The organism is Alteromonas sp. 4NS20-0143, assembly GCF_057542855.1.
Genome location: NZ_BAAJLR010000001.1, coordinates 57,672 through 115,342 on the forward strand (window position 1 = coordinate 57,672; position 57,671 = coordinate 115,342).

Here is a 57,671-nt window from a genome sequence, read left to right on the forward strand (position 1 = left end):
ATTATTTTTATACAGTGCTAAACTTTGCGCCCAAAATTGATATACAGGAAGACTCTTTATGCTACATCTTTACAATACCCGAACCCGTGAGAAGGCTAAATTTGTGCCGCTTGAAGAAGGGAAGGTGGGTCTGTATGTGTGTGGTATTACTGTATACGACCTCAGCCATATGGGGCATGCCCGCACCTATTTAAGTTTTGACGTGTTGGTGCGCTATCTGCGCCACCTCGGGCTTGACGTAAAGTATGTGCGTAACATTACGGATATTGACGATAAAATTATTGCCCGTGCAAACGAGAACAATGAAAGTTTTGAAGCGTTAACCAAGCGTACAATTGGCATGATGCACGAAGACTTTGCAGCAATTAATCTGCTTGAGCCCGATGTTGAGCCTACGGTGAGTGGGCACATGCCCGAAATTATCGACATCATTGAGCGCTTAGTTGAAAAAGGCTACGCCTATCAAGCACAAAGCGGCGACGTACTATTTGATGTCAGCAAATATGAAGACTACGGCAAGCTAAGTAAACAAGATTTAGACCAGCTGAAAGCCGGTGCGCGAGTAGAAGTAGCGCAAGGTAAAGACGATCCCCTCGACTTCGTATTATGGAAAACCACTAAGCCCGGCGAGCCAGCATGGTCATCACCGTGGGGCGAGGGTCGACCTGGTTGGCATATAGAATGTTCGGCAATGAACTATAAGCATCTAGGCGCCCATTTTGACATTCATGGGGGAGGTTCAGATTTAACCTTTCCGCACCATGAGAACGAAATCGCGCAGTCATGCTGCGCCCATGACAGCGAGTATGTAAACGTGTGGATGCATGCTGGAATGGTGCAGGTTGATGACGAGAAAATGTCAAAATCTCTCGGCAACTTTTTTACTCTTCGCGATGTGTTAAAAGAGCATGATTCAGAAACCTTACGTTTCTTTTTAATGTCTGCTCATTACCGCAGCCAGTTGAGCTATTCGCAGGACAACATTACCCAAGCTAAAGCAGCGCTTGAGCGTTTATATACAGCGCTTCGCGGTGTTGAGATTGATGAAACGGCTGAGTTAACACACGGTGGTTATTTAGCGCGCTTTGAAGCTGCTATGAACGATGACCTTAATGTGCCAGAAGCGTTCTCAGTGCTATTTGATGTGGCTCGTGAAATTAACCGCAAAAAAGATGATCCTGCTGAAGCGGGCAAGTTAGCGTTTGTGTTAAAACGCTTGGGCGGTATTTTAGGCATGCTGCAAAGTAACCCTGATGCGTTTTTAAAAGGCGGCAACGACAACAACGATGAAGCTGTTGAAATTGAAGCGCTGATAAAACAACGTAACGACGCAAGAGCCTCAAAAGACTGGGCTGCTGCCGATGCAGCGCGCGATGCGTTAACGGCAATGGGCGTAGTGCTAGAAGATGGCGCGGGTGGTACAACCTGGCGTAGAAGTTAGTATAGTTACCCCTTAGTCAGTTTGTAGTGTACTCAACGCATGATAAGGGGTACACGAATTTAAGTATGAAAGCCTGCTATTTAGCAGGCTTTTTTGATCGCTTTCGGTGAGTATTGTCTAGCGTTCCTTAAGACAGTCTTAAGTTTTGGGTGTTATACTTAAAAAAAAGCAATAAACAGAGCACTATGCGAATTCTCCTTGTTGAAGATGATAAGCCTTTGTCTGACGCCTTATCACACTCTCTTCGTGCAGCTAATCATGCTGTTGATTGCGTTTTCCGTGGTAAAGATGCCCTTAGCGCAGTGCTTGATGAACAAACAGACCTAATAGTCTTAGATTTAGGCCTACCCGACATGGACGGGCTCGACGTGCTAAAGTCTATTCGACAGAAAAGTAAGTCTATGCCTGTCATCATTTTAACTGCCAGAGATAAAATCACTGATAAAATATTAGGTCTAGACGCGGGAGCCGACGATTATCTGCCAAAGCCCTTTGAAATGGACGAACTGCTTGCTCGGTTGAGAGTTATTGAGCGCAGGCAGGGGACAGCCGCCACGTCGCTTGTCTCTGTAGGGCGAGTGTCTCTCAACACGCAAACATTAGAACTTTCTGTTGGCGACGTCATGGTTACCCTTCCACGGCGTGAATTAATGTTGTTGAAAGCGCTGATGGAAAACGCAGGGCGTATTCAGTCTAAGCAAAAACTAGAGTCGCGTTTGTATGAATGGGGTGAAGAAGTGGCAAGTAACACCATTGAGGTTCACATTCATCACCTACGTAAAAAACTACCTGATAAGTTTATTAAAACCATTCGCGGCGTTGGCTATTCAATACCGCAGGTAGAGAACAAATAGTTGCGATCGATTAGGCGATTCCTCACTCTTATACTGGTGAGTTCATTGATACTCATCATCTTTAATGCGGCTATACATGGATACCGCTCGGCCATGTCTGTGTCTGCATCCTTGATGGATAATGAATTAAAAAGCGTATTGCACGCTTTAGCGTTAAGTGAAAGCAAGTCAACAGGCGACTTAAAGGCAAATGAACTTGCTTTTCAAATATGGCGAGGACAAAAGCTGGTTTCACACAGCGGCCTATCGGAGCGCTTGCCCATCGCACGTTTTAATGATGGATTTTCAGACCAGAATTTTAGCGGGCAACGATGGCGAGTTTTTAAGCAAGCTATTGATGGCGAACTTACTATTATAGTTGCTCAGCCTTTGCAACACCGTGTGCTGTTAACTGAATCATTAACGATATCAGCAATCACGCCCTTTCTTTATGCAGTGCCGTTACTCGCCATCATTATACTGCTGGTTGTTACTCGAGGCCTATCGCCGTTAAAAGCGTTATCCAACAAATTATCTGTTCGACAAGGGAAAGACTTGTCGCCAGTGACACTTTCGTCAATTCCTACAGAAATGATGCCGGTAATGGATACGCTGAACACCATGTTTGCAAGGCTTAACAGTGCGTTTGAGCGAGAACAACAGTTTGCATCCAATGCAGCACATGAATTGAGAACGCCATTAAGTGTGATGAAGATAAACCTTCATAACCTTGCCGAGTCGATGGTAGATAAAAAAGACGCCTTGCAAAATATTCAAAAAGACACGGACAGAATGATTCACGTTGTTAACCAGATACTGCTGCTCAGTCGCACCAGCCCCGAGCTATTTAAAATGCAGCTCGGCAACGTGGATGTCGTTGCCATAGCTCAGAAAGTTATTACCGACCTGTACGGTAAAATTGAAGATAAACAACAAGACATAAGCCTCGACGGCGAGTCTGCTTTTTTAATGAGTACGGAATTTACGCTGTACACGCTATTACAGAACCTCATTGCTAATGCCTGCGCATACTCACCTAACGAGGCGGTTATTAAGGTATCTGTTTCACAAAATGAAAAAAACACTGTGATATGTGTAGATGATTCAGGGCCTGGTATTGACGAATCAGAGCGAGAAAATGTCCTTAAACGTTTTTATCGCGACCAATACCAAGACAAGTACAAATCTACAGGCAGTGGACTCGGGCTTGCTATCGTGGGGCAGATTGTGACCATGCACAAGGGAAGGATAGAATTAGACACCGCCCCAATAGGGGGCTTACGCGTTCAAGTAATGCTACCGAATCTGAGTAATACTGAATGACAATTTTCTCAAAGCGCTCGGTGCTACTTTCTTGGTTTTTCGTGAATGGATTGGTGTGCGGTAATGCAAAGGCCGCGCTACCAGAAGCGGTTATCGAGATTCGAAATCATCTTTTTATTCCTCAAAGCGTTACTGTGCCTGAAGGGCAAAAAGTACGCTTGGTGTTTATTAATCATGACAGTACACCAGAAGAAATTGACAGCTTTGATTTAAATCGAGAGAAAGTGATTTTTGGTCAAAGTCGAGGGGTTATTTTTATCGGCCCATTGCCCGCAGGAGAGTATGGCTTTTTTGGTGAGTACCACCCTAACTCAGCAGTAGGTAAAGTGATTGTCACCAATAGTGTTGACAACGCTATTGACGGCACTAGCGAGGGAAAGGCCCATGATTAACTCTGTTATATTGTTTATTCGCGACACCTTGCCCATATTTTTACTAGTGAGTTTGCTGTTAAGTCAGTCCGGGATACGGCTGCTTCCTTTAGGCCTAGGTATACTTGTTGGACTTTTGTTTGCCTGTGGTTGGTACGTCAATCTCTCTTCGCTGGCAACAATAGCAGACGGCGCAGGGCTTGAACTGATTAAAGTCGCTCTACTGCTTTTTGAATTGATGATGGTGTGCTTTTTTGCCAGAGATCTAGTGGCCCAACATCAAAGAGCGAATTTGTGGGCCGTATTACTGGTGGTGGCCATCACCTCAGGCAATGCCATTCACTTTTTCATTTATTCGGTAGCTTATTGGTCGAATGAGCAAACAGATATGAGCCTAGTAATGGGCAGTATAATTGGTTTAGGTATTAGTTTGAGTTTAAGCATACTGCTTCATGCGATGGTTAATTCGATTAGATACTCATTACCTAAGCTGATTGCTCTGTGCGTGTTTTGTGCCGGGCAGTTTGCCGGCATTGTCACTCTATTAGAGCAAATCGACTATCTCAATGTATCTGCAAGACTTTGGAATTCCTCAACATGGGTGGCGGATGGCAGCGAATATGGTCATTTGCTCAATGTCTTGTTTGGCTACGAGGCTACGCCCAGTAGTGCGTATATGATTGCTTACTTGACTGCGGTTTTTCTACCCACTTTATCCGCTTTTGTGTTTCAAAAAGACACGGGCATGAAAAAATACGAGGCACCATCATTATGAGAAGCGTTATTGAAAGTGCCATTCGATTTGCGATGGGTTGTGCAATGAACAAATCCGCTAAAAATTTCATGAAGTCCGGGGTGGCACGGTCACTTTTAATTATGCTTTCTTTCAGTCCGTTTGGCACGGTAATGGCAGATAATTTTGTGGTAGATAAAGTTTATCATCCCTATGTGTTGCCATTTGAACGTGAGTTTGAGTGGCGCCTGACATCTCGTCAAAATGACGAAGGTAACCTACTGATGCAGCGAATATCTGCTGGGCATGCACTCTCTGAACGAACAATTTTAGAGCTCTACGTGGTGGGCAGCAGGGACGAGAATGATGACTTTTCGGTTGCCTCTTATGAGCTTGAATTACGTTCTATGTTGACAGAGCAAGGGCAATACTGGGCAGACTGGGGCGTATTATTTGAATTGGAAAAGCAAAATGATAGGAATGATTGGGAAATAAAAAGCGGTATTTTAACGGAAAAAGAATTTGGGCGTTTTTCGCTTACTACTAATGTAACCTTAGTTTACGAGTGGGGCGAAACCATTAAAAACGAATTCGAAGGCGAATTTAAAATGAAATATCGCTATCGCTGGATCCCAGAAGTTCAGCCTGCAATAGAATTCTACGCCGCTGAGGACTTTATTGGCGTTGGCCCCGCATTTATGGGAATTCGTCGGTTCGACGGGCAAAAGCAGCTTAAGTGGGAGCTTGGCTTTATCGCTGGGCTAAATGGTGACAACAAAGACCATACCCTACGTATGGTTTTAGAATACGAGTTTTGATTTCCATAACGCCTAGCTGTTTAAAATAAGTGACAAATATTATCAAGTCTTAAGTTTGACTTAATATTCATATCTCATAATCGGACTTAACAGTTAACAGAGTAGTTGTTTATGTTAAGTACCGCACTATCACCAAAACGTCGCTCTAGCGCACGTTTCGCTAGGCACATTTATCCTCGCAATACGCTTACTGAGTTATTCATCGGCGTCGACTCATCTTTGCAACGCAACGAGCTTCAGCGCCTTATTGCCAAGGGTTTTTGGCGCTCTTATCACGCTACACTTCAACATTTTATGCCTGTATTGCTGGGCGTAGGTGGCAGTAAGCCTTTTGCTGCGTTAGGCGCGCGGAGCGCAGCGTCCCCTTTGTTTGTAGAGTCTTACATGCCGGCGCCAGTAGAAGACATATTGGCGCAGGTAAATCTAAACGTTGCGCGCAATCAAGTTGCCGAGATTGGCAATTTATACAGTCGCAACGGTAGTTTTACGCAACCGCTACTACTCCTTACAGCGCTTAGCCTGCAACAGCTAAATTATTCGGTAATTGTGTTTGCCGCAACATCATCATTACGAGATTTAATGACAAGCATTGGCCTACCACTCACCTATTTATGCGATGCGTCAAAGCACCGCTTGCACGATGAAGGTAAAGAGTGGGGGACTTACTATGAGACGAAACCCCAAGTGGTTGCGCTTCGCACCAGCGAAGTATCGAAACTCGTCGCCAGCAGTCAACCAGTGGCAAAAATGTTCGATTGTATGGCGCCACTTCTGCCTGAAATAACAAATGTATTTGAGGCCCATTTATGATCTTAGATCCCCATGTGTTTCAAAATGATGATACTGCACTGGCGTACAGTGGTGGCAGCATGAATTATCGTGAATTAGTTGAAAAAGTAGCGTTAGTTTCTGAATGGTTGTTGCAGCAGCCAGAAATGCACCTGGCATTAATCGCTGATAATGGCGCGGAGTGGGTTATTTGCGATTTAGCGGCCCGAGAAGCGAATAAAGTGCTTACTCCCGTGCCGGTTTACTTTTCAAAGCAACAACGTCAGCATTTGCTTAACGAGGCCGGCATTGAATTATTAATAGCTGATAGCGGCAACATGAGTGAATACGCTGAGCACAAAGGCGTAAGCCGAATTGAGTGTCCCTTTGAAACCCTGCAGGCTTATAAAGTGAAGCCTAATGGTCATCCTTGTATCCCTCGGGGAACGGGGAAAATCACCTTCACCTCAGGGTCTACCGGCCAGCCCAAAGGGGTTTGTTTATCGAATACTTCCCAGCGTAACGTAGCGAAAAGCTTGTCCAATGCAGTGGCGTTGAAGCGAGTTAAACATTTATGTTTATTGCCATTGCCCACATTACTAGAAAATATTGCGGGCGTATATGCGCCGTTATTAGTGGGCGGTTGCATCGTTCTGCCTTCTAGCACAGAGCTTGGGTTTAGTGGTGCAGCACTCACAAATCCAAACGCCATGCTCTCTCAAATTAATGAACATCGGCCCGAAACGCTTATTTTAGTGCCGGAATTATTATTGTTACTGGTTTCAGCCTGTAAGAAAGGCTGGGTACCACCAACCTCACTTACCTTTATTGCCGTAGGAGGCGCACATGTAGCACCTTCCTTACTCAAGAGTGCACGCGCTTTGGGACTTCCTGTCTTTGAGGGGTACGGCCTCTCAGAGGGTGTATCGGTAAATACGTTGAACTTACCCGATAAACATTGCGATGGCAGTGTCGGTGAATCACTTGGGCATAACACGCTATCTATTGAAAATAACGAACTTATCGTAAAGGGAAACATCTTTCTTGGTTACTTGAATCAGCCAGACTCATTTTATCCTTTTGAGGTGAAAACCGGTGACTTAGTGTCTGAAGAGGGGGGCTATTTTCACATTCAGGGGCGCAAGAAAAACCTCATTATTACTAGTTTGGGGAGAAATATCTCACCTGAGTGGATTGAGAGCGCGCTCACCTCAACAGGCTATTTTCAATATGCATTGATCGTCGGTGAAGGAGAAAAAGCCTGCAGTGCAATTTTAGTTAAACGAGACCGTACACTCACTGAACAGCAGATTGTACAAGTCATCGCATCTGTTAACCATTCCTTACCTGAATATGCGCGTATCGCCAAGTGGCATGCGCTCGACGCGTTACCAGAGAGCGCATTGTTACTTACTGCTAATGGCAAGCTCCGTCGAGAGCAGGCGCTACAGCATTTTCAATCAACTATTAGCAATTTACTCAACCAACAGGTTGCGTAATTAAGGAGATACCATGAAATTATTTGAAAGACTTGAAAGCGAAACACAAAATGAGCGTGCTTATTTAACGTCATCGCCTATTATCCGTCGCTGTTTCGAAGGCAATATTTCAACCGAAGACTATACCGCATTTTTGTCGCAAGCTTATCATCATGTAAAGCACACAGTTCCGCTGCTAATGGCCACTGGCGCTGCTTTACCAGAGAGTAAGGAATGGCTGCGTGAAGCTGTGGGAGAGTACATCGACGAAGAAATGGGCCATCAGGAGTGGATTTTAAATGACTTAGCGGCCTGCGGTGTTGATAAAGAAACCGTAAGACATAGTGCACCCGCTGCGGCGACAGATTTAATGGTGTCTTATGCCTATGATGCGATACGCCGCAAAAACCCGCTGTGCTTTTTTGGGATGGTATTTGTGCTGGAAGGCACAAGTATTGCGCTGGCCGATAATGCTGCGGCATCAATTCAAGATGTGCTAGGGCTCCCTAAGTCGGCATTTAGCTATCTGCGTTCTCACGGTTCGTTAGATCAAGAGCATATTGTGTTTTTTAAAGACCTGATGAATAAAATTGATGATAAAGCAGAACAAGATCTCATCATCCACTCTGCCAAAATGTTTTTCCAACTTTATGCGAATATATTTAGAACGTTGTCGTGTTCTGACTTGCTTACGGAGGCAGCGTAATGGCCATTGCTTTTGAAAAGCAGGTGTGCCTATTAACCGGCGCATCGGGTGGGATAGGAGAGGCCATTGCCAAACAGCTAGCAAGCCTTGGAGTCTCACTGATACTCACAGGACGAAATACCGGCAAGTTAGGGAAACTTGTAGAAGTCTTGCCAGGTCAACACACCGTTGTATGTGCCGACCTGACGCAGAGCGACGATATGGAAAAAGTGATAGCACTGTGTCGCGTCAAGTCGGTAACAATGCTAATTAATAATGCTGGAATCACTGAAACAGGCGCGTTTACCGACGCTTCGAAAAGGGCTGTAGACTCTGTAATTACAACTAACCTAGTGGTTCCTATCACGCTTACACAAAAACTGCTCCCCATATTACAGCGCGCACCTGACGCTCACATTATTAATATCGGCTCTACATTCGGCAGTATTGGTTTTGCGTGTCACTCTTTATATTGCGCCTCTAAGTTTGGTCTGCGGGGGTGGACGGAATCGTTAATGAGAGAGTATGCAGGAACAAATCTGCATTTTCATTATTTTGCACCCAGAGCCACGCAAACATCAATTAACTCAGCGCAAGCTACGTCGATGAATCAGGCGTTAGGCAATGCCATGGATGCCCCTGTTGATGTAGCTCAAGCGCTTGTTGACATGCTTTATAAAAAGCAGTCTCGACGCTTTCTTGGCTTTCCAGAAAAATTGTTTGTAAAAATTAATGGTGCGTTTCCCAGCTTGGTGGATGCAGCGCTAAAAAAGCAGCTTCCCACCATCCAACGCTATATGAAAGCACGCCACGAGGAGAAATTATCATGAGATTGTTTAAAATTACATTGGCATCGGTTTTAGTTCTGCTCAGCATGGCAAGCTATGGCGATGATGGGTTGTTGGCTATTCAACATGAATGGGCAGAAATAAACTATTCCGAGTTAGAAGACGAAGACAAAGTTGACGCGCTACTAGCGCTTGCAGATAAGGCAGAGTCTTTAGTAAAGCTGACCCCAGGAGGGGCAGAGCGCTACATTTGGTTGGGAATTGTTCAATCAACCACCGCAGGTGCGAAGGGGGGCCTCGGTGCGCTAAAATATGCAAAGGCAGCGAAGAAAAGTTTTGAAAAAGCACTGCGTCTTGATGAAACAGCGCTTCAGGGATCGGCAATGACAAGCTTAGGCGTGCTTTATCATAAAGTTCCGGGGTGGCCGATTGGGTTTGGTAGTGATAAAAAAGCCGAAATGCTGCTGACAAAAGCGCTTTCGCTCAATTCTGATGGAATTGACCCAAACTTCTTCTATGCAGAATATCTTTTTGATGAGCGTGAATATGACAAAGCGATGAAGTACCTAGCAAAAGCACAAGCAGCAGCGCCACGCCCAGATAGACCTCTTGCTGATAAAGGTCGCCAAAAAGAAGTAGAACTATTAAAACAAAAAGTACTGGCAAAGATGAACTAGCATCGCGAGTGAGCCACATGGCGACGCCTTTAATACCACGCAGGAAACAGCGCTAACTGAGCATGAGGTGCCGCACAAGTAACCGGAAAGTTCGGCTATTTTGGGGCACTTCAGCAAGGCTAAGCTAAGCTTTACTAGCTTACCCTTTGTTCTCAAGCGACTTGAGGCCGATTTAGCGTTTATGCCGACCCAATACATTTAGCATTCTGTTGTTACCGAGTAGGGCTATTTTACTTCGAGCAATTCCACTTCAAATATCAGCGTCGAGCCCGGTGCTATTTTTCCAGCGGCGCTGTCGCCATAGGCTAGGTGTGATGGAATAAAGAATTTATATTTATCTCCCTCAACCATAAGTTGAACGCCTTCCGTCCAGCCTGCAATAACACGGTTTAGTGGAAAACTAATGGGCTCACCACGCGCCACCGAGCTGTCAAATACAGTGCCGTCAAGTAACGTGCCGTGGTAATGCACTTTTACTGTTGATGATGCCGTTGGGTGCTGTGTACCTTGCCCTTCTTGAAGTATTTCGTACTGAAGGCCTGAAGATGTCTCTTTTACTGCAATATTGGCTTTATTTTCTGCTAGAAACACGTTGCCGGCTTCGATGTTTTCAGTTGCGATTTTTTTGTTCGATGTGTGGCGGGTAAATAAGAAAATGGCTAAACCAATTACGATAGCTAAAATAATAAACTTCATTAGTAGTCTTCTTTTATTTGTTGTTGTAAATAGGCGTTACAAAAGGAGGTGCTAAATAGTGTAACACTCGTCATCGTTTACGCGTGTTATTTCTTATAAAGTGAAAAAAGCCCGTAACATCGACCTATAGGATAGGTTTTATAAACTATTTGCTAAACCTATCTATAAGTAATCCAAACTGACTGCGGCTTCCTATTATTGTTACGTATCCCTTCTCAGGAAGCTTATCGAGCTCTTGTTTAGATAAGCAAAGGTAAGTGTCTTCAAACTCCCTTGTCTCAATAATTTCAATACGGTGTCGGCAGCGTTTTTTACCGTCTATCTTTTTAAATGCCATGCTTTGGTTAACACTGTCTTCGCTTAGAATACTATGCAAACTAAGGGGAACGGATTGGTCTACAAACACTAAGCTGAAAGCTAAAAATACGAGTGGCATTACTGAGATGGCGAGTTTGCCCCGCCAGTCTTTCGTCAAACGTTGGGAAAGCGTTTTGTCCATCCCTAAGGATAAAAACCATAGCGTTATTAATGTAAGAGACATCAGCCAGAAAAAGGCACCGGTATTTTCTGTCCAACTTTTTGCCACCATAAACTCAGAAAACATTGGGATGATAACTGCAAGGAGTAAGGTAATGAACGATATAAACATTACTCGTGTTATGAGCAGTTGTTCTGACCATTTCACTCTTGTGTGAGATGAACTTACTTTGTCATCATCAACAGCTTGGTGTTGCTTAGGCTGTAAAAGCCGTTTTTCAGAGAGTGCAGCTTGCGCCGCTTTGTAGCGCTCAGGAAAGCGGGCTTTATCGACATTGGCAACAACGTCTTCAAGTTCTTCCACAGTATAAAGAGCATAGTCTGGTGTGTTGTCGAGCATGTTGATATATCCGTATCCTTGGAAAACTTCTTCAAGGTGTCTTTATTATTTACAACGTATTTATTTACAGGTTCTCTATTTACAAAGAGTCATTTTCATTTGAAGCTGGGCCTGGGGAGGGCACGGTCGATTCTTTTTCCATCAAATGGGATTTCCAGCGCTGTTGCGATACGTGGGCTTTAACAAGTTCTAGGCATTCGTTTACTACATTCAATACTTCTTCATCGAGAGCATCAGCCGTGGGGGTGTAGTCGTGCATGCCCACAGAAATAAAGTGGTCAATGCGATCAGAGTCTAGGTCGCTTAACAAATTAACGAGGGATGAGGTAACAATGTCAGTAACCGACTGCTCCAGTGTATTTTCAATGGTTTTACCTATAATGGGCAAGTAATTAAGAGACGATACTTGCGCGTTGCCTCGCACGGCCTTACCAACACTCTTTCGAACGTGCTCCCTTATTACGTCACCGTGTTCATCGTTACTGATAGATTGCCCTAGGTGATTGATAATGCCGGCCATCCACTGAGTGATAACAGGGCGTCGTGGTGCAAGCACTTGGTTAGTAATATCATCAAGCAGCGGAGAACCCGCCGAGATATCTTTTTGTGCATCGCTTAGCACTTTTACTACTATTCTGTCGCTTAACTCTTCCACAAAAACATCGTAGTAGAAGGTAAAGAATCGAAAGATTGCGGTTTGATTTAAGTCGATAATCTCGTATTTGTGCAGGCGGTGCAAAATAGACAATATGCGGAGAAAGCGAAACAGACGCGTGCCGCCGGTTGGGATAAGCCCAACAAGATCGTACCAATGTAAAAATGGGAAGAAGTACCAGCGTAGGTGTTCTTTTCTTACTATTGCTACCGCCCAGCGGAAACAAAATTCAGTAAAAAATATGCCTATGAATACTAAGTCGACAAGTAAAAAGTTGTTGTGTATGGGGTCGTAGGCATCAATAACGGCGGGGAAGTGCACGCCAAGCTGCTGATACACAAAATTAGTTGCGTACAGTGCATCAAATATGAGCCATGCTAAATTTATAAACAATAAACCCAGCATGACCAAGTCTAAAATTAACCAAGGCGTTTCATGACTGTTTCGCAGGTTTTCTCGGTTAATTTTTAACATGTCTCTATCCTGTAGATGTTAGCCTGGTTACGTCAACATAAAGCTTTAGTTTTTGTCCAGGTTGCAAATAGCGCTTAGCATTAAGGCTATTCCATTTGCTAATATCGCTTACTTTAACATTGAACTTACTGGCAATTCGAGAGAGTGAGTCGCCGTTACGCACTGTGTAAGTCACCTTTTTGGTTACACCAGCGTCGCTTTTACCCTCTAGCCACACCACCAAGGTTTTACCGGGGCGCAACATGTCGCCAGGTGCCATACCGTTCCACTTTGCAAGCTGTCTTGTCGATACTTTGTATTTTCGAGCAATGTCCCACAGCGTATCACCAGACTTTACGGTATGGCGAACCTTTTGCTTCGATTTATTGCTACTTTGAATACTCGCTAATCGCTGCTCTTGAGAAAGGGCATAGTCATCTAACGCTTTAAGTGCAACAGGTACCATAATAGCTTGGCCAATGCGTATCATTGACGAATCCAGTTCGTTAACCTGCTGAATGACCTTTATCGTAGTATGGTACTGATTGGCAATTTTCCCTAGGCTGTCTCCGCTTTTAACCGTATGACGCACCCAATTTAGGCGCTCTTTTCTGTCTATTTGAGCCAATGCTTGTGAAAATGACGCTGCTTTTTCTACCGGCAACACAAGGCGGTGAGGCCCATCTGGTGACGTAGCCCAGCGGTTAAATCCTGGGTTGAGGCCGTGCAGCTCCTTCAATGACATATCAGCAAGTTCTGCGGCAAACGCAAGGTCTACCTGAGAGCCGATATCCACCACTTCAATAACCGCTACATTTTCAACTTCTGGCCATGCGTAGTCAAAGGCCGTTTTATTTTTTAAAATATCCGCAAGGGCTAAAAGCTTAGGAACGTAAGCACGGGTTTCTTTTGGCAAACCTAAATGCCAAAAGTCGGTGGGTTTGCCCGCCCGTTTGTTCGCGCGAATTGAGCGCATAACGCGCCCTTCGCCGCTGTTGTACGCTGCTAGCGCATGCAGCCAGTCGCCATCAAACATGTCGTTTAGATAGGTAAGGTAGTCAAGGGCACCTTGAGTAGAGGCCACTACATCGCGTCTTCCGTCATACCACCACGTTTGCGGCATGCCAAAGCGTTTACCCGTACTTGGAATAAACTGCCACATTCCTGCCGCGCGGCCATGGGAATAGGCAAAAGGATCGAAGGCGCTTTCTACAATAGGGAGTAAAACTAACTCCATTGGCATATTGCGCTTTTCAATTTCTTCAACAATGTAAAACAAGAACGGCTTTGCGCGTTTTACCACGCGGGCCATGTATTCTGGGTGCTTTAAATACCAATCTCGCTGCGCAGTCACGCGGCGGTCATCCGGTATATTCAGTGAAAATGTATTGCTGGCTCGCTGCCATACGTCGGTAATTACCGCAGCCACTTCTACGTCTTCAGGGGCCGTAATTTCCGCTGTTTCTTCTAATACATCATCTTTTGGGTGGATAACATCAATAACGCCGTCTCTTGCTACCTCGCAATCGGCAATGTCTTCTTCACCTAAATAGGTTTCAGCACATGCTTCAAGTGCTGCTTTCTCGTTTTGCTCTACGGCTACATTTTCACTTTCATTTTCGGTTAACTGACATCCTGAAAGCCCTAACGCCAATAGAACGGACGCAAGTGGGAACAACTTCGACTGCATATTTTGAAGAAACCTCTTTGTGTACTGCAAGGGCGTAATACTACGCTAAATGGCAAATATATTCACTAAAACTCATCTTTCCAATGTCGAACTGCGGCGAAAACAGCGGCATCATCCGTCAGCTCAGCATCAGCAAAACGCTGTGCAGCGTCTTTTACCACAGGCTCATGTGAGCGCAAGAAAGGGTTTATCTGTTTTTGTTCGTCTAGAGTACTGGGCAAGGTCGGCTCGTCGTGAGAACGCTTCGTTTTTACCCAAGCATCGTAGTCTTGCAATTCGCTGTTGTTAGGCTCTACCGCGAGGGCAAAGTTTACATTCGCCTGCGTATATTCGTGAGTACAATATACCGCAGTGTCATCAGGCAGGCGCTTGAGCTTATTGAGTGAATGCAGCATTTGCTCTGGTGTGCCTTCAAATAATCGGCCACACCCGGCTGAAAATAGAGTATCGCCGCAAAACAGTGCACCGTGACCGAAAAACGCGATGTGGTCGAGGGTATGCCCCGGTACTTCCATCACTTGAAACGACATATCTACAACCGGCAGGGCTACCGTATCGCCTTGCGCCACGGTTTTAGTTAGCCCTCTTATATGCCCGCCTCTTGGGCCAATAACGGGTAAATCTGCAATAGCCGAGACCAATTTGGCAATGCCACCTGTGTGGTCGCGATGGTGATGGGTAATAAGAACGGCAGCTAAGTTCAATGCGTGTTTGGCCATGTATTTTAACACTGGCTCAGCATCGCCGGGGTCTACAACAACCGCATTTTTACCGTTGTGGATACACCATATATAGTTGTCAGTAAAGGCGGGAATTGGATGGACTGTTATGCCCGAAGGCAATGTGTCGATGCGCATAATACACCTGCTTGTTTAGCTTCAATTATGCGTTACTATAGGGGCATGTGGTTTACAGAGCAACCGATGAGCGTGTGAAGTGATAATGAAAACGGCGTTTAGGTCAAAGCCACCGCGCTATCCCGGTAGCTGGGATGAGTTTCCCGCAGGAGAAAATATTAAGTTGGCGGTGGAGCAGGTTTGCAATGAATATGCAGAGCGTATCTTTGGCTATCACTTTGTAAAACTAGGCAACTTAAGCGCACAAATTCAGCTAAACGATAGTCCAATTCATCATCGCATTAATCATACCCCCGACTTTACCTGTAGCGAACGGGCTAAAGACGACATGTTTAACGCTGTCGCAAATGGTGCGGCTGAGGAAAGAACACACTCTGCAAACGAAAACTTCATTATTGGCCAAGCGCACAAACTGCCGTTTTCAGAAAACAGTATTGATGGGCTATTGTTGGCTAACGAGCTCGATTTTGCCCAAGATCCTCACGAAATTTTGCGTGAAGTAGACCGGGTGATCACCCAAGACGGGCACGTTATTATCAGCGGCTTTAACCCGCTTAGCTTAGCTGGGGTCGCCAAATACTTGCCCGTAAAACGCGATAATATTTTGCACGATGCCCGATTTTTTACCACCTACAGAATGAAAGACTGGCTTCACCTTCTAGGGTTTGAAGTAATAGAGCAGCGGCAAATTCTTTTTTCCACGTTATTTTTTCAGCAGCGTTGGGAGGGAGCGGCCAAGCTTCAGCACTATTTATCGTCGTATTTTCCCTGGTGTAGTGCGGTGTATGTCATTTTGGCTAAGAAACGCGTATTCCCCATGACGGCCATTAGGCCAAAACGGGCATTGAAACCTCAGTTTTCTGCCGTGGGGGCTAGTGCGCGTACCACATCACAGAAACAAAAAAGCCACGTGTAGCAACTACTTTGTAGTTATCTAACCGTGGCTTTATCTTGTGTGGTTGCGAGACTACAGCAACACGTTGTGGTTACTTAACGCGCATTCCAGGTTTAGCACCTTCATGAGGCTCTAGAATGTAAAGGTCGTCGCCACCAGGTCCTGCGGCAAGTACCATTCCTTCACTTAAACCGAAGCGCATTTTGCGAGGTGCCAAATTCGCCACCATCACAGTGTGCTTACCAATTAACGCTTCTGGAGCATAGGCTGACTTAATGCCAGCAAACACTTGCTTAGTTTCGCCGCCTAAATCTAGCTCTAAACGCAGAAGTTTATCTGCTTTTTCCACGTGCTCGGCATTGGCAATACGGGCAATACGAAGATCGATTTTTGCAAAATCTTCAAACGAGATAGTGTCGCTGATAGGGTCTTGCGCTAGCGGGCTATCTGGTGCAATAGCTGGCTGTTGTGGCGCTAGGCTCTCTTTAGAGTCGTCAATCATGGCGTCAATTTTCTCCATATCTACACGCTGCATCATAGGTTTAAACTTGTTGATAGCGTGGCCTGTAAGTACTGTTTGTAGCGAAGCCCAATTGAATTCGTCATTCAAAAAGCTCTCCGCTTTTTCCGCTAAAATAGGCAGCACCGGCTTTAAGTAAATCGTTAATAGACGGAACATATTGATGCCCAACGAGCATACGTCGTGGGTAAATTGCTGCTTAGATTCGTCTTTTATCGTTACCCAAGGCGCATTATTATCAATAAACTGATTCGCTTTGTCTGCTAGGGCCATTATCTCGCGTATTGCTTGGTGGTAGCGACGCTTTTCAAATAGCTCGGCAATACCATCTGCGGCATTTTGAAATTCAGCAATAAGTTCTGGCTCAATGACGTTGTCTGACAACTTGCCATCGAAGCGCTTAGTAATAAAGCTAGCGCAGCGGCTTGCAATGTTGACAACCTTACCTACAAGGTCAGAATTTACTTTCTGCGCAAAGTCGGTGAAATTAAGGTCGATATCAGTGACCCCATCGCTTAGCTTAGACGCAAAGTAATAACGTAAATATTCTGGGTTCAAATGGTCGAGATAAGTACGGCCTTTAATAAAGGTACCGCGAGACTTAGACATCTTCGCGCCATTTACCGTAACAAACCCGTGGATGTTAACCCCAGTAGGCTTGCGGTATCCTGCGCCTTCTAGCATGGCCGGCCAAAACAGGCAGTGGAAATACGTAATGTCTTTTCCGATAAAGTGATATAGCTCGGCGGTAGAATCGGCCTTCCAGAAATCATCGAATTCTAGGCTATTTTGGTCGCAGAAGTTTTTAAAGCTGGCCATGTAGCCAACGGGTGCGTCTACCCACACGTAGAAAAACTTGTTTGGCGCGCCAGGAATTTCAAACCCAAAGTATGGAGCGTCGCGGCTGATATCCCACTGCTGAAGGCCTTCTGTAAACCATTCTTGCAGCTTGTTTGCCATTTCTTCTTGCAGCGCACCAGAGCGTATCCACGTTTTTAGCATATCTTCGAATTTGGGTAAGTCGAAGAAGAAATGCTCAGATTCTCTTAGTACTGGCGTAGCGCCAGATACCACGCTGCGCGGGTTTTTAACTTCTGTTGGGCTATAGGTAGCACCGCAAACATCACAGCTATCGCCGTTTTGATCTTCTGCGCCGCAACTTGGACACGTGCCCTTTACAAAGCGATCTGGAAGAAACATTTCTTTTTCAGGGTCGAAAAGCTGATTGATCACGCGTTTGCTAATGTAACCTGCGTTATCAAGGCGAGAATAAATCTCTTCACAAAATGCCTTGTTTTCCGGTGAATGGGTTACATAGTAGTTGTCGTAATCCACATGGAAATCAATGAGGTCTTGGTGATGTTCTGCGCGGGTGCGGGCAACCATTTCTTCTGGCGTAATACCAAGCTCTTGCGCTTTAAGCATAACCGGTGTGCCATGTGCATCATCGGCACAAACACTGTAACATTCGTTTCCGCGAAGACGCTGAAAACGGGTCCAGATGTCTGTTTGAATATGTTCAAGCAAGTGCCCTAAATGAATAGAGCCATTTGCGTATGGCAACGCACTGGTTACCAGAATTCGGCGTTTTTCTGACATAATGACGTTATTGATTCTTTGCGTTTCAAAATGGCTGCAAATACTAGCGGAAAACCGCGTTTTTTGCATTACGTAATTCAAACAAATCTTTAGGTTGTAGGGCAATTTATGTTCTTTTCTCGCAAAGCCGAACCGGTAACCCAAAAGGTTGCTGCTATTTTAGCCAGCTATTTCAGTATGGATGTAGCCGAAACGGCTTCTTGGTGTAAAGCGACGTCTGCCGATGACAACGCCGAGGGCGTGCATGTCACATTGCCATTTTGTATCGATAGCCAGTTACCTGTGCTAAGCGATTTGGTGCTTGCTAAATTAAAAGCAGATTCAAAGCATGCATTAGCTGAGTCGCAGCTGTCTTTTTCAACCGAGATAACAAGCCAGCAAACGGCGTTGCCGCCAATCACTAACATTAAAAATATTATTGCTGTTGCCAGCGGTAAAGGTGGAGTAGGGAAGTCTACCACCAGTATTAACCTTGCCTTTGCCTTGATGAAAGAAGGCGCCAAAGTTGGCATTTTAGATGCCGATATATACGGGCCGTCTATCCCTATTATGCTTGGTAATACCTCTGCGCATCCAGAAAGCGAAGACAATAAACACATGCAGCCGTTAATGGCACACGGATTGGTGGCAAACTCTATTGGGTACTTGGTACCACAAGACGATGCGGCTGTATGGCGAGGCCCCATGGCAAGTCGAGCGCTTACACAATTGTTAAACGAAACACTGTGGCCAGTGCTTGATTACCTCATTGTTGATATGCCGCCAGGCACGGGAGATATTCAGTTAACCATGGCGCAGCAGGTGCCGCTCACTGCCGCCGTTATTGTTACCACACCCCAAGACCTCGCATTAGCCGATGCACAAAAAGGTATTAGCATGTTCGAAAAAGTCGACGTGCCGGTACTTGGTCTAATTGAAAACATGAGCTACTACCAATGCCGAGCATGTGGAACCAAAGACTACGTATTTTCAAAAGACGGGGGTGAAGCGTTAGCCGAACGCCACGGCTTGCCTTTACTCGGACAATTACCACTGGACATTCACATACGTGAACACGGCGACGCCGGAACGCCCTTGCTCATAAGTTCGCCAGACAGCCCAATATCAGCAAGCTATCAAGAGGCCGCACGGGCGCTATCAATGCAATTAGCCCTTACGCTTTCACCACGAGAAGAGGGCAATAGACACATAAAGGGCGATCAAATAGGCATAGTAGGTAATTAAACAAGCTCATTATTTAAGCTAAGTGGTTCCTCTTTGTGGGTTTTATTTGCTCGCATTACCTGTTGTGGGTTACCGCAGTGCCAACCGACGCGCTTATTACCAAAGCGATAGCCATCCAGTGCCACAGGGTTAATAGCTCGCCTAGTATCATAAAGCCGGCTAGTGCGGCAATGGCAGGCTCAACACTCATTAAAATACTGAAGCTTTGATACGGCATTTTTCTGAGGGCAATCATCTCTAGGCTGTAGGGTAAGGCGCTGGATAACAAAGCAATACCTATTCCAGCAGGAATAAGCGCAACATTAACTAATTCATCAAAGTGAATTGCAATACCAAACGGTACTATTGCAACGGCGGCAACAAGCATGCCTAGCGCCACGATTGCACCCGAAGAGCCATTCTCCCCAGTTCTTTTGCCAAATAAAATATAACCTGCCCAGCAGGCTCCTGCGCCAAGTGCCAAAACAAAGCCCAGTGGATCAAGCCCGTGAGTTGCCCTGAGGTCGGGGAGTAATAAGATGAGACCGACTATCGCCAGTGCCGCCCACAAAAAATCCACTCTTTTTTTAGATGACAGAATAGCAACCAATAAGGGACCAACAAATTCTAACGCCACGGCTATGCCAATAGGAATACGCTCAATGGCAAAATAAAAAGCGGTGTTCATTCCACCTAGACACAAGCCATAAATAACAATGGATTTAAGCTGTTCAGGCCTATTGCGCCATGGCTTAAAAACGAAACACAGTATAAGAGCAGCAAAGCCAACTCTGTAAGTTATTGTGCCTAGCACGCCTACTTGCTGAAACAATTGTTTTGCCAAAGAGGCGCCAGATTGAATGGTGATCATGGCGACAAGCACACAGATTACGGCGATAAAATAGTGTCGACTAGTGACAGACATAAAGGGTGTCGGAGAGTGAAAAAGCAATGATAGCCAATACGATAAAGATGGCAACATGCTTATTTATTTAAAATTTAAAAAGTTGAGATTGAGAAAACTGTACAAAACAAGCTCTCTAGCAGTTGATTGGACCGCGCGACATACGCATAATAGCCGGCAAATGAAATGAGGAATACAGCATGCGTTTGTGCGACCGCGACATAAATCAATATCTGCAAGACGGGAACATTAAAATAGATCCCACGCCCAACTACGACCAAATTAGCGGCGTAACGGTAGATATTCGTTTAGGGAATAAGTTTAGAGTGTTTGAAGAGCATCAAGCGCCATACATTGATTTAAGCGGCCCAAAAGTTGAGGTTCAAGAAGCACTCGATCACGTGATGAGTGACGAGATTGAGCTGGAAGATGGCAAGGCATTTTTCCTCCATCCCAAAGAATTAGCGCTTGCTGTTACGCTTGAGTCGGTGACCTTGCCAGATAACATTGTGGGCTGGTTAGACGGTCGTTCTTCACTGGCTAGATTAGGGCTTATGGTGCATGTAACAGCGCACAGAATTGACCCCGGTTGGTCTGGCAATATCGTACTTGAGTTTTACAACAGCGGAAAACTGCCTTTAGCACTTCGTCCAGGAATGAAAATTGGGGCGATAAGTTTTGAAGTATTATCTAGCCCAGCTGAAAAGCCTTACAACGCTAGAGTGGATGCCAAATACAAAGGGCAAGATGGCGCTATTGCAAGTCGCATAACTTCAGACGACCAACATAAGTAACTCGAAAACCACGATTAAAGTGGTAAAGGGTAGTGCGTTTCCCGTCATTTACTGGTAGAAATTATAATAGCGAATAAAAGCAATTATAAATGCGACAGGTAAATGGGAAGCGCAATGAATACCACGCCTCAAAGCGAAATTACTAAAAAGCAAGAAACTCATAAAAAACTATCCAATAACAAAAAGCCCACGCCCAAAAACCTCATTATTTTACTGGCGTTTGTTATTGCCAGTGTCAGTGGTTTAGCGTTGTGGTTTGTTGGGCAGCCTAAAGATATTGTCTTTACCGCTGCCATTACTCTATTTGTCGCCATTTTATGGGTAACTGAAGCACTGCCAATTCCAGCAACCTCATTACTGCCCTTCGCACTATTCCCATTGTTTGGTGTGCTGTCTCACAGCGAGGCGGCATCATCACTTGGTAGCCATGTCATTATTTTGCTAATGGCGGCGTTCATGCTTTCAAAAGCATTAGAACGTGCCAACCTTCACAAGCGCTTTGCTATTTATATGCTGCGCTTAACTGGCAGTGGTAGCCCTATGAAGCTGATTTTAGGCTTTATGATAACCACCGCAGTGCTGAGCATGTGGATAAGCAACACCGCTACCATTTTAATGATGTTGCCCATGGCGATTGCCATTATTAACGCGGTGGATAACCCTCGTTTTGGCGTGGCGCTTATTTTAGGTATTGCCTATTCTGCGAGCGTTGGCGGGGTAGGCACACCAATAGGCACGCCGCCCAATATTATCTTTATGAGTGTTTACGAAGAAACTCAAGGCATGGAATACAGCTTCATCGATTGGATGAAAACAGGCATTCCTATTGTCATTGTTGCGGTACCTATAATGGCATTGTGGCTTGCCCGCGGTATTAGCGTTGTGGGTAAAATAAACCTTCCTATGCCCGGTGAATGGTCTCATGCAGAAAAGCGAGTTTTAGCTATTTTTGGCACGGTTGCTATGGCATGGATTTTTCGCCCTTTTTGGACTGCATGGCTAGGAGTTACCACCATCAGCGACAGCACTATTGCCGTAGCGGGTGTTGCGGCCATGTTTTTGACCAATAGTGGTAACGATAGCGGGCAGGTTGATGCCAAAGGCAATCGCGATAAGTTATTAAACTGGAAAACAGCAAACGATATTCCTTGGGGAATGTTACTGCTTTTTGCAGGTGGTATTTGTATTGCCAAAGCGTTTACTGCATCTGGGCTTAGCATTTTAATGGGCACCTGGTTAACAGGCCTTTCAACGTTACCGATAATTTTGCTAGTGCTAGGTATTTGCTTGTTTGTTACTTTCTTAACGGAAATCACCTCTAATACGGCAACGGCAACCTTGTTAATGCCTATATTAGCAGCCGCCGGTGTAGCGGTAAGCGTAGACCCCAAGCTACTTATGATCCCCGCTGCGATTAGCGCAAGTTGCGCGTTTATGTTGCCAGTTGCGACAGCGCCAAATGCCATTGCTTACTCAACAGAAAAGTTTGATATAAAAACCATGGCCCGAGAAGGCATTGTGCTCAACGTTATTGTGGCGTTAGTGGTTACAGGAGTGTGTTTCGTTACGTTGGCATAGTCGGTTTTCAAAGAAGTGGTTAGCAATTAAGCGCTTGAGTACCTTAATTGCTAATTGTCGTTGCATTGTTGATTATTTTGAGTAGACTTACACGCTCTTTCGGTCGGTGTGTGGCGCAGCTTGGTAGCGCACTGTCATGGGGTGTCAGGGGTCGGAGGTTCAAATCCTCTCACACCGACCAATCTCTTCTATTTTTCAATGGCTTACCCCACCCATTGATTGCGCGTGAAACAAGCGTCCCAAAACTATTCCATAATTGTCACAATACAGAGCAGACAAGTTTAGTTTTCCCATCTGTTTAATCATTATTAATTGTCCGTCTCTAGCTTGGTGCTCTGGTATCAACCTTGAAAATTCTCCCCACTCGCAACTAGTTAATCCTGAGGTTTACCAAACAGGACATAACTATGACAAAATAGACTCAGGCGCGTGTCTTGCAAATCACGTTCATTCATCAGTTTGAATTGACCATACTTCTCTAGGCACTTAATTGCTTTATAATTATGTTTACTAAGGAGAAAGGATGTCTCAGCGATTTACAGAAGAATTCAAAATTAACACGCCATAGAAAACTTCTACAATCTGACACTTAAATAAATCAATCTAGTCAACAAGACAGCTGCTACAAAATGTAGCGTATAGCGTTAGTTTTTCTCTTACTTTATAAGCTACTTTTCTACCTTATATGGGCTTTTTCTGGAGTTGCTTGTGTTGCTCATTCACTAGCATTAAAGCCGCTGAGCTATACATTTTATATAATTCATAAGATAGTAAACCAGCCTCAACTGCTGGATCAGTTTTTACCCAAGATTCCGCTGTTTCTAAGTTATCGGTATTGAAAATAAAGACACCACGCTTCGGCTCAGCATCTCCTAAAGGGCCAGCCACAACCAATTTTTTCTCTTCCGCAAGCTGACTCATATTGGCAAAGTGACCAGCAAAGGCTTCGTTTCTTTTAGTCTTATCTTCGACGACTTTGTCTCCAGTCACCAATATGACCATCACATAAGGTTTCATGCCATAATCATCAGCACCCACCGACTTCGCTAGCTCTTCGTCGTATTCAGCAAAACTGTGAGCACTAAAGAGTAAACCGAGTAGCAATAAGTAGTTCATTTTCTTAATCATTTTCATTATGGTCCTTTAATTGTTCTCTTGCCTAAACTAGCGTGTCTAGCTGAGGAATGCTTTAACACTACATATTACAATGCAAAAATAAAAATTCGAGATGAAATGACAGTTAAAAATAAAAACTTCAAAGGATCATTGGTTTGCACTTTTTATTAGGAGCGACAAGCTGATTGCCTTAGCAATAGTTGCATCTAGACAGAACTAAAGTAAGTCGTCGAATATGTTGAGAGGTGATCTTTTACGCTTCATTTTCCCGTAGTCACAATGGTCTGACGTATTTGTAATCGCATTTCAAATACTCTGCATTGGTATCTATTTTACTTTCTAAATAGTTTCCACACATACGCCAGCATAATGCCGGCGCAAATAAAAACCCGATGGAATATGCCGCTTTCTTTATTCCATATTGACTCCACACCATGGAAATTATGAGCAGGGATTATGATTAAAAAAGTAAGTATCGCGTTGATGTTTGCCGCTCTAGCAACGTTTGGTTGTAGCGATAAAGACACTGCCTCATCACAAGCTCAAGACTCTGCTTCATCGAAACAAAGTGATGCAAGTGCTAAGCAAAAACAACCTGCAACGCCGGTGGGGTATGTAGATCTCACTTTGCAGCAAATTCCTACCCTAGCGAAAATTCCAGGCAGAGTGGTACCATACCAAGTCGCTCAAGTAAGGCCTCAGATAAGCGGCATTATTCAGTCTCGTCTGTTTACCGAGGGGGCGTTAGTTAAAGAGGGCGACCAGCTTTACCAAATTGAACCTAATCGCTATCAAGCCGAGGTGGATTCTGCACAAGCAGACCTTAATAACGCCCAAGCGAGAGTGAATAATGCCCAGTCCGTTGTTGAGCGTTACGACAGCTTGGCCGAATCTGACGTGTTAAGCCAGCAAGTTTTTGAAGATGCGCAAACAGAGTTAATGCAAGCAGAAGCCGCGGTAATGCAGAGTGAAGCCCAGCTTAAGCGCGCAAAAATAAACCTCGCTTATACCAAGGTTTACGCACCAATCACCGGCTACATAGGGCCTTCAAGTGTAACCAAGGGCGCGCTGGTGTCGCAGCAGCAAGAACAAACCCTTGTCACCATTCGTCAACTAGACCCTGTTTATGTTGATTTCTCTGTCTCTGCTAGCGATAGACAGTTGATAGGCTCGCAAGGTGATACTTCGCAGAGCCAATCGGTAAGCTTGTTTTTAAACTCAGGAGAGCGGTATCCTCAGGTTGGCAAAATAATAGCCACAGATTTTGCGGTTGATAATCAAACAGGTACCATTCAGGTTCGCACCGAGTTTGCTAACCCTGAAACTGCTCTTTTACCTGGATTATTTGTGCGCGGTGCAATTAATGACAGCACTGCAGACCCGGTTATTATTGTTCCTCAAAAAAGCGTAAAAATTGGGGCGAACGGTAAAAAGCATGTGTGGGTGATAGACGCCGACAACAAAGCGCGCGAACGAGAGGTTACCACGGGCACGGCGTTTGAAAACAAATGGGTTATTCAAGAAGGCTTGAAGCAAGGAGAGCGGTTAATTGTTGAGGGCACCATGACATTAGCCGACGGGCAAAAGGTTAAGCCGCAAAAAATGAATCAGGAAAGTGACCGAGAAGCTAATCAAAAAACTAAGCAACAAGCTAATCAAAAAGCTACACAAAAAGCCAACAAGAGCGCTGATGACCAGAATGCACAGTCGACAGGGAAGGCACAATAATTATGTTTTCTCGCTTTTTCATCAACCGCCCCATTTTTACCGCCGTAATCGCACTTCTTATTATGGGAAGCGGCGCATTTTCAGTAATGAATCTTCCGCTAGAGCAGTACCCGAATATTGCGCCACCTAAAGTTTCTATTAGCGCAAGTTACCCCGGTGCATCGGCAAAGACCATGGAGGTTACGGTTACTCAAGTTATTGAGAAGAGCCTCACGGGTATCGACAACTTGCGCTACATTCAGTCGCAAAGCTCTTCTGCCGGCACGGCGTCAATTACCTTAACCTTTGAACCAGGTACCGACCCCGATATTGCGCAGGTACAAACCCAGAACAAAGTATCCCAAGCGCAATCTGCGTTACCGCCCATTGTGCAGCAGCTTGGCATTGCAGTAGAAAAGGCAGGCAGCAGTTATGCGCTGCTAGTCAGTTTTTTCTCAAAAAGTGGCGAGATGAACCGCAACGAGATTTCAGACTTTCTAGTGTCGAATCTTGAAGAGCCATTAAGTCGGGTTAATGGGGTGGGGCAAATACAAACCTTCGGCCCTGAAAACGCCATGCGCATATGGCTTAATCCTAACGCCATGAACAATTACAACATTACCGCACTCGATGTCACTAATGCTATTGAGCAACAAAATGTGCAGTTAGCAACGGGTGAAATTGGCGGAGCCCCATCGGTAGAAGGCCAACAATTAAATGCCACTATTACTGCGCAGTCGCTGCTAACCACGCCTGAAGAATTTGAAGCTATTTTATTACGCTCAGATTTGAACGGCGCGAGTTTAACGTTAGGCGATGTTGCTCGTATTGAAGTGGGTGCAGAAAATTACAGAGTGCTTGGACGATGGAACGGAAAACCCGCTTCCGGTATTGCCATTGAGCTTGCGCCATCGGCTAATGCGCTTGCCACAATAGAAGCCTTGAAAGCGCGAATTGATGAATTTAGAAGCATCATTCCAGATGATTTGGATATTGCTTATCCTGTCGATACGTCGCCTTTTATCCGCGCGTCTATTTTCAACGTGCTTGAAACCCTCGTGATTGCGGTGGTGTTAGTGGTGCTAGTGATCTACATTTTTCTGCAAACACTAAGAGTCACTTTAATTCCGGCTGTTGCCATACCTGTTGTTTTGCTAGGTACCTTTAGCTTTTTATTGCTGTTTGGTTATTCCATTAACGTACTTACCATGTTTGCCCTTGTGTTAGCGATTGGCATGTTAGTCGACGATGCGATAGTGGTTACCGAAAATGCCGAAAGAAAGCTTGAGGAAGATGAAAGCCTGTCGCCTAAAGAGGCCGTAAAAAATGCGATGGCAGAAATTTCTTCTGCACTGGTGGGCACAACGGTAGTCATTTGGGCGGTATTCTTGCCCATGGCGCTATTTAGCGGCTCGGTTGGCGTTATTTACAGGCAGTTCGCTATTACGATATCAGTTGCAATGGGGATATCACTGTTTATTGCCCTTACCTTATCGCCAGCGCTTTGCACATTGTTGCTGCAATCAGGTGGAAAGAAACAAAGCACAAAGGCACTGCAGTGGTTTAATACTGGTTTCGACAAGATCAAAAATAGTCACAATTCCCTGTTAGAAAAATTGCTGAACAATAAAATAATTTTACCTGCTGTGTTCATTGTATTAGTGGCTGGAAGCATGTGGATCTTCGGTCGAATTCCGACTTCGTTTTTACCTGAAGAAGATCAAGGCCGAATGTTTACCTTGGTGTCTGGGCCTCCTGGCTCAACGCTTCAGCAAACTCGAGAAAAGATGGCCAAGCTTGAAGACTTTTATCTCAACGAAGCGAGTGATGCAGTAGAGGGTTTGTTTACTGCAGCTGGTTTTAGCTTTGCAGGGCAAGCGCAGAATGTGGGTATTGCGTTTGTACAAATGAAAGATTGGGAAAAGCGTGGCGAACAAAACAGCGTCTTTAACATCAAGCAGCGCGCCGCAAAGGCGTTGGCACCGGTGAAAGACGCTATGATTATTCCCCTTGTACCGCCGCCTGTGAGTGCGTTAGGTAACGCCAGTGGCTTTCAGTTGCAGCTGATTGACCGCGAAGGAGCAGGGCACGAAGCAATGAAGCAGGCGACTCAGCAATTACTAAAAGCTGCCAACGAAAGCCCATTGCTGTCTCAAGTTCGTTTTAATGGCCTTGCTGACAACCCTCAATACAGCTTAGATATAGATACGCCAAAGGCGCTGGCGCTAGGGGTACCAATATCAACAATAAATCAAACGTTAAGCGTTGCCTTAGGCGGTCGCTATGTGAATGATTTTGTCGATAGCGGTCGCATTAAACGGGTTTACGTTCAAGCCGATAATGAATATCGAATGCTGCCTGCCGATATCGATAATTGGTATTTGCGCAACAGCAGCGATGGCATGGTACAGCTTAGCCAAATAGCAGAAGGTAAGTGGTCTTATGGCCCTTCTAAGTTAACGCGCTTCAATGGCGGGTCTGCAAGAGAAATACAGGGCTCGACGCCACCAGGAGTGAGTTCAGGCGAAGCGCTAAAAGAATTAGAGCGAATTGCAGAATCACTCGATAACGGCTTTGAAATTGCGTGGACGGGGTTATCTTACGAAGAAAAAGAAAGTGGTAGCCAAACGTTGCTGCTTTACAGCATTACCGTGGTGGTGGTGTTCATGATTTTAGCCGCTTTGTATGAGAGTTTGGTGATCCCCGTTGCTATTATATTGGTGGTGCCGTTAGGTATTTGCGGTGCTGTATTAGCAACGTGGTTAACCGGTCAATCAAACGATGTGTATTTTCAAGTAGGGCTGTTAATGACCATTGGTTTAGCGGCTAAAAATGCTATCTTGATTGTGGAGTTTGCACAGCGCAACTATAAGCAAGGGATGAGCGCTTACGACGCTGCCATCAACGCCGCAAGTCAGCGCTTTCGCCCCATTATTATGACATCGCTTACTTTCATTTTAGGCGTAATGCCCTTAGCGTTTGCTTCCGGCCCGGGCTCAGGTGCACAAAATGCAATTAGCATAGGCGTACTTGGCGGGATAACCATGACCACAGTGTGCGTTGTGTTCTTTGCTCCGTTTTTGTTTGTGTGGGTACGTCGCATCGGTAAAGGGTCTGACGATAACGCTGAAAAGGCCAGCTAGAACTGTATCAAATGTCTGACGCACACAGTTTACAGGATTAACTAACGCGCCTTCATTTAACATGAGGGCGCACACCAAGGATTAAGGTTATGTTTGCATTATCATCAAAAGCCATGCTGCCGAGCGGTGCGGGATCAAGTAGCAGTCTATTAATCAATAAGCTACAACTCACAGCGTCTTCTTTGGTGCAAAGCACTGATGGTGGAGGCGCTATTTCTAGTCTATCTAATGCGCAATCGCTTTTAGCCCAGCTTTGGGAGAGCTTTGTTTATCGCTTGCCCGGTTTAGCCCTTGGCATTGTTGTGATGGCTGTCTTTATCTTTTTAGCCCCTCATGTTGCCAGCTTACTTGTAAAGCCTATGACGCGAGCGACAACGTCGCCTTTACTACGCTCTGTTATACAACGAAGCATCAGCTTAGTGCTTATGTTGCTCGGAATTTATTTGTTTCTGTTTTTGGCGGGTTTAACGGGCTTTGCCATTGCCGTTGTCAGCGGGACGGGGGTCGTAGGGCTTATTTTAGGTTTTGCGTTTAGGGACATTGCAGAAAACTTTATTTCAAGCCTACTGCTTACCATCCAGCGGCCTTTTCGCATAGGCGATATTGTTCAGATAAATGATTTTACGGGCATTATTCAAAAAGTGACGGCACGTGCCACCACATTGGTAGATTTTGACGGTAATCACATTCAAATACCTAACGCGACAATTTATAAAGGCGTGATAAAGAACTTAACGGCTAACCCGCTAATGCGAGGACATTTCGTCATTGGAGTAGGGTACGACGCTGATATACAGCGAGCACAACAAATAGCGCAAAGTGTTATAGCCGAACAGCAAAACGTGCTGACCGATCCAGAGCCTCAAACGCTTATCGATACGCTAGGTGCCTCTAGCTATAATGTGAAAGTGTATTTTTGGGTAGACGTAGAGAAAACCAGCGTGCTTAAAATGTCGTCGGTGCTCATGCGCAACATCACCACTGCTTTCTTAGATGCCGATATTAGTATGCCTGACGACGCAAGAGAGCGGATATTTCCACAAGGCCTTAGGGTTGAAACGGTGCCAAACCAAAGTGAGGTTGGTGGAGATAGAAAAGTTAGTGAGGGTAATGATGCTTCAAATAACAGTGAGGGTGAAGCATCAAGTTCTAGCTCTAATCAAGCCAAACATAATCATAACGTGTTACAAAACAGTCGCTTCTCAGATGATGATGTAGCGTCTGAAGCTCATGAAATTAGAGAACAAGCTCGCAACTCGAGAGATCCAGAGGGAGGCGAGAATATTCTTTAAGTAGTTACAGCGGTAGCAGTAAATCAAATAAAAAAGCGCCATACCTTGGCGCCTTCTATTACTAATCACTCTCAATAAACCTGCTGGGAGAAGTTATCACCCAGCAGATTTCTTTATCTGTTTTCCAACCGGTTAAAGTCTAGATACCCAAACTCAGTCGGGTAGGTTTCTTTAAAGTAGCTGTGCATGTTGTCAGCATAGTCCCAAAATTTAGGGTTTGTGCGTCTTACGCCATAGGTGTCTAGCAATGCTGTATAATCCGGTTCTGACCCCATTTTATTGATGCGTGAGGCGAGGTCTTGTAGCTCGGATATTTCAACCTGTAAAAATGCATTTGGGTGAGAGGTCATAAATCCACTGGCGATAGTGACGGTGTCTTCTTCTGGTAAACGTCTGTCTTCCTCATTAAACAAATGAGAAATATTGGTGTGGGCGCTGTGTCGCAGCATAGTATAAAAGTGTTGTTCATCGTTTGATTTGTCATAAACTCGCACTATGGTTGACTCAGGAAGAAGCGAAATATTTTTGCCCTTAAGCGAGTTTATCGTGTTAAAGCTAGCGATAGCCTCTTTACCTTTAAACCCATTATTTAGGTAATGTCGCTCGCTGATTGTGCCTGTGAATTTACGCTTCATAGTATCGAGTAATTCTTGATAAGGGTTATCAGTTTTGTACTCAATATTAGTTTCTATCTTTGATGTATTGCCTTTATACACAAATTCTTCAACTTCACTCACCGAGCCGCGATACCATTTGCTTCTAATCTTGTCTCTGGTTTCACTTGGTAGCAACGCTAAAAAGTTGAATTCGCCTTCCATGCGCAAAAAGTCCATATACATTCTACTGTTAAGCTGGTGGCCAACGTTGCCGTATACGTCGTAACCCGCCACGAGTAAATAGTGAATGCGCTCAAATAGTGGGTAAGTTAATACCCACGCTGTTTGTGGCGTATCTCCAACAAGCCCTTTAACTACGCTTGCGGCATCTTTATGCCTAAAGATAGTTAACGCCATATTTTCATTCTCGCCATCACCGTTCCACAGTAAATCAAGATCGATGTTTAACTTGTCTTTTATTTGGGTATTGATGAATTCAGATTTCGCATTTAAATATTCACGCTCCATCGCGGCATAGTTCATCCATGCCGTGGGTAGGGCATTGCTTTGCTCTTCAGCAGGCAGCTCAATATTTTGAAGTGCTTGTTGTATAAATTCGCCGTTATTTTGAACCAAATCTAAATCTGGCTCAGAAAATACAACCCAAAAATGATCGTTTATTACGTTTAGCGCCATTTGCCCGCGACACACTGGGCCTTTGATAAATTGCATGATGGTGTTTTGCGCCTCATCAAGCATATAGTTGTATCTCGCGTTTATAGGTAATTGGGCAAATGTAATAAAGGGGTTAGAGGCCTCTTCAGGCTTATACGACGGCATTGAGGTAACCTCGTAATCGTCGTTCAAAAACCAGTCTTCGTATTTATCCATGCGATCGCTGGTAAGTAATACTGGCATATGCGACTTGTGCACTCGCGTTTGTTTTAGCGGCACTATTCTGTAATACACCCGCTCTACGCCTGGGCTGTCGAAGGGCCGACGGGTATGAATACTTTTAATGGGTTGTCCAGGGGCAGTTGAGGAGCGAACCAGCTTGAAAAACTGTTGAGGTTGCTTAGCGTCAAAGTGCAGGTGCACAAGAAAGAGGTGTTCAAATAAATAACGGCTCATTAATTGAGACTTTAAACTTTTGCCGTTTAAAAAGTCTTCCCACGCCATAATGTGCTGCTGATTTTCTTCTGTAATAACAACGTCGTCGCTACCTTTGCCGCCTTGGGCTATCCAGTTGAGAATGAGCGCGTTTTCTTGTTTGTCTAATGCTGGCAACGCATAGGGCATTCCCCATAAAGGGTAATCTTCTTTGAAGTCATCGATATCGTCGACGGTAGGGCATTGATATGCTCTGTTGATATTCAACGGGTAATCTTCTTTATTAAGAAGCGCCGGTGTTTCACTGGCTGTTTTTACTGGCGTATCTTGTTTTAATTGCAGCAGGTGGGCAATAACGCTTGATGATAAGTTTTCATTGGCTGCGGTTTGGTAATCTGTGGATGACAAGTCATGTGAGCTCATTTTGGGCGTGTCAGAATTAACTGCGAAGAAGTCTTTGTCTCGCCATTGAGCTAGCGTATGGCCGTCTTCGAATAGCCGAGTTAAGTTAGCTTCTATAAGTCTTTCACCATCGTAAACCCGCTCTTTGCTCGCGCCTCGTTCAATACCGGAATAAGAGCCCATTTTAAGTTGGCAAGGGGCATCATAACAGGCATGGCAAACCACACAGCGCTTGTCTAAAACAGGCTTAACGTCGTCGTGATAATTAACCACTTCACTTGTAAGCGGCACTGAGACAGGTAGCGACTTTGCTTTGATGGGCGTTTGGAAAAAATGATAAATGCCTGACCCAGCTAGTAGCACAACGATACACCAAATGGAGGTTGTCCATTTATTCATGCAAAAACTCTCTTTTAAATTATTTTGTTTAGACTGTACTGTTTTACCGTACTTTTTAGCTGTACTTTCTGACAGGCGTTAGCTGTACTTTCTGACAGACGGAAATCACATGAACGTTGCGTCGAGATAACATCAAGATAACCCTATTCGCGAGTACGAACAGCCTTAGTGTTACCACTATACAGTAGCCAGAGTGCAGGTGGTAGAAAAGAGGAGAAATGTGTATGCGCAATCGCAAGAAGGGTTCCATTTCTCCCATATCGTTGACATTTTCCTCTCATCTTCTCCTAATGTAAGCTACTCCTCATTTGAGCTAAACAGGAGGTAAATCAAACCAAAGCGCCTCAATAGGGCTAGTTGCTACTATGTTAACTTGCTCATTTGCGCCAATAGCAAAGGCGTCTCCGTTACTGAAAGTCTGATTATCGAACGCCTCTGTGCTTGTGCTATTAATAGTAGCGTTATTGGTATCAGCGGCTTCCGTGCTAGAGCTTAAAGTACCAGGGTTTAAAGTACCAGAGCTATTCACTTCAGCGTCACCATTGATAATGTGCAAATAGCCCGTTCGATTCGCGGTGTTTAAGCTATAGGTCTCTCCTTTATCTAACATTAGCCTAGAGATACTGGCATCTTGATTTATTGACAGTGTTCCATCGTTGCCCTGGGGGGTAACTAAAGGAGTAAGCGCGCCTTTTTGTGCCACTGCGTTTTGTTCATAGCTTGGCTCAATTCCTTTTTTATCCGGTAAGATCCAAATTTGTAGAAATTTTACTTTCTCATTTTTTGACGCATTGAACTCTGAGTGGGTAACGCCTCGTCCTGCGCTCATGCGCTGAATATCGCCTGCTGGCACTACATATTTATTGCCGCTGCTGTCTTCATGTTTTAGTGCGCCCTCAATAACGTAAGACACAATTTCCATGTCTCGGTGCCCGTGGGTACCAAACCCTTGCCCTGGCATGACTTCATCTTCATTGATCACCCGTAACACCGAAATACCCATATGCTGTGCATCGTAGTAGTGTCCAAATGAAAAGCTATGCTTACTTTTTAACCAGCCTAAGTTCACGTCGCCTCGTTCGTCTGCTTTTCTAATATAAATCATTTGAATGTCCTCACTTCATTTCAATAAGGTTACTGTAGTCCTAACGATGAATTTAGAAAATTGCTTTAAAAAGGTTGTTTCATTCTTTTTATTAGAATGTATTGCGAGCCCTATATTAGCGGCTGTTACTCTTCCTTGTTTTTCTATGAGTTCTTCTTGTTATGTGGTGTAGTGCTTATCAAATAACAAAATAGTAATTGCGGCGTATTTTCTTTTTATTCGTTTTATTGGAATGAATGATGCGTTTTTAACATATTTATTTTCTTGCGCTTTCATTCAATACTTCGACTTAGCATTTGTGATGTTTCACTAAGTCAACACGTCCTAATATTGAAGGAGAAAACGAATGAACACTATTTTACTACTGAAATCGTCACTTAATGGTGACCAAGGAAATTCATCTATCTTAGCTAACGCGCTGGTAGAAAGAATCAAATCCCAATCTGAACAAAATAGCCAAGCAGATAATGGTGTAACGGTGATAGAAAGAGACCTTGCTGCTGATGTATTACCTCACTTAACACACGCTGAAATGGCCGCGTGGGCTAATAAGGGTGGAGATGAACTCGCCACATTATCAGATACCTTAATCAACGAGCTAAAAAGTAGCGATACCATTGTTATTGCTATGCCTATGTATAATTTTGGCGTGCCCTCTACCTTTAAAGCATGGGTCGATCGCATAGCGCGTGCTGGCGTTACCTTTCAGTACACGGAAAACGGCCCGGTCGGCTTGTTAGAAAACAAGAAAATAGTGGTAGTTGCGGCGCGAGGCGGTATATATGAAGGCACACAAAAAGACACCCAATCTCAATATCTAAAGAATTTTTTCGGGCTGATTGGCCTCACTGATGTTTCTTTTATCTATGCAGAAGGCTTGGCTATGCCAGACGGCGAAGCACGAATGAAAGCAGCTGAACAGGCCGTAAATGCGTTTAGCCTATAGTTATTAAATTTAGGATTAATTCAGGTAGGCGAATGATTGCGTTTAACCGAACGCAATCAGCGCCTTTCAGATACAGCACAAAAAAATACATCATTTGCTTGTTCGATAATTGTACTGCTGGTGTTTATCTATTATGGTGGGTTTATAAAAATAACTGGCAGGACGCATGAAGATTTTTTCCGAGTTTAAACGTCGCAACGTATTTAAGGTTGCTAGTGTTTATTTGGTGACATGCTGGATTATTTTGCAAGTAGTTGCTGTCCTTTCTCCCGCCTTACATTTGCCAACACTGTTTAGCACGATTATTACCGTCATTCTCGTTATAGCATTTCCTTTTGTATGCATTTTTGCTTGGGCATTTGAATTAACCCCTGAAGGGCTAAAGCGCACTCACGAGGTTGATATCAATGAGTCAATTGGTAAGCACACTGGCAGTAAAATTAATTACCTACTCGCTATCTCGCTCACGTTTGCCCTTGGTTTCATTTCCTATCAAAACTGGTTTATTGACTCTGCGGATGACAGTGCAGAGCGCTCTATTGCAGTTCTGCCGTTCGAAGACATGAGTCCAGATAGTTCACAGAGTTACTTCGGAGATGGCATAGCCGAAGAGATTTTAAATTCACTGGCGCGCTTAAATAAATTAGTGGTAATAGCCCGTACCTCGTCATTTAACTTTAAAGACAGCAATAGTGATATTCGCGAGATAGGGAAAAAGCTAAATGTAAACTATGTACTTGAGGGCAGTGTTCGAAAAGATAAAAATCAACTACGTATTACTGCGCAGCTTATCGAAGTCAGCAGTGGTGCGCATATTTGGTCACAAACCTATGATCGGACGCTAGACAGTATTTTTGCGGTACAAGATGAACTGACTTACGCTATCACACAGGCTCTAAAATTAAATTTACTGCCTGAGCAAGTTGAACAAGAAGCTGGAATGACGAAAAATCCAAAGGCCTACGAATTATTTATTAAAGGTAGAGAATTTTCTTATCAACGAACCTCAGAGTCGTTGCAACAAGCCGCGGATATATTGCAACAAGCCATTGAGCAGGATCCTCAGTTTCACCTCGCAAAAGCACAGCTATTTATGGTGCACGAACTGGCCTCATATTACGGTGGATTTACCAGCGAAGAATCTCAGGCAGAAAAAGATCGTTTATTTTGGGAATTAACAACCGCGCCAGATTTTCCGCTTAAAACACTGGTAACAGCAGTACAGGCGGAGAAAAACTATAAACTTGAAATAAGTATGACGCTGTATCAAATGGCTTATGAGCAGTCACCTAACGATCCGCTTATCCAAAACGTTAGCACGCTTATTCTCGATGATTATCAAGACATGATTAAGCGGCGGGAGCAGATTCTCAGAACAAATCCACAAAGTCAGATAAATGTGGCGAACTTAGTCTATTTGTATCTTGTCGCTGAACAGCCCCAGCGAGCAGAACAGCTTTTATCGACAATGAATACACAATTTAAAGAAAGTTCGGCGAATTTTATCGCAAGTTTCTATTATTACTACGCTTATAAACAAGACATTAAAAAAACGTTGGAGTTAATTAATACCTATCGTGGTGAGCCTAATGCAGAGTACAGAAGGGTAAAGTCCTCAGTTAATATACTTAGTGGGAACATTAATGTTGCGCTTGCTTATATGAGTGACGAGCTTGACCAATTACCAGACACTTCAGAGGATTTCTTTAACGCTTATTTACTCCTCCTCGACTTAGAAACGAAAGGCAAATTAACCGAAAAACAGCAAGTTCGCTATCGTCAATTACCAGTTACCGAGGAGTTTCAAAATAGAGTGCAAGCATCCTATAAGCTGGAGCAAGGAGATGAGACGCTGTATGAAAAACAGCAGCAATTAGCAGGCGCAACTTCAGCTGAGTTCTCTCAACAAGTAGATCTTTACAAGTCTGAACCTTATTCCTACGCGGCAATTAAAAAATTTAAGGGAGACGATAGATATGCTCGGGAACTAGGAAGCGCCATAGAGCCTGCGGCCTCGGCATGCCAACAAACACAAAATAAGCTTAGCTGGACTTGTGCAGGCTATATGTATCTAGTCAAAGACGATTCAAAAATAAATCCAAAAAGTATGTTTAACCGCCAACCGCTTCTCGATTATGACTCGATAGGAAGTGAGACATTTTTACTCACCTCGCCCCGTTTTTATGGACTAAGTCAGCACCCTGATTTTAAACCCATTGCCACCTCGTTTATCAATAGCACCTTCGGAAAATGGAATCCTGATTTCGCGATAGATGAAACTATCGTGTCTAATCCACAATGATGAGAGAGACATCCATTTTCAAGCACCGCTGTACGATACATTTAGTAAACCTATTGCAGCATGACTAATAATTTTTGATTACGTGCTTGTAACACACTGAATTTGCGTTTATCGCACTCGATGTCTTCAAATTAATTTGTCATTTTTAATTTTCTAGGAATATACTTTTGTCTAAGTGAAGTGGTTTTATGCCAAGTTATGGTTCAACAGAGTATGGTCTTAGATAATGCACATGGAAGTTATTCGCTGTCTTTACAATTCGAAACGGTATATTGCGATTATGCCGATGGATTTAATTTAAGTGGCGTTCGAAAACTTACCCTCGACATTCTTTCATTAACCGCCTCGTTAAATGCCTGGGTGCTTTTTCAACGTCCCACAGAAACTGCGGGCATAACCCATGATGCGATTGGCGAAATGATGGCGGGATACTTTGCTTTTCAACAGGCCGGCTGCAAAGCGGTAGGTATTGTCGAAAACAGTATATTTGTTCACGCAGGTTCCCCGCATCGACCTTCAAATCTCACCATGCCGTTCATGATTGATAAAGACGAGGAAAAAATTCAGCATTGGCTTTCGCAGATACGCTTATCATCCCGCTAAATGTTTATTTTGTGTTAAACCTTCTTTTTCGCCTTTTTATCGATTATAGCAGTCCTAAATTTTTAAAACGCCGTATTCTATGTCGTAGAAAACTGATGTAGTGCGCGTGCTGCGCGGAGTAAAAATATGGTTAACACCGATAATAACAACAAAAATCAACAAACCACCTATAATAAAAAAGTACCTTGGGTAGTTCATATCATTGTCTCTATCGTTATCCTCATCATCGCTGGGCTAATAGTGAAAGCGATGTTTTCCAGTAAGCCAGAGGCAAGGAAGTGGGGAGGAAGTCAAGCTGCTCCCACCGTCGCCGTTGATGTCATGGATCTCACTATCGATAACTACGAGGTATGGATTGAGTCTTACGGCACGGCGCAACCGCTCACACAAACCGAGCTTGTAGCCGATGTTTCCGGTCGCGTGGTCTCGGTTGCTCCTAACATACGAGCCGGGGCGTCATTTAAAAAAGGTGATGTTCTTGTTCGATTAGAAGACAGGGACTTTCGCATTGAAGTGGATATTGCGAAATCTGCGGTTGCAGAGGCCAACGTAAGCTATCTGCAAGAGCTGGCTGAAGCCGATTTTTCAGCGCAACAATGGAACAAACAGCCTAAAGGAGAGGCCGCTAAACTTTTGGCATTGCGCAAACCTCAGGTTGCAGCTGCCCAAGCGGCGCTTCGCGCGGCAGAGGCAAGGCTAATGGGCGCCCAGCTAAATCTTGAACGAACTGTTATCAAAGCGCCCTTCGATGGCATGGTGTTGAGTCAGTCTATCGATGTTGGACAAGTTGTGACGCCGTCACAGACTATCGCGTCTATTTACAGCACCGACGTTGTTGAAGTTAGGTTGCCCATTAAAACCGCAGAGCTAGAATATTTTTACTTAGGTGAAAACGGCTCGGACTCTTCTCAAAACCCCCGCGTTAGACTTTACGGTGACTTAGGCACTAAAACGTATCAATGGGAAGGCGAGATTGTGCGAAGTGAAGGCGCATTCGACCCTACCACCCGCATGCTTTTTCTTGTGGCTCAGGTAGAAGCCCCTTTTCAAGCTACTCAACAAAGGCCAGCGCTACGAGTAGGTCAATTTTTAAGTGCTCGTATCGAAGGGCAGAAACTCAATGATGTATTTGTCATTCCTCGTCAAGCTGTGTCTCAGAACAATATGGTAAGTGTGGTGGACGAAGGAGTCTTAAGAAAAAGGCCCATCACTCCGTTATGGACCGACGACAAAAACGTGATTGTTTCTGCCACTAATCGTCAAGTTACTGGCAATGCCAGCAATGTGTTAACGCCAAACGATCAGTTAATTCTTACCCCTACAGCCAACATTCCCGATGGCACCAAGGTGAAGTCACTGGCCGATAGCTTGCCAGAGACGTCGTCAGCTAAAAAATCGCTTCAGGCAAAGACTGCTGACAGTGCAAAAAACACTGAACAACAGTAGGAGATGCCAACATGATTGCATGGTTTGCTAAAAATGATGTGGCGGCGAATATCTTACTTGCCGTAATTTTTATCTCAGGGCTGTATGTTGTATCAAACCATATCCCCGTTGACTTGTTTCCCGAATTTGAACAGCGCAGTGTGCGCGTCACTATGTCTTTGCCTGGCGCATCGCCTCAGGAAGTCGAAGAGGGGATCACCATTCGTATTGAAGAGGCGGTTCAAGACTTAGAGGGAATACGAGAACTTAACTCATCAAGCAGTGAGGGCAGTGCATCTGTCACCATCGAAGTTGAGGAAGGATACAACGTACGGGAAGTGCTTGATGATGTAAAAATAAAAGTGGACGCTATCAATAATTTTCCGGTTGATGCAGAGAATTTACTTATTCAAGTACCCCAATGGCGACGAGATGCCATTGGGGTAGTGCTGTATGGTGATTACGACCCCATAACGCTGCGCCGATTAGCAGATACAGTGCGCGATGAATTGGCTGCCATTAACGGTATTTCTCAAGTTGAAGTGGGGGGAACGCTTCCCTTTGAAATTTCTATCGAGATCCAAGAGTTGGTGCTTAGAAAGTACGACTTAACGTTGGAGCAGGTTGCTACCGTTATTCGTCAAAACGCAACCGATGTGTCAGCAGGTAACCTAAAGACCGAAGGCGGTGATATTTTCATCCGTAGCAGAGGCCAAGCCTATAACGCTGATGAATATGCAAATATTCCTATAGTCACCACGCAAGACGGCACAATGATTAAGTTGGGCGACCTGGCGAATATTGTAGATGCTTTTGAAGAAACGCCGCTTAAAACACGGTTTAACGGAATGCCAGCTGTGGAAGTAGAGGTATTTCGCACCGGTGATGAAAGTATTATTGAAGTTACCCAAGCGGTAAAAGATTACGTAGTAGCAAAACAATCGCAAATGCCTGAAGGGTTAAGTTTAGATTTTTGGCGAGACAGAAGTGAGCCAATTAAAGCCCGTCTTGCAACGTTATCGACTAGTGCGTGGCAGGGGGCGCTATTGGTGATTACCTTACTTGCCCTATTTTTGCGACCGTCGGTGGCGTTTTGGGTGTGTTTAGGCATTCCCATGAGTTTTATGGGGGCATTCTTACTGATGCCTGTGTTCGACGTTACGCTAAACCTAATGAGCCTATTCGCTTTTATTCTGGTACTAGGCATAGTGGTGGACGATGCCATTGTTACCGGAGAAAATGTTTATGCTCATTTAGAGCGTGGCGAAAACCCTCTCGATGCGGCCATTAAAGGCACGCAAGAAGTTGCGGTACCGGTTACGTTTGGTATTTTGACTACAGCGGCGGCTTTCTTGCCACTCGCTTTTCAAACAGGCAGAGGAAGTTGGTATGCGGCTATTCCGTTTGTCATCATCCCAGTATTGCTGTTTTCATTAATTGAATCGAAATTTATTTTGCCCGCTCACTTAAAACATGTGAAACCCCGTGGCGATAAACCAGCCTCTAAGCTGTCAGAAATACAAAAGAAGGTTGCTCGCTCTTTAGAAGTTCTTATTGAACGAGCGTATCAACCTGTATTAGCCCGCGCAATGCAGTGGCGCTATGCATCGTGGGTGCTCATGTTTTCAGTTCTGGTGATTATTATAGGTTCTATCGCCAGTGGACAAACCAAGTTTGTTTTCTTCCCAAGAGTTCAAAGTGAGGTGGCAACCGCCACCTTAGTGATGCCTGCGGGAACGGCATTTGAAAGCACAGATCGCATCGTAAAATCTATCACGGGTCATGCTCAAGCGCTTCGCGAGGAGTACCTTGATGAAGATACCGGTGAGTCAGTCATTCGAAATATTTACTCAGTGAGTGGTGGAAGAAATTCCACCACAGGTAGAGTGCAAATTGATTTAGTGCCGCCTGAAAAACGCACGGTAGACGTATCTACACGAGAAGTGGTTAACGAGTGGCGTAAACGCGTTGGCCAAATTGCTGGTGCAGAACAGCTTAACTATCGCGCTGAAATTGGTGGATGGGGCGGCTCGCCCGTGGATGTTGAGCTTAAAGGCAGAGACACCAATGCACTTAACGAGCTTGGTGAAAAGCTGAAAACAAAAATGGCGGAATATGCGGCTGTTTTCGATATCGAAGACTCATTGTCAGATGGTAAAGAAGAACTTCAGCTTGAATTAAAACCCGAAGCTCGACTGCTAGGGTTAGACCTTAATACTGTGGCAAGGCAAGTTAGACAAGCGGTGTTTGGGTTTGAAATTCAGCGCATTCAGCGAGGCCGAGAAGAGGTACGCGTGATGGTGCGTTACCCATTACAAGCTAGGCAGTCTATTGAGACCCTCGAACAAATGATGATCCGCATTGGACCGAACCAAGAAGTGCCACTTTGGCAAGTAGCAGATGTGATCCCCGGGTTTAGCCCAGACAGCATTTTGCGCGTAGATAGACAAAGAACACTTTCGGTTACCGCAGACTTTGATAAAAAGAATGGCGATTTAACCCTTGTGCAAGCAGAGGTAAACGATTGGTTATCTGAGCAGTTAGGTCAGTACCCTGGCGTTAGCTTTGAAATGGCAGGTGAAGCGCGAGACCAAGAAGAGTCGTCTCAAGGGCTAATTGTAGGAGGAGTGGGTCTGGCAATACTGATTTATATTTTGTTAGCCATTCCGTTTAAGTCGTATTCTCAGCCGATAATTGTAATGTCTGTTATACCTTTTGGCCTTGTTGGCGCTGTTATTGGTCACTGGATCATGGGTATGGACTTAACGCTTTTAAGCTTTATGGGCATGCTCGCGCTTTCGGGGGTTGTGGTGAACGACTCATTAGTATTAGTCGACTATATAAATCAAAAGCGTCTTGAAGGCGTTGCTCTTAAGAAAGCGGTTTACGATGCTGGTGGTCGACGCTTCAGGCCCGTATTACTTACATCGCTTACGACTTTCGCGGGGCTGATGCCGCTGTTATTTGAAAAGTCGACTCAGGCTCAGTTTCTTATTCCAATGGCAGTAAGTCTTGGTTTCGGCATTTTGTTCGCGACCGTGATCACCTTATTTATTGTGCCGCTAAACTACCTCATTCTTGAGGATATAAAGCGGTACTTTAGAGGCTACGGTAAAGACATGAAGGGGCTAGTGAAAGGAAAAAACGCGCAAAGTTAATTCAATGATATCGCCAGAGACGGGGCTTCAACACGTGTGTAATGCCGTATAGCATAAAAACACGTGTTATTGTAAGCATATTAGCGAGCCCCGTCGCTTTCTTACCTTTAAGGTGCAAAGCCTGAGCTATTGCCCAAGTTAACGTCTAAACTAACCCCTATGCTCGGCTTTACTTCTTACCTTAATACCAGCTTAAAGCTGCTGTTCAGATGCTATAACTATTTCGATAATTATCTCGATAACTATTTCGGTAACTAAGTCGATAAAGAAAGCGAGAACTCCGCAGAAATTTCACAAAATCTTCTCCCATACTTACGAAAATCCGTCTTTACTGATATGGTTATTAGTAAACGCCTTCCGTGGTGACCATTGCTTGGTAACCCCGTTTAACGCAACGCAAAGAGAAATGGCAGATGAAAATAAGAAGTAAGCTGATAACTGCATTTTTAGTAGCGGTAACCGTTCCTATCATTGTTTTAGTTGTAACAACGACAGTGCAAACTTTTACACAATCTCGCAATTACTTCGTTAATAGTGCATCCCAAGAAATAAAACAAATAGATAATGCGTTTGAATTGTTTTTTGAAGGAATGAAAGAGCACGTTCGCTACCTTTCTGACGACGTGAGAGTAAAGTCAGCGGCAAATACCTCAATTACCAACTACATCAACCGCTCTGCAGACATGACCCCCTTAAGTAACGGGGATATAGAGAGAAACATTTATGAGTTTCACGGTCAGTTTCGAGAAAAGCATCCCAATTTACTGAATGTCTACATGGGAACAGAGACGGGGGGCTTTATTCAATATCCTGCTGAACCTATGACCAATTACGATCCTCGCAAGCGGCCTTGGTACGAGCAAGCAAAGCAAGCGGGGGGCGAGGCGATTATTACCTCACCTTATCAAGGGGTGTCTGGCGGACCGATGATTTCTATTGCCACCACAATAGAATCTGACAGCGGCAGTGTAATAGGTGTTCAGTCTATTGACGTGACCTTAGATACGCTAACGCGACTGGTTAACGATGTTAAAATTGGCGAGTCGGGATACGTCATCTTAGTTGACGATAATGGTGTGGTACTGGCTGACCCACGCAATAAGAGCAATAACTTTAAAAACGTGAGTGAGTTGCAAAATTTAGCCATGTACAAAGCGTTGCAAACACAAAGAGACAATACGTTTTCTGTCGATACTAAAGAGGGTGAGGTGACGGTTACGAAATACAGCTCTCCTAACTTGAAGTGGCAGTTTATTGGGGTAATCGAAAGTTCGGATATTGAAGCGCCGGCAAGAAATATTGTGACCACCATGATGATTGTACTTGTTGTAATGCTAGTGCTTTGCAGTGTGCTTGGTGTGCTGCTCGCCGATAAAATTGTTGCGCCTATTTTGCATATTAGTCGAAGCTTAAAAGGTATCGCTGATGGTAAAGGAGATTTAACCCAGCGTTTAGACGTTAAAACACGGGATGAAATTGGTGAGCTTGCCAATTACTTTAACCAGTTTATGAACTCTATTGGTGATTTGATCAGTCAAATAAAAGCCCAAGCGCAAACGCTGCACAGTTCGTCTCAAGACTTTAAAGCGGTAGCTGAGTCGCTTAATCAAGCAAGTGAAAAACAGGAACAATCAATCGAGCACACCGCTACTGCCACCAATCAAATGGCCGCGGCAGCGCAAGAAGTAGCCAGAAGCTGTGTATCAACTCAGGATGCGACAGAGCAAACTGATAATGCAAGTCAAAACGGTCGCTCTATCATTAAAGATACAGTGGTGCAGGTTGAGCAATTGATGACATTGATGCGTGATGCTTCATCGGCCACTGATGAGCTTGAAAACGAAAGTGGTAATATCAATAAAATTCTTAATGTCATTCGAGATATTGCTGAGCAGACAAATTTATTAGCGCTAAACGCCGCCATAGAGTCCGCCAGAGCCGGTGAGCAGGGTAGAGGCTTTGCCGTGGTCGCCGATGAAGTTAGAACCCTTGCAAAGCGCTCACACGGTGCAACAGAAGAAATTGATAGCATGCTCAACAAGCTTGTAGAGCGAACGCGATTTGTATCAGCGAAAATGACGACAAGTCTTGAGCAGTCAGAGCAGGCTACCACGCAGTCAAATGAGGCAAGCGAAACTTTTGAGAAAATTGGGCTGCTGGTGCAGCAAATTATGAATCAAATCACGCAAATTGCCACAGCAGCTGAACAGCAATATCAAGTGTCAGAAGAGATAAGCAAAAACATTGTAGGAATGCAGGCCTCAACCTCAGAGGTTAGCAAGGCGTCACAGGGCCTATCGAATAACGCTGAAAACTTGCTGTCGTTATCTGATGATCTTAACGACCTAGTCGGACAGTTTAAGCTGTAGGGTGGGTACGGTAAAAAAGCGATAGATATATATAACTATAATCAATCGTTTGTGTGTGTCTTTTGCATTGCATCACGGGATGGTCAGCGTTTACTCTATGTTAATAATTTGTAATAACATAGAGTAAGCGAGAGTCTTATGAATTTTGCAGAATTTGCCGCTTCAAGAAAGAGTGTCCGCGGCTTTACTAAGCAGCCTGTGTCAAAAGCAACCGTAGATTCTATTATCAACGCGGCTAAGTGGGCGCCTTCTTCTTACAACACACAAACGTGGAAGATACACGCTGTTACTGGCGATGTTTTAGATAAAATACGCGAAGGAAATACAGAAAATACCCTTGCGGGAAAGCCTCATAAACGGGATTTTCCCTACAAGGAAGACTACGAGGGTATTCACCGTCAGCGACAAATTGATGTAGCCGTTCAGCTGTTTGATGTTATGGGCATAACTCGCGAAGACAAAGAAAAGCGAATGGACTGGATGATGCGCGGTTTTCGTCAGTTTGATGCACCTGTATCGTTAGTGCTGACTTACGACAAAACGCTAGAGCCCGCAGGAATTACTCAGTTCGGTTTAGGCTCTTTGGCTTACGGTATCGTGCTGGCCGCGTGGGACTTAGGCTTGGGGTGCGTGATTAACGGACAGGGCATTATGCAGTCTGACGTGGTGCACAAGCATGCCAATATTCCAGACGATGAAGCCATTATGATTTGTATAGCGCTTGGCTATCCAGATCCTGATTTTCCTGCCAACTCTGTTCGCTCTACCCGCGCAGACAACGCAGATTTTGTGACCTACCACGGCTTTGAGTAAGAACTAAACAGCTAGGCAGCTAAACAAAAGCTACTCGTTTTTATCTACTCAACTTTTTCCTGCCGCATGATCATTACAATGATGATAGTGAGTAACAATGCGGTAGGTACCCCCACCATTAAAAACTGCTGTTGACGCACGAAGTACCACGCCAGCGATATCAAAGACACAATTACTGCAGCCGCAAAGCCTAGTTTAAAGAATTTCATAATACTTTCCTGATTTTAATTAATAAGTGTGTACGAAAATACAGTCTAAACATAGTTCTTATTAATGTTTTTTAATATTAGCAGAAATCAGAGTGATGTTCTGATCCCAAAAGTTGTTATTCAATTACCTAATGATACGTTAAGTAATTGTTAAAATACTCAACGTCAACCTAAACTCAGTGATGAATGTGAGAGAAAAATAATGAAGATAAACTTTAGCTCCATCTCAGAAATGTGTAAAAACGTGGGTAAACTCGGAATGAAAGGCAAAATGCTCGCCACAGGCGGTTTATTGCTTTTAACTCCAACGATGGCCCACGCGGCCGCCAACCTTGAGCCTGATGATTTCGTTGGAATTTCATTCTGGCTAATTTCCATGGCACTTATGGCCTCAACCGTGTTTTTCCTATGGGAAACTCAAGCTGTAACGGCGAAATGGAAAACATCCTTAACCGTGTCGGCGCTAGTAACGTTTATCGCCGCAGTGCACTACTTCTACATGCGCGACGTGTGGGTAGCAACGGGTGAAACACCAACAGTATATCGTTACATAGACTGGCTACTAACAGTGCCACTGCTAATGATTGAATTCTACTTAATATTACGTGCTATTGGCGTAGCAACAGCCGGCATATTCTGGCGCCTGCTTATTGGTACACTAGTCATGCTAATTCCAGGGTATCTTGGCGAAGCAGGATATATGGACCTCACGCTTGGCTTCGTAATTGGTATGCTTGGTTGGTTCTACATTTTGTACGAAGTATTCCTTGGTGAAGCAGGTAAAGCAGCAGAAGCCCATGCAAGTGATGCAGTAAAATATGCATATGGCGCAATGCGTTGGGTTGTAACTATCGGTTGGGCAATTTATCCAATCGGCTATGTGATGGGTTACCTAGTGGGTGCTGCAGATGCAGATTCGCTTAACATTATCTATAACTTAGCAGACGTAGTTAACAAAATTGCATTTGGCCTCTTGATTTGGTTCGCCGCAACGAATGAAAGTGACGGCAAACTAAAAAACTAAGAGAACAGGCAGCAGTTGACTAACTGCTGCTTTGCGTTATGCACGCTTGCGCTGCAAAGCAGCGCAAGCGTTACTGCCAAGGGTGTGAAAATGAACAAAAGCAAAACTAAAAGCACCAGTAAAAACAGCCTACAGGTAATGGAGTTATTAGAAAAAGAGCTCTTTTCATCTGTATCAGAAAATTCAGCTGCGTGTTACCACCTTCAAAGCGGAGGTTCGCGAACACGAGCTAAACTTTGCCTTCAAGCTTGCGAGGCATTGTCACTTAACGAGCAAACTGCTTTAACGCTAGCTAGCTGTGTAGAGCTATTACACAATGCTTCGCTGGTTCATGACGATTTGCAAGACAACGACGCACAGCGCCGTGGTCGGGCGTCTGTCTGGAGCCGGTTTGGAAAAGACATCGCGCTGTGCGCAGGTGACTTAATGCTGTCAAAGGCCTACGGCGCTTTGAGCGATATTGAAGACGTTGCAAAACTTCCTGCTTTAATTCGCTGTGTAAGCAACAATGTTTCCAAAACTATCGAAGGTCAGTGCAAGGATATCCATCAACAGGTTAAATCACTTGCCGACTTTGAAATTATCGCAGCAGAGAAATCTGGGCCTCTTCTACAGCTATCTCTAGCGCTACCGCTCGTTGCAGCTAATTATGAAAGCGCAGTCGACAAAGCCAGTGAAGCCATTCGCCAGTTTGCAATAGCCTATCAAATCGCTGATGACATGGATGATTGGCAGGCAGATTTAGCCAATGGTCAGCTCAATGTGGTTAATTTATTGGCTAGAGAATCTGATCACGACCAGGCCATTGAACTGGCTAGAACGCGAGCGCAGTATTTACTTAAACGCTGCGAACTTGAATTGAAAGAATTACCCGCTAATTGTGGCGAGTCTGCGATAAAAGCGTGTCAGCTTTTGTTCAAGACAGTGTGTAGGAGCCAAAATGAATAAAGCAGTAGTCATTGGAGCCGGGTTTGGCGGCATCGCATCGGCCTTGCGTATGAAAGCAAAAGGCTACGACGTTACTTTAGTCGACCGCCAAAATGAATTGGGCGGGCGAGCACGGGTTTTTCGTCGCAACGGCTTTGTTTTTGATGCAGGTCCTACCGTGATTACTGCACCTTTCTTATTCGAAGAGTTATTCGAACTTTTCGGGAAGAAAATTGAAGACTACATAGACATTGTGCCCGTAGAGCCTTGGTATAAGTTTGCGTACCCCGATGGCGATACGTTTAACTACGGCGGCACACTTGAAGATACGTTAGAGGAAATTAGGCGTATTTGCCCAGAAGATGAGAACGGCTACCTCGAACTATTAAAAGAATCAGAAGCTATCTTCGATATTGGTTTTAGCCAATTGGCAGATAAACCTTTCCATACACTTTCTAGCATGGTCTCCCAAATTCCCAATCTTGCCAAGCTTCGTTGTTACCGCAACGTGTGGCAGCTAGTGTGTGAACACTTAAAAAGTGAAAAGCTGCGCCAAGCCTTTTCTATTCAGCCTTTACTGGTTGGCGGCAACCCATTTGACACTACCTGTATTTATAACCTAATCCATTTCTTAGAGAGAAAGTGGGCAATTCATTTTGCTATGGGTGGCACCGGCGCATTAGTTCAGGCGCTAGGCAAGCTAATGGAAGAAGAAGGCATTAACATTCAGCTAAACACCACTATTACGGGTATCGAAACTGAAAATAAGAAAGCCACAAAAGTGCACTGCGAATCGGGTGCCATTGACTGCGATACCCTAGTGTCGAATATCGATCCAAAATACCTTTATTCAAAACTGGTTAAAAAAGAAGATCAAAAACTGTCAGCTCGGATAAAAACCAAGCATGCCAAGCTCTCCATGGGACTGTACGTTTTGTATTTTGGTACTACCAAAAAATTTGAAGACATAGCTCACCACACCATTTGGTTAGGCAAGCGTTACGAGCCACTTTTAGATGATATCTTTAATAAGAAAGTGTTAGCAGACGATTTTTCCCTATATTTACATCGCCCAACAGCCACAGATCCTAGTATGGCGCCCGAGGGTTGCGATAGCTTTTATGTGTTATCTCCTGTTCCCAACTTGTCATCCGGGACACAATGGGAAGACATTCGTGAAGAGTATGCAGAGAAAATTATAAAGGCTCTCGAATCATCTATCATGCCGGGTCTTAGCGACTGTATTGTTGAACAATTTGACATGACACCTAAAGAATTTTCTGAAGAGTATTTAAGTGTAGAGGGCGCAGGTTTTTCAATTGCTCCCACCCTTACTCAATCGGCGTGGTTTAGATTTCACAACAAATCAGAAGGAATAGAGAATCTTTATCTGTGTGGTGCAGGGACCCATCCTGGGGCAGGGTTACCCGGCGTACTTTCCTCTGCAAAAGTGGTAGAAAGCCTAATTCCTAGCGTGGTGCCTAATAAAACCCATGAAACGGCATCAACAAAAGCACCAGAGGTTAAACCTGTGTCCGTTGCACATTCAACGAATTGCAATGTTACCCAGTCAAGCTTATCCGCATCTCCCGAATTACAGGGTGGGGGCGTGAATGCAAAATGAAGAGGTGGCATTAGCAACACTCGCTAAACATGGTAAGTCTTTTCGTTTTGCAGGATATTTTTTGCCTGAAGAAAGACTTAATCAAGCCGCTCGTCTTTACGCCTTTTGTCGCTGGATTGATGATATAGCGGATGAAAGTAGCGACAAACAGCTCGCTAAGACAGAGCTGGAAATTATTCAGCGCGCTATTGAAACCGACACCGAATTATGTGCAAACACGGCAGATTTTCTGTCATTGCAGCGTGAGCTCGGCTTTTCTTCGACGCTTCCCATACAGCTTATAGAGGGGGTAAAACAAGATTTATACACCGTGGATTTTAAAGCGCAGGATGACCTTATCAGGTATGCTTACCGGGTAGCAGGCGTAGTGGGGCTAATGATGTGTCCCATTTTAGGCGCTGAAGAGAAAGGGTTGCCTTATGCCACCAACCTCGGCATTGGCATGCAGCTTACCAATATAGCAAGAGACGTTTTTGAAGATGCGCAGATGGGAAGACGATATATTCCCCACTGCTGGTGCGATGTGTCTGCTGAAGATATTGTGGAAAATTCCGTTACTACGCAGCAAAAAGTAATAGATGCCACAAAGCGGTTACTGGCATTGAGTGAGTGTTACTATAATAGTGGTTGGCAAGGATTAAGGTACTTACCTAAAAATAGCAGAAATGCCATTGCCATCGCTGCCTCAGTGTACCGCGAAATAGGCATTAAGCTGGCGGCACGTCATAACTATGCGTATTGGGAAGGAAGAACGCGGGTAGGGTTACCCAAGAAAATACTGATAGCCTCTTCTGTAATGGTGAGAGGTGGCTACCCTGTATTTGCTGAAAAGCGTGCACCAAGTATTGATGTGCTTCACGCCTCCATTACCGACCTGCAGCCCGCTAGCATAATTAATGACTAATGATAACGTAGACATTATTATCCGCGGGGCAGGGTTATCAGGCATATCCCTGCTTTTAGCGTTAACAGAACAAGGCTACTCAGGAAACGTATTAGTCGTTGAAAAGCGCGCTAAACCCGAAACACAAAAAACATGGTGTTTCTGGGGCGAGCAAAATATTTCTTCCTCCCTACATAACTTAATTAAACGCCGTTGGTTTTCATGGTCATTCTCAAATGGCTGTCAAGAACATCACCACTGTACACAATCAAATGAACACGCTTACTGCTGCTTACAGGCCGAAGATTTTTATCGATACGCCTTTGACAAGCTCAAAGGCCTGCCCACCATAGAATGGCTGTGGAATACCGATAGTGAGTTGATTGATTCTGTAGGTGCCAATGCTCATGCCGATGCTCATGCCGATACGCAGGCCAGCGCCAATAGTGTTGAGCTAGCGCTGAACGGCCGGCGAGTTTCAGCGGCCTTTGGGTTTGACAGTGCGTGTGGCGTCTCTCTGCCAGAAGGTAATACTATCAATCAGTATTTTGTTGGTGCATGGGTGAAAACGTCCACTCAGTCGTTTAACGCAAAAAAGGCCGCACTGATGTCAAACATGACCGCTGATGAAAGCTGTTTTGAGTTCACCTATATTTTACCCTTCGATTCAGATTATGCACTTATTGAGCTAACTCGCTTTTCAATGCGCGATGAATCCCTTGCCGATATGCAGTCTGCCTGTGAGAAAATAGTTAATAATGGTGATTATGGCAATGATGTGGTTATTGAAAAGTGGGAAAAGGGTGTGCTGCCAATGGATACACGAATAGCCCCCGTTAAGGTAGGCAATTGGAACAGTATTGGTGCGCGAGGCAATATGATTAGAGCGTCGTCTGGCTACGCGTTTTTAACCATTCAGCGTTGGGCGGAAAAAACAGCCCAAAGCCTCTGCAGTGAAAACAAACTATCTCTCGCCAAGCCTATATCGCCGCTATACTCTGCATTAGACTCTCTATTTTTGAAGGTAATGAGAAAAAACATGGCGCTGTCCCCAACGCTCTTCAACGCAATGGCTAAAAATGTGGGTGCTGATGTGTTTGCCCGCTTTATGACAGAGAACGCTACTTTTTCAGACGTACTGTCTATCATCAAGGCTATGCCGATTAGACCGTTTGTCAAAGCGCTTTTTACCCCTGAGCACTAATGAATACCCATCGGCTTTTTAATTATTTTGCAATTTCAAGTATCGTGCTTTGTATAGCCTGGTACGCGGCCTTTCCCATTTCAAATGATGGGATAGGCATAGCGGCTCTCATTGTAATTTTCATCATGGGAATGCCTCATGGTGCACTAGATATCCTTATGCTTAAGTCTTTAAGCAAGCAAGACATGGGAAAATTTCGCTTCAGCTATGCCGTGAAGCTCAGCCTACTTGTTTGCGTGTACACCGTATTAGTGGCGATGGCGTTTTTTGCATGGATGTTTTTGCCAACAGTGTGCCTCTTAGTGTTTTTAACTATTGGGGTTGCCCACTTCAGGCACGACTGGCAGCAAACACGTTCGACACCCGCATGGTGTCTTAGTACCGTGGTGGTGACAGCCCCATCGTTGGTGTACTCACAGCGTCTTGAAGATGTTTTTGAATGGCTTTTTTTACCCGCCTACCATGCGTCTATTATCCCGTTAGGCATGCAGGTGATAGCAGTGCTGTGCATTGCAATTGTATTGGCTTATTGGTTAAAAAACAGTATTGAGACGCCAGTTGTGAAGAACATGATTATTGTTGTGATGTGCGCGTGCGTGCTGCCGCCCCTTGTCTTTTTCACGCTGTACTTTTGTATTGTTCACTCTGTTTACCACACAGTGTTAGTGCAAAAAACAATGCAGATGAATTTCAAAAGTCTGGCTGTTGCCACGCTTATTCCCATGCTAGGAACTGTTGCGATTTTTAGCGTGGCCTATTGGTATTTTATCGAAACAGAAGCGTTGAGTGTGTACTACCCGCTTATCTTTATCGGACTATTTGCAGTAACGTGCCCCCATGTGTTGCTCACACACCTTTGTAACCACAATAGCTAGGCATCATGCGTTGGCTTTTGTTCTCTGGCACTCACAAAGCGCTTCAGTAAATCTGCAAACCAAGCAGTATAGCTGTGTGGGTTTTGTGATAACTCAGCCTTAATGTCTTGTTCGCTTACCCAGCGAGTGGCGCTGACTTCATCAGGGTTAGGTGATAGAGCAACGTCGTTGTCATTGCAATACTGAACGAAAATATGATCGTACTCATGCTCAGTAAGCCCGTTATCTAATGACGCTTTGTATGTCATTGCGCCAACGTACTCAGGGTTAGGTAAATGGGTAACACCTAGCTCTTCAAAAACGCGACGCTTTACCGCACTATCAAGCCTTTCCCCTTCTCGAGGGTGAGAACAACAGGCATTACTCCATTTGCCACCGCTGTGGTATTTATCACTGGCTCTTTGTTGTAGTAAATGTTCAAAGCCGTTTTCGGTTTTTCTCACTAGCATCAGTGAAAAGGCAAGGTGAAGAAGACCGTGTTGATGAGCTTGGAGTTTCTCACATGTACCAACCATATTGCCCATCGAATTGACTAACACTACTGACTCATTCATAACAATACTCATCTAAAAGAACCTGCCCAATATTTATTAATATATACGCGTGGGGGATAATATGGTTTTACATTAGTTGAAGTAAGTCGGCATGAAGCGCTGCTTTGCAATAACAGTGAATTTTCTACCGCTTAAATTCAAATTATGTACGAGGAGGTAAGGGCGCTTTATTGATTGGTATGATGCCTCTTTTTCATCAGGCCTTATTTCGTGAAGCCTTAACTTGTGAAGCTGTGTGTTATCAGGAGTTAAGCAATACGTCGAATTCATGTTTTGGTATGGGCTTGCTCCAAAGGTAGCCTTGTCCAATATCGCAACCAAGCTCAATCAGCTTAGCTTTTGCTGCTTCGTTTTCCACGCCCTCTGCTACAACCTGCATGTCTAAACTCTTTGCCATATTAATGATGGCAGACACTAAGGTTTCGTGTTTTTGGTCGATGCCGAGAGTAGTGATAAAAATCTTATCAATTTTTAATTTTCCGGCGTTAAACGCTCGCAGGTAGTTTAAGTTGGAATAGCCTGTACCAAAGTCATCAATAGAAAATTGAACGCCAAGCTGTTTAATGTGTACCAGCTGCTTTCTAATGTTTCCGTGATCATCTGCTAGTATGCTTTCTGTTAGTTCAAGTTCAAGAGATGCGGCAGGCAAGCCACTTTTTTGCAATGCTGACTTAACAATACCGGGAAGTGAATTATCCCTAAACTGTGAAAAAGACAGATTTACCGCCACGGATAAATATTTGTTGCCAATACTGTGTTGGTAAGCACAATATTCACAGGCTTCTGTGAGCACAAATGCGCCTAGTTGATTAATGAGTCCGCTGCTTTCGGCAACGGGAATAAATTGGTCGGGGAAAATAAGACTGCCGTCTTCTTGCGGCCATCTTACCAAGGCTTCCATAGCGCACACTTTTCCCGTTTCGAGCGCAATTAAAGGTTGGTAGTACACCGCTAGTTTATTATGTAATACGGCAGGGCGTAATTGCTGCAGTAAGTTAAACAGCACGTCACTGCGCTCATCGAGTGCGGCATTATAATACTCAAACCGGTTTCGTCCTTTGCGTTTCGACTCGTACATGGCCACATCGGCTTTACGACAAAGCTGCTTAAACGACGTTCCATCGTCTGGTGCGCAGGCTATTCCTATTGACGCAGAAACTACTATTTTGGCTTCTAATACTTCAAATTCAGTGCTGCACCACGCAATTAGGTTTGTGCAAAGCGCATCGACTTGATTTTTACCGGTTATGCCGGCTGCCAGCACAATGAACTCATCACCCCCGAAGCGAATGAGGCACTGATCATCGTTTAAATGCTGACCAATGGTTTGCGCAATGTTTTGTAAAAACTTATCGCCTGCAGCGTGGCCTAATGCATCATTAATAGGCTTGAAGTTATCTAAATCAATAAACAGTAGTGCCAGCTTAGTCTGGGATGGGTTGTTTTTTCCCAGCATGGTCGAAAAAAGTCGCTCACCATATAAGCGGTTGGGTAAATCTGTAAGGGGATCGTGCAGTGCAAGGTGCTGTACCTGAAGCCGGCTTTCTTCTGCTTTTGTGTTTTCTATTTGCAGTGACTGCAGCAGATTCCTGATGTCTTGTACCAAGATGTACACGCAGAAACCAGTGAATATAAAAAGAATCATGATAAATATGACGTGGGACCACGTCACTGACGGGGCGTGGGGAACCACCACGCCTTCAATAGCCAACCAAGCCAGCAACACACACTGCAATAGCACTGAAGTCAGCGTGGTTAAAAATAGACGTCTATCGCCAAGGATGGCAGAAAAGATGATCACGCTTGGATAGCCCAGCATGGCCAGATCGAATACACCAGCGCCAGTTATCGACAACAGGAACAGCATAAGCGAGATTGATATTAAGAATAGGTAGTTACATAGGTTCGAATATCGCCAAACCGACAAACAGGTAGTAGCCACAAGAGAAAGCAGACCGAATGAAAAAATATAAACTGCAAGCCCACGGGCAAAGAGAAGGGCGATAAATAAACTTACGCTCGCGATAACGCAGGTTTGCACTAACCTTTGTTGTTTCACAAGTATCATCTTACCGCTTGATGTTACTGAAGAGGGCTCTGCTTTTCTATCCAACATGATGATAGTCCTAACCCATATATTGATTAATACAGTAACGGTTAGGGGGCAAAAATCAAGAAAGTAATGCGACCAAAACAGATTATGAGGATTCTGCGGCTAGTATGGATTCTTGAAGACGAGGTAAAAAAGGAAGAGGAAAACAAAGGCTAGGCGGATTAAAAAGAGCACAAACCCGCGCTAATAAGCAGACTCATTTGTTCTACATATTAGCGCGTTATTGATACCTACTCGCTTTATCTACTAGCTTAGGCGTGTGCGCTACTTGTACTAGCGCTTTAGCGCACTTAGCCTAAAACTTGGGAGTTTAAGCGTTAGGCTGCCAGCGTGAGAATTTCTCTTGCCTTTACTAGGTCAATATCGCCGTGCTCACCAAGCGCTGTTAGGCCGTTGCGCTCTAAGTTATCAACCAATCCATCAATGGCTGTTTTATCGATATCATAATCAGATAAGCGAGTTTTGACCTGCATTGTTTCAAAGAAATCTTGAACGGCTTTAATAGTCAAATCTATCGCCTTTTCTTCATTTTGTTCTGAGATATTAAATACGCGCTCACCAAGCTGCAAAATCTTCTCTTTTTTGCTGTCTCGCTGCACATACATTAGTGACGGTAGCACGATAGCTAGCGTTACCGCATGGTCTAAACCGTGAAGTGCCGTCAATTCATGGCCAATCATGTGAGTGCCCCAATCTTGTGGAACGCCTTTGCCAATAAGACCATTCAACGCCATTGTCGCTGACCACATTACGTTAGCTCTTACGTCGTAATCAGTAGGTGTTGCTAGTGACTTAGGACCTTCTTCAATAAGCGTTTGCAAAATGCCTTCTGCAAACCTGTCTTGTAACGGCGCGTTAACTGAGTAGGTAAGGTACTGCTCAATAACGTGCACAAAAGCGTCTACCACACCATTTGATACCTGTCGCATCGGTAGCGAATAGGTAAATTCAGGGTCAAGTACTGCAAATACCGGCTGTACAGACTCAGATGAAAACGCGCGCTTCTGTGAGGTTTCTTTGCGATTTACCACTGAATTACCGTTACTTTCTGAGCCAGTTGCAGGCAGTGTAAGTACGGCACCAATAGGTAATGGATTTTCAAACGGTGCTTCTTTAATTAAGATATCCCAAGGGTCGCCAGCAAAGTTAACCGCAGCAGCGACAAATTTTGCACCGTCGATTACACTTCCGCCACCCACAGCAAGGATAAAGTTAACCTTGTTTTCACGAGCCACCTCAACGGCTTTCATCAGCGTCGAAAATTCCGGGTTTGGCTCAACACCGTGAAACTCTACAACTTCGGCATCGCCAAGTGCTTCTAGGGTTTTATCGTAAATGCCGTTCTTTTTAATCGAGCCACCACCGTAAAGAAATAGCACCTTCGCATTGTGCGGTAAACGAGAGGCTACTTCACTGAGTTGGCCCTTTCCAAAAAGCACTTCTGTTTGATTTTTAAATGTAAAATTAAGCATAGTCAGTTTTTCGTCCTTATTAGTCTTGTTCATTCAGTTGGTTAATAAGCTTTTCAGCGAGTAATTTGTCTGAGAAAGGGTTTTGTCCCGTAATTAGCTCGCGGTCCACAACCACGTGAGGGGCCCACATTTCTTCGTAACTCATTTCGCCGCCAGCGGTGCTCATCGCATCGGAAGGATAGTAAAGTAAGCCTGCATCGGTAAGGGTGCTCTCAAAATACTCTTCTTCAGCTTGTGAGAAAATCGTCATTTCATAACCCGCGTAAATCCAGTCGTCAGCCTCTGCATTGGCTTGGCTTTTAAGCGATGAATTAAACGCTTCAGGGTCGTTTTGTGCGGATAAAAGCGCGATTGGGCCATGGCATATTGCCGCGGTGGGCTTTTCTGCATTATGAAAATAGCTCAAAATTTTACCCACTTCAGGGTTGTTGGCTAAGTCGATAAGTGGGGCGTGGCCGCCAGGAATAAACACGCCCTTGTAGTTATTTAAACCTGCATCGATGACTTCTGAAAGCGATAGGGTATCGTCAATGCCATCAATAGAGGCAACAAAGCGTTGTATTTGCTCCATGTAGGCACTGTCACCGCCAAAATACTGCGGGATCACCGATTTACTGTCTACGGCGGGCGCATTGCCTTTCGGCGTGGCTAATACCAGAGTGTAACCGGCGTCGACCAGTGCTTTTGCGGGTACGCCAAATTCATTTAAATAATACCCCGTTGGCTCAGTTTTACCTTCTGCAAGCTGCATTCTATCTTCGCTTGATAGCAGTACCAGTACCTCGCCTTTGGTATTAGTCTGACTTTCATGACCTTCACCGCTTCCGTGCCCGTGACTGAAAGCGCTCAGCGATAGCGATGATGATGAGATAAGTAATAATATCGGTAGTGTCTTGTTCACAAAAAATCCTTATTGATTTAAGCCAATTGCTTCAATGGGCTACATCTTACGGAGGTTTAATTGGCACGAGAAGTCAGATAAGTTAGTATCAGCCATCAATAATCTGATGGGTAGGTCGATGTCATATCTTACGCAGTTAAAAACCTTTGTTGAAGTGTATCGCAGTGGCAACATTACTCGAGCCGCATCGAGGCTACATATGTCACAGCCTGCAGTTACATCGCATATTCAAGCAATGGAGTCCATTGTGGGGAAGGAGCTGTTTGTTCGAAAAGCGAGAGGCGTGGAGCCAACCCCAATTGCCGATGATTTGGCGCTTCAAGTATCTAGTCACATCGACATTCTTGAGCAAAAAGTGGCGTCCATTCGAAGTCGAGCTTCTACAGATCACGGTACACTGCACCTTGCTGGGCCTGCTGAATACCTCAGCTCTGTGGCGGGGCCAACACTTGCCAATCTGCTGCAGGCCGATAGAGTCAACCTGGTTGTCCATACCGGCAATAAAACAGATATCTATGGCCTGTTAAAAAACGACGTGGCCGAGCTTGCTATTACCGGTTCAGAGCCAGAATCGACTATGTATGAATATCAAAAACTGGATAAAGAGCGACTAATCCTTGTTATGAACCGAGTTCAGGGCAAGTTGATAGGAGAGCGCGAGGTTACAGCTTCTCTATTAAATACGCATAAAGTGGTCGCTTACGATGAACAACTTCCCCTTATTCGCCGCTACTTTGCTGATGTGTTTAATGCTAAATGCGAC

Annotated in this window: 47 protein-coding genes and 1 tRNA gene (1 of these 48 only partly in view); 33 read left to right on the top strand and 15 right to left on the bottom strand. The window is 44.5% G+C overall.

Features of this window, described 5'->3' with window-relative positions; genetic code table 11:
• Positions 1-58 precede the first annotated feature (58 nt).
• From cysS to AC27HD_RS00295, 11 genes are all read left to right on the top strand, one after another.
• The gene (gene cysS / locus AC27HD_RS00245; protein WP_487103041.1) at positions 59-1,441 is read left to right on the top strand and encodes a cysteine--tRNA ligase; all 1,383 of its coding nucleotides are present in this window, start codon (positions 59-61) and stop codon (positions 1,439-1,441) included.
• 185 nt (positions 1,442-1,626) lie between these two features.
• Positions 1,627-2,295, top strand: coding sequence for a response regulator (locus AC27HD_RS00250; RefSeq protein WP_487103043.1), 669 nt, complete (start codon positions 1,627-1,629; stop codon positions 2,293-2,295).
• A gap of 36 nt (positions 2,296-2,331) precedes the next feature.
• Positions 2,332-3,597: an ATP-binding protein gene (locus tag AC27HD_RS00255; protein ID WP_235207897.1), complete on the top strand. Its 1,266-nt coding sequence runs from the start codon at positions 2,332-2,334 to the stop codon at positions 3,595-3,597.
• Positions 3,594-3,989, top strand: coding sequence for a cupredoxin domain-containing protein (locus AC27HD_RS00260; RefSeq protein ID WP_032096708.1), 396 nt, complete (start codon positions 3,594-3,596; stop codon positions 3,987-3,989). Before AC27HD_RS00255 ends, AC27HD_RS00260 begins: the two co-directional genes overlap by 4 nt.
• Positions 3,982-4,743, top strand: a complete 762-nt coding sequence (locus AC27HD_RS00265) for a hypothetical protein (RefSeq protein ID WP_487103045.1) — start codon at positions 3,982-3,984, stop codon at positions 4,741-4,743. Before AC27HD_RS00260 ends, AC27HD_RS00265 begins: the two co-directional genes overlap by 8 nt.
• Before the next feature lie 101 nt (positions 4,744-4,844).
• The gene (locus AC27HD_RS00270; RefSeq protein WP_487103872.1) at positions 4,845-5,519 is read left to right on the top strand and encodes a hypothetical protein; all 675 of its coding nucleotides are present in this window, start codon (positions 4,845-4,847) and stop codon (positions 5,517-5,519) included.
• A gap of 111 nt (positions 5,520-5,630) precedes the next feature.
• Entirely contained in the window at positions 5,631-6,329 is a 699-nt protein-coding gene (locus tag AC27HD_RS00275) for a thermostable hemolysin (RefSeq protein WP_487103047.1), read from the top strand.
• Positions 6,326-7,786, top strand: coding sequence for an AMP-binding protein (locus AC27HD_RS00280; protein WP_487103049.1), 1,461 nt, complete (start codon positions 6,326-6,328; stop codon positions 7,784-7,786). Before AC27HD_RS00275 ends, AC27HD_RS00280 begins: the two co-directional genes overlap by 4 nt.
• 13 nt (positions 7,787-7,799) lie before the next feature.
• A complete protein-coding gene (locus AC27HD_RS00285) occupies positions 7,800-8,471 on the top strand; it encodes an iron-containing redox enzyme family protein (RefSeq protein ID WP_032096705.1) in 672 nt (223 codons plus the stop codon).
• Positions 8,471-9,280, top strand: coding sequence for an SDR family oxidoreductase (locus AC27HD_RS00290; protein ID WP_487103052.1), 810 nt, complete (start codon positions 8,471-8,473; stop codon positions 9,278-9,280). Before AC27HD_RS00285 ends, AC27HD_RS00290 begins: the two co-directional genes overlap by 1 nt.
• Entirely contained in the window at positions 9,277-9,915 is a 639-nt protein-coding gene (locus AC27HD_RS00295; RefSeq protein WP_487103054.1) for a tetratricopeptide repeat protein, read from the top strand. Before AC27HD_RS00290 ends, AC27HD_RS00295 begins: the two co-directional genes overlap by 4 nt.
• A 225-nt stretch (positions 9,916-10,140) precedes the next feature.
• Here AC27HD_RS00295 and bamJ read toward each other — a convergent pair whose 3' ends face one another.
• From bamJ to gloB, 5 genes are all read right to left on the bottom strand, one after another.
• On the bottom strand, positions 10,141-10,611 hold the full coding sequence (gene bamJ, locus AC27HD_RS00300; protein ID WP_032096702.1) for a BamJ family beta-barrel-assembly machinery protein: 471 nt from the start codon (positions 10,609-10,611) through the stop codon (positions 10,141-10,143).
• Positions 10,612-10,756: 145 nt separating this feature from the next.
• Complete coding sequence (locus AC27HD_RS00305; protein WP_487103056.1) at positions 10,757-11,488, bottom strand: hypothetical protein; 732 nt, start codon at positions 11,486-11,488, stop codon at positions 10,757-10,759.
• Between the two features lie 79 nt (positions 11,489-11,567).
• On the bottom strand, positions 11,568-12,617 hold the full coding sequence (locus AC27HD_RS00310) for an ion transporter (protein WP_487103058.1): 1,050 nt from the start codon (positions 12,615-12,617) through the stop codon (positions 11,568-11,570).
• Between the two features lie 4 nt (positions 12,618-12,621).
• The gene (locus AC27HD_RS00315) at positions 12,622-14,286 is read right to left on the bottom strand and encodes a lytic transglycosylase (RefSeq protein WP_487103060.1); all 1,665 of its coding nucleotides are present in this window, start codon (positions 14,284-14,286) and stop codon (positions 12,622-12,624) included.
• 65 nt (positions 14,287-14,351) lie between these two features.
• The gene (gloB, locus tag AC27HD_RS00320; RefSeq protein WP_487103062.1) at positions 14,352-15,143 is read right to left on the bottom strand and encodes a hydroxyacylglutathione hydrolase; all 792 of its coding nucleotides are present in this window, start codon (positions 15,141-15,143) and stop codon (positions 14,352-14,354) included.
• 85 nt (positions 15,144-15,228) lie between these two features.
• Here gloB and AC27HD_RS00325 point away from each other — a divergent pair, with 85 nt between their 5' ends.
• Positions 15,229-16,059, top strand: coding sequence for a class I SAM-dependent methyltransferase (locus tag AC27HD_RS00325; RefSeq protein WP_487103064.1), 831 nt, complete (start codon positions 15,229-15,231; stop codon positions 16,057-16,059).
• 70 nt (positions 16,060-16,129) lie between these two features.
• Here AC27HD_RS00325 and metG read toward each other — a convergent pair whose 3' ends face one another.
• On the bottom strand, positions 16,130-18,157 hold the full coding sequence (metG, locus tag AC27HD_RS00330) for a methionine--tRNA ligase (RefSeq protein WP_487103066.1): 2,028 nt from the start codon (positions 18,155-18,157) through the stop codon (positions 16,130-16,132).
• 108 nt (positions 18,158-18,265) lie between these two features.
• On the opposite strand from metG, the gene apbC reads away from it, so the two are divergent.
• Positions 18,266-19,381, top strand: coding sequence for an iron-sulfur cluster carrier protein ApbC (apbC, locus tag AC27HD_RS00335; protein WP_487103068.1), 1,116 nt, complete (start codon positions 18,266-18,268; stop codon positions 19,379-19,381).
• A gap of 55 nt (positions 19,382-19,436) precedes the next feature.
• Here the strand turns inward: apbC and AC27HD_RS00340 are convergent, their stop codons facing one another.
• Entirely contained in the window at positions 19,437-20,285 is an 849-nt protein-coding gene (locus tag AC27HD_RS00340) for an EamA family transporter (protein ID WP_032096695.1), read from the bottom strand.
• A 179-nt stretch (positions 20,286-20,464) separates the two neighbouring features.
• On the opposite strand from AC27HD_RS00340, the gene dcd reads away from it, so the two are divergent.
• From dcd to AC27HD_RS00355, 3 genes are all read left to right on the top strand, one after another.
• Positions 20,465-21,058 carry a dCTP deaminase gene (gene dcd / locus AC27HD_RS00345; protein WP_487103070.1) on the top strand — a complete coding sequence of 198 codons (594 nt, stop codon included), beginning with the start codon at positions 20,465-20,467 and terminating at the stop codon, positions 21,056-21,058.
• Between the two features lie 114 nt (positions 21,059-21,172).
• Positions 21,173-22,636: an SLC13 family permease gene (locus AC27HD_RS00350; RefSeq protein ID WP_487103072.1), complete on the top strand. Its 1,464-nt coding sequence runs from the start codon at positions 21,173-21,175 to the stop codon at positions 22,634-22,636.
• Between the two features lie 104 nt (positions 22,637-22,740).
• A tRNA-Pro gene (locus AC27HD_RS00355) sits at positions 22,741-22,817 on the top strand.
• A gap of 500 nt (positions 22,818-23,317) precedes the next feature.
• Here the strand turns inward: AC27HD_RS00355 and AC27HD_RS00360 are convergent.
• A complete protein-coding gene (locus AC27HD_RS00360; protein WP_032096680.1) occupies positions 23,318-23,770 on the bottom strand; it encodes a YciI family protein in 453 nt (150 codons plus the stop codon).
• Between the two features lie 438 nt (positions 23,771-24,208).
• Here AC27HD_RS00360 and AC27HD_RS00365 point away from each other — a divergent pair, with 438 nt between their 5' ends.
• The 3 genes from AC27HD_RS00365 (at position 24,209) to AC27HD_RS00375 (ending at position 29,894) form a co-directional block, all read left to right on the top strand.
• Complete coding sequence (locus AC27HD_RS00365; RefSeq protein WP_032096679.1) at positions 24,209-25,480, top strand: efflux RND transporter periplasmic adaptor subunit; 1,272 nt, start codon at positions 24,209-24,211, stop codon at positions 25,478-25,480.
• 2 nt (positions 25,481-25,482) lie between these two features.
• A complete protein-coding gene (locus AC27HD_RS00370; RefSeq protein ID WP_487103074.1) occupies positions 25,483-28,602 on the top strand; it encodes an efflux RND transporter permease subunit in 3,120 nt (1,039 codons plus the stop codon).
• An 89-nt stretch (positions 28,603-28,691) separates the two neighbouring features.
• Entirely contained in the window at positions 28,692-29,894 is a 1,203-nt protein-coding gene (locus AC27HD_RS00375) for a mechanosensitive ion channel family protein (protein WP_487103076.1), read from the top strand.
• 113 nt (positions 29,895-30,007) lie between these two features.
• On the opposite strand, the gene AC27HD_RS00380 is transcribed toward AC27HD_RS00375, so the two are convergent.
• Both AC27HD_RS00380 and AC27HD_RS00385 read right to left on the bottom strand, forming a co-directional pair.
• The gene (locus AC27HD_RS00380) at positions 30,008-32,401 is read right to left on the bottom strand and encodes a fatty acid cis/trans isomerase (protein ID WP_487103078.1); all 2,394 of its coding nucleotides are present in this window, start codon (positions 32,399-32,401) and stop codon (positions 30,008-30,010) included.
• Between the two features lie 313 nt (positions 32,402-32,714).
• Positions 32,715-33,506 carry a pirin family protein gene (locus AC27HD_RS00385; protein ID WP_487103080.1) on the bottom strand — a complete coding sequence of 264 codons (792 nt, stop codon included), beginning with the start codon at positions 33,504-33,506 and terminating at the stop codon, positions 32,715-32,717.
• A gap of 346 nt (positions 33,507-33,852) precedes the next feature.
• On the opposite strand from AC27HD_RS00385, the gene AC27HD_RS00390 reads away from it, so the two are divergent.
• The 7 genes from AC27HD_RS00390 (at position 33,853) to AC27HD_RS00420 (ending at position 45,122) form a co-directional block, all read left to right on the top strand.
• Positions 33,853-34,452, top strand: a complete 600-nt coding sequence (locus AC27HD_RS00390) for an FMN-dependent NADH-azoreductase (protein WP_487103082.1) — start codon at positions 33,853-33,855, stop codon at positions 34,450-34,452.
• 166 nt (positions 34,453-34,618) lie between these two features.
• Positions 34,619-36,754 carry a hypothetical protein gene (locus AC27HD_RS00395; RefSeq protein WP_487103084.1) on the top strand — a complete coding sequence of 712 codons (2,136 nt, stop codon included), beginning with the start codon at positions 34,619-34,621 and terminating at the stop codon, positions 36,752-36,754.
• Between the two features lie 213 nt (positions 36,755-36,967).
• Positions 36,968-37,357, top strand: coding sequence for a hypothetical protein (locus AC27HD_RS00400; protein ID WP_487103086.1), 390 nt, complete (start codon positions 36,968-36,970; stop codon positions 37,355-37,357).
• A gap of 126 nt (positions 37,358-37,483) precedes the next feature.
• Positions 37,484-38,803 carry an efflux RND transporter periplasmic adaptor subunit gene (locus AC27HD_RS00405; RefSeq protein ID WP_487103088.1) on the top strand — a complete coding sequence of 440 codons (1,320 nt, stop codon included), beginning with the start codon at positions 37,484-37,486 and terminating at the stop codon, positions 38,801-38,803.
• Positions 38,804-38,814: 11 nt separating this feature from the next.
• Complete coding sequence (locus AC27HD_RS00410) at positions 38,815-41,940, top strand: efflux RND transporter permease subunit (RefSeq protein ID WP_032096671.1); 3,126 nt, start codon at positions 38,815-38,817, stop codon at positions 41,938-41,940.
• A gap of 413 nt (positions 41,941-42,353) precedes the next feature.
• Complete coding sequence (locus AC27HD_RS00415; RefSeq protein WP_032096670.1) at positions 42,354-44,309, top strand: methyl-accepting chemotaxis protein; 1,956 nt, start codon at positions 42,354-42,356, stop codon at positions 44,307-44,309.
• Positions 44,310-44,447: 138 nt separating this feature from the next.
• Positions 44,448-45,122 (top strand): nitroreductase, encoded by a 675-nt coding sequence (locus tag AC27HD_RS00420; RefSeq protein WP_032096669.1) that lies wholly within the window; start codon positions 44,448-44,450, stop codon positions 45,120-45,122.
• Positions 45,123-45,166: 44 nt separating this feature from the next.
• Here AC27HD_RS00420 and AC27HD_RS00425 read toward each other — a convergent pair whose 3' ends face one another.
• Positions 45,167-45,331 (bottom strand): hypothetical protein, encoded by a 165-nt coding sequence (locus AC27HD_RS00425; RefSeq protein WP_160173365.1) that lies wholly within the window; start codon positions 45,329-45,331, stop codon positions 45,167-45,169.
• 202 nt (positions 45,332-45,533) lie between these two features.
• On the opposite strand from AC27HD_RS00425, the gene AC27HD_RS00430 reads away from it, so the two are divergent.
• The 6 genes from AC27HD_RS00430 to AC27HD_RS00455 all read left to right on the top strand — a co-directional run bounded on the left by AC27HD_RS00430 (position 45,534) and on the right by AC27HD_RS00455 (position 51,868).
• Positions 45,534-46,355, top strand: coding sequence for a bacteriorhodopsin-like (locus AC27HD_RS00430; RefSeq protein ID WP_487103091.1), 822 nt, complete (start codon positions 45,534-45,536; stop codon positions 46,353-46,355).
• Positions 46,356-46,445: 90 nt separating this feature from the next.
• Positions 46,446-47,303: a polyprenyl synthetase family protein gene (locus AC27HD_RS00435; protein ID WP_032096668.1), complete on the top strand. Its 858-nt coding sequence runs from the start codon at positions 46,446-46,448 to the stop codon at positions 47,301-47,303.
• Complete coding sequence (gene crtI / locus AC27HD_RS00440) at positions 47,296-48,906, top strand: phytoene desaturase family protein (protein ID WP_487103093.1); 1,611 nt, start codon at positions 47,296-47,298, stop codon at positions 48,904-48,906. The genes AC27HD_RS00435 and crtI overlap by 8 nt, the downstream gene beginning before the upstream one ends.
• Positions 48,896-49,810, top strand: a complete 915-nt coding sequence (locus AC27HD_RS00445) for a phytoene/squalene synthase family protein (RefSeq protein WP_487103095.1) — start codon at positions 48,896-48,898, stop codon at positions 49,808-49,810. Before crtI ends, AC27HD_RS00445 begins: the two co-directional genes overlap by 11 nt.
• Positions 49,803-50,993, top strand: coding sequence for a lycopene cyclase family protein (locus tag AC27HD_RS00450; RefSeq protein ID WP_487103097.1), 1,191 nt, complete (start codon positions 49,803-49,805; stop codon positions 50,991-50,993). Before AC27HD_RS00445 ends, AC27HD_RS00450 begins: the two co-directional genes overlap by 8 nt.
• Positions 50,993-51,868 (top strand): Brp/Blh family beta-carotene 15,15'-dioxygenase, encoded by an 876-nt coding sequence (locus tag AC27HD_RS00455; RefSeq protein WP_487103099.1) that lies wholly within the window; start codon positions 50,993-50,995, stop codon positions 51,866-51,868. Before AC27HD_RS00450 ends, AC27HD_RS00455 begins: the two co-directional genes overlap by 1 nt.
• On the opposite strand, the gene idi is transcribed toward AC27HD_RS00455, so the two are convergent.
• From idi to AC27HD_RS00475, 4 genes are all read right to left on the bottom strand, one after another.
• Complete coding sequence (gene idi / locus AC27HD_RS00460; protein WP_200883171.1) at positions 51,865-52,434, bottom strand: isopentenyl-diphosphate Delta-isomerase; 570 nt, start codon at positions 52,432-52,434, stop codon at positions 51,865-51,867. The two genes, AC27HD_RS00455 and idi, sit on opposite strands and share 4 nt — an antisense overlap.
• 229 nt (positions 52,435-52,663) lie before the next feature.
• The gene (locus tag AC27HD_RS00465) at positions 52,664-54,538 is read right to left on the bottom strand and encodes a putative bifunctional diguanylate cyclase/phosphodiesterase (RefSeq protein WP_487103102.1); all 1,875 of its coding nucleotides are present in this window, start codon (positions 54,536-54,538) and stop codon (positions 52,664-52,666) included.
• Between the two features lie 314 nt (positions 54,539-54,852).
• Complete coding sequence (locus AC27HD_RS00470) at positions 54,853-56,007, bottom strand: iron-containing alcohol dehydrogenase (RefSeq protein WP_032096844.1); 1,155 nt, start codon at positions 56,005-56,007, stop codon at positions 54,853-54,855.
• A gap of 19 nt (positions 56,008-56,026) precedes the next feature.
• Positions 56,027-56,857, bottom strand: a complete 831-nt coding sequence (locus tag AC27HD_RS00475) for a type 1 glutamine amidotransferase domain-containing protein (protein WP_487103874.1) — start codon at positions 56,855-56,857, stop codon at positions 56,027-56,029.
• Positions 56,858-57,026: 169 nt separating this feature from the next.
• Between AC27HD_RS00475 and AC27HD_RS00480 the strand changes: the two genes are divergently transcribed.
• Positions 57,027-57,671: the 5' portion of a LysR family transcriptional regulator gene (locus AC27HD_RS00480; protein ID WP_032096664.1), read on the top strand. It continues 264 nt past the right edge of the window; only the first 645 of its 909 coding nucleotides appear in the window; its start codon is at positions 57,027-57,029; its stop codon lies beyond the right edge, outside the window.

Excerpts from the sequence above, each read along its gene's own strand:
- cysS (WP_487103041.1), top strand. The coding sequence starts at position 59 with ATGCTACATCTTTACAATACCCGAACCCGTGAGAAGGCTAAATTTGTG.
- AC27HD_RS00250 (WP_487103043.1), top strand. The coding sequence starts at position 1,627 with ATGCGAATTCTCCTTGTTGAAGATGATAAGCCTTTGTCTGACGCCTTA.
- AC27HD_RS00260 (WP_032096708.1), top strand. The coding sequence starts at position 3,594 with ATGACAATTTTCTCAAAGCGCTCGGTGCTACTTTCTTGGTTTTTCGTG.
- AC27HD_RS00265 (WP_487103045.1), top strand. The coding sequence starts at position 3,982 with ATGATTAACTCTGTTATATTGTTTATTCGCGACACCTTGCCCATATTT.
- AC27HD_RS00270 (WP_487103872.1), top strand. The coding sequence starts at position 4,845 with ATGCTTTCTTTCAGTCCGTTTGGCACGGTAATGGCAGATAATTTTGTG.
- AC27HD_RS00275 (WP_487103047.1), top strand. The coding sequence starts at position 5,631 with ATGTTAAGTACCGCACTATCACCAAAACGTCGCTCTAGCGCACGTTTC.
- AC27HD_RS00280 (WP_487103049.1), top strand. The coding sequence starts at position 6,326 with ATGATCTTAGATCCCCATGTGTTTCAAAATGATGATACTGCACTGGCG.
- AC27HD_RS00285 (WP_032096705.1), top strand. The coding sequence starts at position 7,800 with ATGAAATTATTTGAAAGACTTGAAAGCGAAACACAAAATGAGCGTGCT.
- AC27HD_RS00290 (WP_487103052.1), top strand. The coding sequence starts at position 8,471 with ATGGCCATTGCTTTTGAAAAGCAGGTGTGCCTATTAACCGGCGCATCG.
- AC27HD_RS00295 (WP_487103054.1), top strand. The coding sequence starts at position 9,277 with ATGAGATTGTTTAAAATTACATTGGCATCGGTTTTAGTTCTGCTCAGC.
- bamJ (WP_032096702.1), bottom strand. The coding sequence starts at position 10,611 with ATGAAGTTTATTATTTTAGCTATCGTAATTGGTTTAGCCATTTTCTTA.
- AC27HD_RS00305 (WP_487103056.1), bottom strand. The coding sequence starts at position 11,488 with ATGCTCGACAACACACCAGACTATGCTCTTTATACTGTGGAAGAACTT.
- AC27HD_RS00310 (WP_487103058.1), bottom strand. The coding sequence starts at position 12,617 with ATGTTAAAAATTAACCGAGAAAACCTGCGAAACAGTCATGAAACGCCT.
- AC27HD_RS00315 (WP_487103060.1), bottom strand. The coding sequence starts at position 14,286 with ATGCAGTCGAAGTTGTTCCCACTTGCGTCCGTTCTATTGGCGTTAGGG.
- gloB (WP_487103062.1), bottom strand. The coding sequence starts at position 15,143 with ATGCGCATCGACACATTGCCTTCGGGCATAACAGTCCATCCAATTCCC.
- AC27HD_RS00325 (WP_487103064.1), top strand. The coding sequence starts at position 15,229 with ATGAAAACGGCGTTTAGGTCAAAGCCACCGCGCTATCCCGGTAGCTGG.
- metG (WP_487103066.1), bottom strand. The coding sequence starts at position 18,157 with ATGTCAGAAAAACGCCGAATTCTGGTAACCAGTGCGTTGCCATACGCA.
- apbC (WP_487103068.1), top strand. The coding sequence starts at position 18,266 with ATGTTCTTTTCTCGCAAAGCCGAACCGGTAACCCAAAAGGTTGCTGCT.
- AC27HD_RS00340 (WP_032096695.1), bottom strand. The coding sequence starts at position 20,285 with ATGTCTGTCACTAGTCGACACTATTTTATCGCCGTAATCTGTGTGCTT.
- dcd (WP_487103070.1), top strand. The coding sequence starts at position 20,465 with ATGCGTTTGTGCGACCGCGACATAAATCAATATCTGCAAGACGGGAAC.
- AC27HD_RS00350 (WP_487103072.1), top strand. The coding sequence starts at position 21,173 with ATGAATACCACGCCTCAAAGCGAAATTACTAAAAAGCAAGAAACTCAT.
- AC27HD_RS00360 (WP_032096680.1), bottom strand. The coding sequence starts at position 23,770 with ATGAAAATGATTAAGAAAATGAACTACTTATTGCTACTCGGTTTACTC.
- AC27HD_RS00365 (WP_032096679.1), top strand. The coding sequence starts at position 24,209 with ATGATTAAAAAAGTAAGTATCGCGTTGATGTTTGCCGCTCTAGCAACG.
- AC27HD_RS00370 (WP_487103074.1), top strand. The coding sequence starts at position 25,483 with ATGTTTTCTCGCTTTTTCATCAACCGCCCCATTTTTACCGCCGTAATC.
- AC27HD_RS00375 (WP_487103076.1), top strand. The coding sequence starts at position 28,692 with ATGTTTGCATTATCATCAAAAGCCATGCTGCCGAGCGGTGCGGGATCA.
- AC27HD_RS00380 (WP_487103078.1), bottom strand. The coding sequence starts at position 32,401 with ATGAATAAATGGACAACCTCCATTTGGTGTATCGTTGTGCTACTAGCT.
- AC27HD_RS00385 (WP_487103080.1), bottom strand. The coding sequence starts at position 33,506 with ATGATTTATATTAGAAAAGCAGACGAACGAGGCGACGTGAACTTAGGC.
- AC27HD_RS00390 (WP_487103082.1), top strand. The coding sequence starts at position 33,853 with ATGAACACTATTTTACTACTGAAATCGTCACTTAATGGTGACCAAGGA.
- AC27HD_RS00395 (WP_487103084.1), top strand. The coding sequence starts at position 34,619 with ATGAAGATTTTTTCCGAGTTTAAACGTCGCAACGTATTTAAGGTTGCT.
- AC27HD_RS00400 (WP_487103086.1), top strand. The coding sequence starts at position 36,968 with ATGGTCTTAGATAATGCACATGGAAGTTATTCGCTGTCTTTACAATTC.
- AC27HD_RS00405 (WP_487103088.1), top strand. The coding sequence starts at position 37,484 with ATGGTTAACACCGATAATAACAACAAAAATCAACAAACCACCTATAAT.
- AC27HD_RS00410 (WP_032096671.1), top strand. The coding sequence starts at position 38,815 with ATGATTGCATGGTTTGCTAAAAATGATGTGGCGGCGAATATCTTACTT.
- AC27HD_RS00415 (WP_032096670.1), top strand. The coding sequence starts at position 42,354 with ATGAAAATAAGAAGTAAGCTGATAACTGCATTTTTAGTAGCGGTAACC.
- AC27HD_RS00420 (WP_032096669.1), top strand. The coding sequence starts at position 44,448 with ATGAATTTTGCAGAATTTGCCGCTTCAAGAAAGAGTGTCCGCGGCTTT.
- AC27HD_RS00425 (WP_160173365.1), bottom strand. The coding sequence starts at position 45,331 with ATGAAATTCTTTAAACTAGGCTTTGCGGCTGCAGTAATTGTGTCTTTG.
- AC27HD_RS00430 (WP_487103091.1), top strand. The coding sequence starts at position 45,534 with ATGAAGATAAACTTTAGCTCCATCTCAGAAATGTGTAAAAACGTGGGT.
- AC27HD_RS00435 (WP_032096668.1), top strand. The coding sequence starts at position 46,446 with ATGAACAAAAGCAAAACTAAAAGCACCAGTAAAAACAGCCTACAGGTA.
- crtI (WP_487103093.1), top strand. The coding sequence starts at position 47,296 with ATGAATAAAGCAGTAGTCATTGGAGCCGGGTTTGGCGGCATCGCATCG.
- AC27HD_RS00445 (WP_487103095.1), top strand. The coding sequence starts at position 48,896 with ATGCAAAATGAAGAGGTGGCATTAGCAACACTCGCTAAACATGGTAAG.
- AC27HD_RS00450 (WP_487103097.1), top strand. The coding sequence starts at position 49,803 with ATGACTAATGATAACGTAGACATTATTATCCGCGGGGCAGGGTTATCA.
- AC27HD_RS00455 (WP_487103099.1), top strand. The coding sequence starts at position 50,993 with ATGAATACCCATCGGCTTTTTAATTATTTTGCAATTTCAAGTATCGTG.
- idi (WP_200883171.1), bottom strand. The coding sequence starts at position 52,434 with ATGAGTATTGTTATGAATGAGTCAGTAGTGTTAGTCAATTCGATGGGC.
- AC27HD_RS00465 (WP_487103102.1), bottom strand. The coding sequence starts at position 54,538 with ATGTTGGATAGAAAAGCAGAGCCCTCTTCAGTAACATCAAGCGGTAAG.
- AC27HD_RS00470 (WP_032096844.1), bottom strand. The coding sequence starts at position 56,007 with ATGCTTAATTTTACATTTAAAAATCAAACAGAAGTGCTTTTTGGAAAG.